Origin of the sequence: Blautia sp. OF03-13 (assembly GCF_003460685.1) — a bacterium.
Classification (GTDB): Bacteria; Bacillota; Clostridia; order Lachnospirales; family Lachnospiraceae; genus Fusicatenibacter; species Fusicatenibacter saccharivorans.
Genome location: NZ_QTVR01000003.1, coordinates 1 through 57,671, shown reverse-complemented (window position 1 = coordinate 57,671; position 57,671 = coordinate 1). Strand labels below are relative to the sequence as shown.

Annotated in this window: 49 protein-coding genes, 3 pseudogenes and 1 riboswitch (1 of these 53 running past the window's edge); of the genes and pseudogenes, 10 read left to right on the top strand and 42 right to left on the bottom strand. The window is 48.3% G+C overall.

The features are described 5' to 3' along the window. Window positions 1-141, bottom strand: partial view of a Trk system potassium transporter TrkA gene (trkA, locus tag DXA55_RS02860; RefSeq protein WP_334291864.1) — the 5' portion only. Its footprint begins 1,233 nt before the window's first position; the window shows 141 of its 1,374 coding nt (coding positions 1-141); the start codon lies at window positions 139-141; the stop codon falls past the left edge of the window. A gap of 171 nt (window positions 142-312) precedes the next feature. Between trkA and DXA55_RS02855 the strand changes: the two genes are divergently transcribed. After that, window positions 313-2,136 carry a S8 family peptidase gene (locus DXA55_RS02855; RefSeq protein ID WP_117812989.1) on the top strand — a complete coding sequence of 608 codons (1,824 nt, stop codon included), beginning with the start codon at window positions 313-315 and terminating at the stop codon, window positions 2,134-2,136. Window positions 2,137-2,345: 209 nt separating this feature from the next. On the opposite strand, the gene DXA55_RS02850 is transcribed toward DXA55_RS02855, so the two are convergent. The 4 genes from DXA55_RS02850 to DXA55_RS19135 form a co-directional block, all read right to left on the bottom strand. Beyond that, on the bottom strand, window positions 2,346-3,485 hold the full coding sequence (locus DXA55_RS02850) for a type II toxin-antitoxin system HipA family toxin (protein WP_117812988.1): 1,140 nt from the start codon (window positions 3,483-3,485) through the stop codon (window positions 2,346-2,348). Continuing rightward, window positions 3,472-3,750, bottom strand: coding sequence for a helix-turn-helix domain-containing protein (locus DXA55_RS02845; protein ID WP_055227803.1), 279 nt, complete (start codon window positions 3,748-3,750; stop codon window positions 3,472-3,474). The genes DXA55_RS02850 and DXA55_RS02845 overlap by 14 nt, the downstream gene beginning before the upstream one ends. 358 nt (window positions 3,751-4,108) lie before the next feature. Beyond that, window positions 4,109-4,501 carry a VOC family protein gene (locus tag DXA55_RS02840; protein WP_055227805.1) on the bottom strand — a complete coding sequence of 131 codons (393 nt, stop codon included), beginning with the start codon at window positions 4,499-4,501 and terminating at the stop codon, window positions 4,109-4,111. Then, window positions 4,492-4,665 carry a DUF6783 domain-containing protein gene (locus tag DXA55_RS19135; protein ID WP_308054139.1) on the bottom strand — a complete coding sequence of 58 codons (174 nt, stop codon included), beginning with the start codon at window positions 4,663-4,665 and terminating at the stop codon, window positions 4,492-4,494. The genes DXA55_RS02840 and DXA55_RS19135 overlap by 10 nt, the downstream gene beginning before the upstream one ends. Here DXA55_RS19135 and DXA55_RS19130 point away from each other — a divergent pair. Beyond that, window positions 4,585-4,797: a DUF6783 domain-containing protein gene (locus DXA55_RS19130; protein WP_306665944.1), complete on the top strand. Its 213-nt coding sequence runs from the start codon at window positions 4,585-4,587 to the stop codon at window positions 4,795-4,797. The genes DXA55_RS19135 and DXA55_RS19130 overlap by 81 nt on opposite strands. Before the next feature lie 39 nt (window positions 4,798-4,836). Here DXA55_RS19130 and DXA55_RS02830 read toward each other — a convergent pair whose 3' ends face one another. The 6 genes from DXA55_RS02830 to DXA55_RS02805 all read right to left on the bottom strand — a co-directional run bounded on the left by DXA55_RS02830 (window position 4,837) and on the right by DXA55_RS02805 (window position 11,473). Continuing rightward, window positions 4,837-7,005 carry a YfhO family protein gene (locus DXA55_RS02830; protein ID WP_158565015.1) on the bottom strand — a complete coding sequence of 723 codons (2,169 nt, stop codon included), beginning with the start codon at window positions 7,003-7,005 and terminating at the stop codon, window positions 4,837-4,839. Further along, window positions 6,927-7,856, bottom strand: a complete 930-nt coding sequence (locus tag DXA55_RS18045) for a YfhO family protein (protein WP_117812986.1) — start codon at window positions 7,854-7,856, stop codon at window positions 6,927-6,929. Before DXA55_RS18045 ends, DXA55_RS02830 begins: the two co-directional genes overlap by 79 nt. Beyond that, the gene (locus DXA55_RS02820) at window positions 7,853-8,944 is read right to left on the bottom strand and encodes a glycosyltransferase family 2 protein (RefSeq protein WP_117812985.1); all 1,092 of its coding nucleotides are present in this window, start codon (window positions 8,942-8,944) and stop codon (window positions 7,853-7,855) included. Before DXA55_RS02820 ends, DXA55_RS18045 begins: the two co-directional genes overlap by 4 nt. A 90-nt stretch (window positions 8,945-9,034) precedes the next feature. Beyond that, on the bottom strand, window positions 9,035-10,150 hold the full coding sequence (locus DXA55_RS02815) for a sensor histidine kinase (RefSeq protein ID WP_147341987.1): 1,116 nt from the start codon (window positions 10,148-10,150) through the stop codon (window positions 9,035-9,037). 104 nt (window positions 10,151-10,254) lie between these two features. Then, window positions 10,255-10,794 (bottom strand): hypothetical protein, encoded by a 540-nt coding sequence (locus DXA55_RS02810; protein WP_117812983.1) that lies wholly within the window; start codon window positions 10,792-10,794, stop codon window positions 10,255-10,257. Beyond that, window positions 10,760-11,473: a response regulator transcription factor gene (locus tag DXA55_RS02805; RefSeq protein WP_117812982.1), complete on the bottom strand. Its 714-nt coding sequence runs from the start codon at window positions 11,471-11,473 to the stop codon at window positions 10,760-10,762. The genes DXA55_RS02810 and DXA55_RS02805 overlap by 35 nt, the downstream gene beginning before the upstream one ends. Before the next feature lie 363 nt (window positions 11,474-11,836). Between DXA55_RS02805 and DXA55_RS02800 the strand changes: the two genes are divergently transcribed. The 5 genes from DXA55_RS02800 (at window position 11,837) to DXA55_RS02780 (ending at window position 19,688) form a co-directional block, all read left to right on the top strand. Beyond that, window positions 11,837-12,772, top strand: coding sequence for an ABC transporter permease (locus DXA55_RS02800; protein ID WP_173841824.1), 936 nt, complete (start codon window positions 11,837-11,839; stop codon window positions 12,770-12,772). A 12-nt stretch (window positions 12,773-12,784) separates the two neighbouring features. Beyond that, complete coding sequence (locus DXA55_RS02795; RefSeq protein WP_117812981.1) at window positions 12,785-13,648, top strand: carbohydrate ABC transporter permease; 864 nt, start codon at window positions 12,785-12,787, stop codon at window positions 13,646-13,648. A 101-nt stretch (window positions 13,649-13,749) separates the two neighbouring features. Continuing rightward, entirely contained in the window at window positions 13,750-15,468 is a 1,719-nt protein-coding gene (locus DXA55_RS02790; protein ID WP_117812980.1) for an extracellular solute-binding protein, read from the top strand. A 195-nt stretch (window positions 15,469-15,663) separates the two neighbouring features. Beyond that, on the top strand, window positions 15,664-18,627 hold the full coding sequence (locus DXA55_RS02785; RefSeq protein WP_117812979.1) for a beta-glucosidase: 2,964 nt from the start codon (window positions 15,664-15,666) through the stop codon (window positions 18,625-18,627). A 78-nt stretch (window positions 18,628-18,705) separates the two neighbouring features. Continuing rightward, window positions 18,706-18,834: riboswitch (FMN riboswitch) on the top strand. A 212-nt stretch (window positions 18,835-19,046) separates the two neighbouring features. Next, the gene (locus DXA55_RS02780) at window positions 19,047-19,688 is read left to right on the top strand and encodes an ECF transporter S component (protein WP_022461231.1); all 642 of its coding nucleotides are present in this window, start codon (window positions 19,047-19,049) and stop codon (window positions 19,686-19,688) included. Window positions 19,689-19,976: 288 nt separating this feature from the next. On the opposite strand, the gene DXA55_RS02770 is transcribed toward DXA55_RS02780, so the two are convergent. From DXA55_RS02770 to DXA55_RS02690, 16 genes and pseudogenes are all read right to left on the bottom strand, one after another. After that, a complete protein-coding gene (locus DXA55_RS02770; protein ID WP_147341986.1) occupies window positions 19,977-20,930 on the bottom strand; it encodes a hypothetical protein in 954 nt (317 codons plus the stop codon). 35 nt (window positions 20,931-20,965) lie between these two features. Next, the gene (locus DXA55_RS02765) at window positions 20,966-21,697 is read right to left on the bottom strand and encodes a putative ABC transporter permease subunit (protein ID WP_117812976.1); all 732 of its coding nucleotides are present in this window, start codon (window positions 21,695-21,697) and stop codon (window positions 20,966-20,968) included. After that, complete coding sequence (locus DXA55_RS02760) at window positions 21,690-22,415, bottom strand: ABC transporter ATP-binding protein (RefSeq protein ID WP_055221955.1); 726 nt, start codon at window positions 22,413-22,415, stop codon at window positions 21,690-21,692. The genes DXA55_RS02765 and DXA55_RS02760 overlap by 8 nt, the downstream gene beginning before the upstream one ends. 366 nt (window positions 22,416-22,781) lie before the next feature. Next, a pseudogene (locus tag DXA55_RS19125) lies at window positions 22,782-24,088 on the bottom strand (alpha-L-fucosidase). Window positions 24,089-24,204: 116 nt separating this feature from the next. Then, window positions 24,205-25,575, bottom strand: a complete 1,371-nt coding sequence (locus tag DXA55_RS02750) for an MATE family efflux transporter (protein WP_117812975.1) — start codon at window positions 25,573-25,575, stop codon at window positions 24,205-24,207. A 200-nt stretch (window positions 25,576-25,775) separates the two neighbouring features. After that, the gene (gene bglX, locus DXA55_RS02745) at window positions 25,776-27,995 is read right to left on the bottom strand and encodes a beta-glucosidase BglX (RefSeq protein ID WP_117812974.1); all 2,220 of its coding nucleotides are present in this window, start codon (window positions 27,993-27,995) and stop codon (window positions 25,776-25,778) included. A gap of 247 nt (window positions 27,996-28,242) precedes the next feature. Further along, entirely contained in the window at window positions 28,243-29,838 is a 1,596-nt protein-coding gene (locus DXA55_RS02740; RefSeq protein WP_117812973.1) for a response regulator transcription factor, read from the bottom strand. Further along, window positions 29,816-31,558: a sensor histidine kinase gene (locus DXA55_RS02735; RefSeq protein WP_117813066.1), complete on the bottom strand. Its 1,743-nt coding sequence runs from the start codon at window positions 31,556-31,558 to the stop codon at window positions 29,816-29,818. Before DXA55_RS02735 ends, DXA55_RS02740 begins: the two co-directional genes overlap by 23 nt. 191 nt (window positions 31,559-31,749) lie before the next feature. Continuing rightward, the gene (locus tag DXA55_RS02730) at window positions 31,750-32,652 is read right to left on the bottom strand and encodes a carbohydrate ABC transporter permease (protein WP_117812972.1); all 903 of its coding nucleotides are present in this window, start codon (window positions 32,650-32,652) and stop codon (window positions 31,750-31,752) included. A gap of 12 nt (window positions 32,653-32,664) precedes the next feature. Further along, window positions 32,665-33,602 (bottom strand): annotated as a pseudogene (locus DXA55_RS19120) (ABC transporter permease). A gap of 150 nt (window positions 33,603-33,752) precedes the next feature. Further along, window positions 33,753-35,276, bottom strand: a complete 1,524-nt coding sequence (locus tag DXA55_RS02720) for an ABC transporter substrate-binding protein (RefSeq protein WP_117812971.1) — start codon at window positions 35,274-35,276, stop codon at window positions 33,753-33,755. A gap of 142 nt (window positions 35,277-35,418) precedes the next feature. Further along, window positions 35,419-37,209 (bottom strand): ABC transporter ATP-binding protein, encoded by a 1,791-nt coding sequence (locus tag DXA55_RS02715; protein ID WP_117812970.1) that lies wholly within the window; start codon window positions 37,207-37,209, stop codon window positions 35,419-35,421. Further along, the gene (locus DXA55_RS02710; RefSeq protein WP_117812969.1) at window positions 37,181-38,497 is read right to left on the bottom strand and encodes a nucleotidyltransferase domain-containing protein; all 1,317 of its coding nucleotides are present in this window, start codon (window positions 38,495-38,497) and stop codon (window positions 37,181-37,183) included. Before DXA55_RS02710 ends, DXA55_RS02715 begins: the two co-directional genes overlap by 29 nt. After that, the gene (locus DXA55_RS02705; RefSeq protein ID WP_117812968.1) at window positions 38,494-38,985 is read right to left on the bottom strand and encodes a S24/S26 family peptidase; all 492 of its coding nucleotides are present in this window, start codon (window positions 38,983-38,985) and stop codon (window positions 38,494-38,496) included. Before DXA55_RS02705 ends, DXA55_RS02710 begins: the two co-directional genes overlap by 4 nt. Further along, entirely contained in the window at window positions 38,982-39,905 is a 924-nt protein-coding gene (locus DXA55_RS02700) for a hypothetical protein (RefSeq protein ID WP_117812967.1), read from the bottom strand. The genes DXA55_RS02705 and DXA55_RS02700 overlap by 4 nt, the downstream gene beginning before the upstream one ends. Before the next feature lie 278 nt (window positions 39,906-40,183). Continuing rightward, window positions 40,184-40,678, bottom strand: coding sequence for an AAA family ATPase (locus DXA55_RS02690; protein ID WP_278309003.1), 495 nt, complete (start codon window positions 40,676-40,678; stop codon window positions 40,184-40,186). A 205-nt stretch (window positions 40,679-40,883) separates the two neighbouring features. On the opposite strand from DXA55_RS02690, the gene DXA55_RS02685 reads away from it, so the two are divergent. From DXA55_RS02685 to DXA55_RS02675, 3 genes are all read left to right on the top strand, one after another. Next, complete coding sequence (locus tag DXA55_RS02685) at window positions 40,884-41,222, top strand: PqqD family protein (protein ID WP_022462364.1); 339 nt, start codon at window positions 40,884-40,886, stop codon at window positions 41,220-41,222. Continuing rightward, window positions 41,219-41,626 carry a hypothetical protein gene (locus DXA55_RS02680; RefSeq protein ID WP_117812965.1) on the top strand — a complete coding sequence of 136 codons (408 nt, stop codon included), beginning with the start codon at window positions 41,219-41,221 and terminating at the stop codon, window positions 41,624-41,626. Before DXA55_RS02685 ends, DXA55_RS02680 begins: the two co-directional genes overlap by 4 nt. Window positions 41,627-41,746: 120 nt before the next feature. Next, a complete protein-coding gene (locus DXA55_RS02675) occupies window positions 41,747-42,868 on the top strand; it encodes a radical SAM protein (protein WP_022462366.1) in 1,122 nt (373 codons plus the stop codon). Between the two features lie 63 nt (window positions 42,869-42,931). Here the strand turns inward: DXA55_RS02675 and DXA55_RS02670 are convergent, their stop codons facing one another. From DXA55_RS02670 to DXA55_RS02595, 15 genes and pseudogenes are all read right to left on the bottom strand, one after another. Beyond that, a complete protein-coding gene (locus tag DXA55_RS02670; protein ID WP_330415101.1) occupies window positions 42,932-43,483 on the bottom strand; it encodes a glycoside hydrolase family 95-like protein in 552 nt (183 codons plus the stop codon). A gap of 97 nt (window positions 43,484-43,580) precedes the next feature. Continuing rightward, window positions 43,581-45,725 carry a glycoside hydrolase family 3 C-terminal domain-containing protein gene (locus DXA55_RS02665; protein WP_117812963.1) on the bottom strand — a complete coding sequence of 715 codons (2,145 nt, stop codon included), beginning with the start codon at window positions 45,723-45,725 and terminating at the stop codon, window positions 43,581-43,583. Between the two features lie 232 nt (window positions 45,726-45,957). Continuing rightward, a complete protein-coding gene (locus DXA55_RS02660; RefSeq protein WP_022462444.1) occupies window positions 45,958-46,563 on the bottom strand; it encodes a type IV toxin-antitoxin system AbiEi family antitoxin domain-containing protein in 606 nt (201 codons plus the stop codon). A gap of 316 nt (window positions 46,564-46,879) precedes the next feature. Further along, a pseudogene (locus DXA55_RS17495) lies at window positions 46,880-47,835 on the bottom strand (pyridoxal phosphate-dependent aminotransferase). A 245-nt stretch (window positions 47,836-48,080) separates the two neighbouring features. Beyond that, a complete protein-coding gene (locus tag DXA55_RS02645; protein WP_117812960.1) occupies window positions 48,081-49,745 on the bottom strand; it encodes a peptide ABC transporter substrate-binding protein in 1,665 nt (554 codons plus the stop codon). 92 nt (window positions 49,746-49,837) lie between these two features. Beyond that, the gene (locus DXA55_RS02640) at window positions 49,838-50,863 is read right to left on the bottom strand and encodes an ABC transporter ATP-binding protein (RefSeq protein WP_117812959.1); all 1,026 of its coding nucleotides are present in this window, start codon (window positions 50,861-50,863) and stop codon (window positions 49,838-49,840) included. Further along, window positions 50,856-51,899 (bottom strand): ABC transporter ATP-binding protein, encoded by a 1,044-nt coding sequence (locus DXA55_RS02635; RefSeq protein WP_117761474.1) that lies wholly within the window; start codon window positions 51,897-51,899, stop codon window positions 50,856-50,858. Before DXA55_RS02635 ends, DXA55_RS02640 begins: the two co-directional genes overlap by 8 nt. Before the next feature lie 5 nt (window positions 51,900-51,904). Continuing rightward, on the bottom strand, window positions 51,905-52,285 hold the full coding sequence (locus DXA55_RS02630; RefSeq protein ID WP_082424743.1) for an ABC transporter permease: 381 nt from the start codon (window positions 52,283-52,285) through the stop codon (window positions 51,905-51,907). Continuing rightward, window positions 52,270-52,623 carry an ABC transporter permease gene (locus tag DXA55_RS02625; protein WP_117804665.1) on the bottom strand — a complete coding sequence of 118 codons (354 nt, stop codon included), beginning with the start codon at window positions 52,621-52,623 and terminating at the stop codon, window positions 52,270-52,272. Before DXA55_RS02625 ends, DXA55_RS02630 begins: the two co-directional genes overlap by 16 nt. A 96-nt stretch (window positions 52,624-52,719) precedes the next feature. Continuing rightward, the gene (locus tag DXA55_RS02620) at window positions 52,720-53,058 is read right to left on the bottom strand and encodes a P-II family nitrogen regulator (protein ID WP_022462439.1); all 339 of its coding nucleotides are present in this window, start codon (window positions 53,056-53,058) and stop codon (window positions 52,720-52,722) included. 30 nt (window positions 53,059-53,088) lie between these two features. Further along, the gene (locus tag DXA55_RS02615) at window positions 53,089-54,303 is read right to left on the bottom strand and encodes an ammonium transporter (RefSeq protein WP_117804666.1); all 1,215 of its coding nucleotides are present in this window, start codon (window positions 54,301-54,303) and stop codon (window positions 53,089-53,091) included. A 73-nt stretch (window positions 54,304-54,376) separates the two neighbouring features. Then, entirely contained in the window at window positions 54,377-54,715 is a 339-nt protein-coding gene (locus DXA55_RS02610) for a P-II family nitrogen regulator (protein WP_055221847.1), read from the bottom strand. A gap of 249 nt (window positions 54,716-54,964) precedes the next feature. Continuing rightward, window positions 54,965-56,320 carry an NAD(P)-dependent oxidoreductase gene (locus DXA55_RS02605; protein WP_117804667.1) on the bottom strand — a complete coding sequence of 452 codons (1,356 nt, stop codon included), beginning with the start codon at window positions 56,318-56,320 and terminating at the stop codon, window positions 54,965-54,967. A 612-nt stretch (window positions 56,321-56,932) separates the two neighbouring features. Next, window positions 56,933-57,202 (bottom strand): hypothetical protein, encoded by a 270-nt coding sequence (locus DXA55_RS02600; protein ID WP_055221876.1) that lies wholly within the window; start codon window positions 57,200-57,202, stop codon window positions 56,933-56,935. Between the two features lie 16 nt (window positions 57,203-57,218). Further along, on the bottom strand, window positions 57,219-57,467 hold the full coding sequence (locus DXA55_RS02595; RefSeq protein WP_147341985.1) for a hypothetical protein: 249 nt from the start codon (window positions 57,465-57,467) through the stop codon (window positions 57,219-57,221). Window positions 57,468-57,671 lie beyond the last annotated feature (204 nt).

Below are 57,671 nucleotides of genomic sequence, written 5' to 3'. Positions count from 1 at the left end.
GGTGTTGGAGACGTTGCGGACGACAATACTGTCTGTGTCAATGACCGTCACAAGGTTGTCCTCGCGGCTCAGCTGGGCGGTCAGTGCGGTTCCGACTTTTCCGCAGCCCACAATGATAATTTTCATGTTCTCTCCCTTCAATGCAAAAGCATTTCGCGTAAAATAGTAAAGACCCGCCAGGCGGCATCGTAAAACCATTTTTCGATGCACTCCAAAAAGCAGATCTGTACCCCTATTGTACGATGGCGATTATATCATATTTCCAGGAAAAGCGGAATAGATTTTAACAACATTTTGGACGGAGTTTTTGTAATGATTGATCAAAAAAGGGAAAACCTGTTGAACCTTGCGCTGGCCGCAACGGAAGTCGAACGGCGGCGTGTGCCGGAGCTTTCGGCAGGTTATAACTCTTACAGCAAAACATGGGAAGTAATTGTACAGTATCAGGGAGACCTGGCTTTTCTGGAGGAGCAGGGAGTTCGTGTGACGCTGCTGCTGTTTTCGTATGCCATTCTTCTGGTTCCGGAGTCCCTGATGGATTACGTGACAGGACTGCCGCAGATTACCTATCTGGAGAAACCGAAATTACTTTATTTCGCAGATGCATTTGTGCGGAGCATATCCTGTATTACGCCTGTGCAGGAGGGGGTTATGGGTCTGTCTGGGAATGGGGTGCTGCTTGCATGCATTGATTCAGGCGTGGACTATGCGCATCCTGATTTCTGCGCACCGGACGGGACAAGCCGAATTGCAATTTTATGGGATCAGACGATTCCGGGGAATCCTCCGATGGGGTATGCTCTTGGGTCGGTATATACACGGCGGCAGATCAATGAGGCACTTGCATCTTCTACGCCGGAAGAACGGTTTGCCCTCGTGCCGTCCCGCGATGTGACGGGGCATGGGACAGCGGTGCTCGGAATCGCAGCGGGAAATGGGAGATCCTCGGCAGATGCGGCCATGCAGGGCGTGGCACCGGAAGCAACACTCGTGGTCGTAAAGCTTGGAAATCCTGATCCGGCGGATCTGCCGCGGACATCGCAATTGCTGCAGGCGGTGGATTTCTGCGTAAGATATGCACTTCTGGTGGAGCGGCCGCTTGTGATTAATTTGAGCTTCGGGAATAATTACGGTTCGCACAGCGGGGATTCCTTACTTGAAACGTATTTGAATGCAGTGTCAAATTTAGGGCAGAACGTGATCTGTATCGGGGCAGGAAATGAAGGGGATACCGGGCGCCATTATGCCGGGAACCTAAAGTCGGATCGCAAGTCGTCCGGTCAGACGCAAACAGTCCGTGCGACATCTGATCCGGCTGCGACGTCTGCGGTCTCGGCAACGGCTGACCGCGCTGTCTCCGTTGAATTTCAGGTCGGTGCTTATGAATCCTCGTTCAGTCTCCAGATCTGGAAGGTTTATGGGGATGAAATCTCGATCGAACTGATTTCCCCCGGCGGCATCCGCTCCGGCACGCTCTCTCCTGTCCTCGGCACGGCGCGTCTGACGCTTGGTCCGACAGAACTTCTCCTGTTTTATGGCATGCCATCCCCCTACAGCCAGGCGCAGGAAATTTACCTGACCTTTCAGGGCGCAGGAAACCATCTGTCCGTCGAAAACGGCATCTGGACCTTGCGTCTCACCCCCGGCCGCCTGATCTCCGGTTCCTTTGACCTCTGGCTTCCCGGCGGAAACGCCGTCGGTTCACAGACACGCTTCTTCTCCCCCACTGCCGACACCACACTCACCATCCCTTCCACCGCCCGCTCCGCCATCACGGTCGGTGCCTACGATCCCCGCCTTTCCTCCTATGCCAGCTTCTCCGGCCGCGGCTATACCCGTATTCTCCACGAAATTAAACCTGATCTCGCCGCCCCGGGTGTCAATATCCCAGCTCCCCGTTCCGGCGGCGGCTATGCTTCCTTCACCGGCACCTCGTTTGCCACGCCTTTTGTATCGGGAAGCGCCGCTCTTATGATGGAATGGGGTATTCTGCGCGGAAATGACCCGTTTTTATATGGTGAAAAGCTGAAAGCTTATCTCATCGCAGGCGCAAAACCCATCGCATCCGAGAGCGAATACCCGAACAGGCGGGTGGGATGGGGACGACTTTGTTTAGAAAGTAGCCTGCCAGATTAAAGTTATTGAAGGATTCGATAGAAGAAATAAAAGCGCAATGTAAAGAGTTAAACGACAAATGAGACATATTTTTATCTCTGTACTATCTTGTACTTTGCTACGAAAATAAAACTCGTAGCAAGGTACTTATAGTGTTCATTTGTCTGGCAACTCTTTTTTATTTAACTGTTAATAACTTGCTGTTTAAAATTTTTTGAATGCAAAGAGAATCACTTACCCAAAAGATATTCTTCCAACATTTCCTTTACTTTTTTCTCAATTTCGTCTATGATCTCTTCACACCTTGTCTTTTTCATCCCTGCACCAGTTCCTACCGCCAGTAACTCTTTTCTGCCTGGATTTCTTCCATTTCCATCTACTGACGTAGTATGTTCGCCATAATACGTATTACTGTAAGTAAGATCATATGCCGGACTTAAATGCCATTTATCTTCGTCTGCTTCGTACAAATACGTGAAGTTCTTCGAATGATCATCTCTGTTATGTGCAAAAACATTGAAACACATTCGGCGGAACATATTTTCAACATCTTCATCGCAATTGCGTGTCATGATTTTTGTCAGTTTCATTAATCCATGATAGTCCAGACTTGGCTGCTCAAAATCCAATTCCAGAATTGCAGCTGTCGTCAACATGTGCACTTTCTTTTTCCCTTTCAAACAGTTTCTCCTGTCAAACCTTTTAGTTCCAAAATATCCTTTACATTTTTCTGATGGAAACAATCTCGTTTCACTCATCATAATTCCGCAGGCCTTGGCACAGCAGGAATAGTCATATTCCATTTTTCCTGCATCTTTTCCGTCCACATGCGCTGGAAATTTGATAATCCATTCTTCATTATCAATGGGTGTCATGATTTTAGGTCTTGCTCCGCCGATGGTACCTCCCAGCAGATACAATTCGTCCAGTTTATCCGAATACTCTGTATTCAGTATCTTTTGACACTCTTCCGCCAGTTTGTCCAGATCTGCACTGCTCTGCTCCTCTGGAAAATTCTTTTCCGGGTGATATGTCAACGCTCCCATCCCCGATGTGCCCACAATCGCCAGACGATCCAGTACGGTCAGTTCATCCGGATTTTGTTTATGTGCCCGTAACAGGCGATCCAACAGTAATCTGCCCCAATGATCTGGAAGACTGTCCGCAAAAACCCCAAATAATCCTTCAAAATGATCCTTAACTGGAACAAATACCTGTTTTTGCAAAGGCAATGAAAATGGGTTGATCGAAAATCCGGTTTCCAGCCATTCATCACTGTACTGAAATGCCACTTTGTGGTCTGCCGTCATAGCTAATGTTCCCACCGTTTGATCCTCATAACACACCTGCAGTACTTTATCTTGTTTCATTGATAACCTCCTGAATATCTTTATACGGTACCTGCGTGAAAATATTTCTGAGCTCATCTGCAAGATCCAGTGCGATTGCAATTTTCGTTAAAGATAACAGGGAAATTTGTCCTGTCGTTTCGAATCTTTTGATTGAGCCGTAACTCACTCCGCTTATAGATGCTAATTTTTCCTGCGTAATTGAACGTCTCTTTCTGATTTTTCTCACTCGCTGCGCAAGTTTTTGATCCAGTTCTTCCGGAGTTTCCCATATAAATTGTTCCATTTTTTCCCCTTCTTGTTACAGATTATATGTTATCTAAAATATCCTGTTTTTATTCAAAACAGATTATATATTATCTATTCTATTTTACCACTCACGTGCAGAAAGCACAATGATTTCCTGCCCTGTTTCCATAAAAACTCCACCCCGTTTTTGTAACTGCAGATAAATTTTGCATCTCCTTTACTCTATAGGGATAATTTGCGCTTTTTTGACTATCCGGTAGTATTTGTTTCAGAGTAAGTAAAAAAGCCTCTGCCGGGCAAAAATTTTGCTTTCCGGCAGAGGCTTTGCTGGTCAAACGGATATTCATGCAAGCATGATTCGCGATTTTTCTTCCATTTCGCATGGCTTGGAATCGTTACAAATACTGGCTGAATTCCACTTTTTCTTTATTTGGTCCTTCGATCGTGAAGAAACGGACGCCATTTTCCCAGAACGGAAGGAAATGTACTTCATCCTGCGTCGTATTCAGACCGGCCCCGGTAATCATTTCGTGAACCTTTTCAATATTCTTTACGTCAATCGCCACATGGTCGATTGCTCCGGGTTTCAGTGCTGCAGCTTTGTTTTCGTACGTTTCGATCACAAGTGTTCCAAGCTTTAAGAATGCCACTTTCTCATCCGCCGCCTCATTTACGGTGCGGAATGCAATTTCAAATCCAAGCTTTTCATAAAACGCAATCGTCATCTCAATATCGTTGGTCGGAATACCGACATGCTGGATTCCATTTAACTGCTCTCTTAATTCCATTTCTTATCCCCCAGTCTTTTTTCTACCTGTGCCAGATCCGGCATGGCCGGAATAGAGCGTGTCTGAAAAAGGCTTTTCGTGAGCTGCGAGTCCCAGTTCGTGGGAGATTTTATCCGAATAAGGGCGGCGTAGCGGGCTACGGCAACCGAATGAGGGTAAAATATACCGCAAAGTGGAGCTTGCAGATTGCGGAAATGATTTTTCAGACACGCTCTAGCACCTTTTTTCTCCACACAAAGGCTTGCAACGGCGTTTCCAAAACGGGCAAACGCTGCCAGTTCTTCCTGCGGCTGTAAAGATATGCTCCATTCCACCAAGTGTCACTACAACTATTTTTACACTCTGATGATATAATATTTCCGCTGTTTTTGCAACATTTTGCTCTCTCCTGCCCGTTCGCTGCCGTTTTGCTGTTTCTTTTTTTCACAGATCACAAGGATGAGTGCCAGCATTCCTCCCATCAGGCTGCACCAACTGCCAGCCGTCCGTCCGGGCGCATGGTACACAAGAACAATTTTGTGCTCGCCTGATGGGATTTTTGCGCCGAGAAATGCCGTGTTTGCGCGGAACAGCAGTGTTTCTTTCCCATCCACTTTCAGCACAAAATTTTCATCGTATGGAATGCTGGTGATGAGGTATCCGTCTCTTTCCGCGGAAACCACGCCTGTGATGCCATCGCCGCCGTATGTTGCTGTTGTTCCGCCAATCAGGGTAACCGCCTGACTGTACAGCTGCTCCGTTTTTTCCAACGGCTGTGCCATACCAGTCCATGTCTCAAAATTTTTCAGGATATAATGGCCTTTTCCCATCCGAATGAATACGGTTCCATCTTCTTTCATCGTTACAAGATAGTTAAACTGTGTATTCCCATTGGCATACGTATGGTTGATGCCGGTCAGGCGGTTGGTCTGGCCGTTGATGCGGATAAACATATCATGACTCGCTTTCTGATTCTCCACCTCGAAAGAAACGGCGAGCAGCGTTGCTCCCTCTGCGGCACCCGGCAGCGTTGCTGAGACGGTCACGGATTTTTTCGTCTCAATCTCATATCCGTCCGCTGTCTTCTGAATGCGCAGATCTTCCTGATCGGTCTCTGGAATTTCAAGGTTTACTTTCTGAAAACAACTGTGAAACAGGGGTCCTACAGAACCATTCTTTGTATCTGAATCTGCAGCGGCTCTGAAATTATCCACAGATTTCGCCGATTTTTCCTGATCCGGGATTGCCGCTGTTGTCTTCCGCATTTCCTGATCCGGGATCACGGCTGCCGTCTCCAGTATTTCCTGGTTCTGCGGATAAGGTAATGATTTGTATTCCGTCTCGGAAACCACCTGGTCTGTCACGTAGGCAACCGGCGCTGCGGATATGGCACGATAAACCTGAAAGTCCCCGTAATCCCGGTACAGTTCATACCCCTCCGGCCGTGTTTCTGCCAGAATATATTTCACTCCCATGAACTGCCAGAACAGCGGATCATCGGAAACCGTCTGCATCATGCGGTTGCGGAAGGCTTCATTAATCCCATACGTCTCGTCCCGGAATTTCTTATATTCTGCATTGTATGCCGAGGAATAAATCGTCGAAACATTCTGTCCAATATCCCATATCCGGTTGACGTTCGCAAGGTTCTGTCCGCCGTCTCCATACTGCTCCATACGGTACCAGCCGGGATCCTCCGCACGGATCTCGCGGATTGCCGCTGCAATCTTGCTGTCCGTCAGAGCTTCATACGTTTTACGCGGGATCATCACATGCTTTTCCTGATTGATTGCTTTTCCGGCAAATGCAAGAATCACAGCACTAAAGACGAGCGGCAGAAACGGAAGCTCTCTGCCCCGCAGCCGTTTTTTTGCCGGAAACCACCGCCATGCCAGATAGCACGCAGTCACACAAATCACATCCAGTATGCCGAGATGCCAGTATGGTTCAAAGTATGTCTCTTGCTTTGCATTCCACATCAGAATCAGAACTATGAGGTACGGAAGCAATTCTCGCAGCTCTGTCATGACTTTGCGCTTAAAATTCCCGGTGCTTCGATTTTTTCCACACTCCCGCTTCCGGACAAGCTGGTTTTCCACATAAAGCCCGACTTCTGCACAGAGGACCGGAAGAAACGGGATGAATACTTTATCTTTGCTGTACAGGCCGCCGTTCAGCAGATAGCCGAACAGGGGAATACAAAAGAATACCAGCAAAAGGAAGGACAACAGTTTCTCACGCAACCGGCTCTTTCCGATCGCTCTGCCCAAAAGCGCCACCCCCGCAAATGCGGAGAGGCCAATGCCGTACGGCGTGTAGCAGAGACGCAGGATCAGAAACTGCGGTTTCCACATCGCCGGATCGGTAAAAAGTCCTGCGATGCCGCCCGCTGCGGTGCCGCGTCCGCCCTCGCCGCTGCCGCCGAACAAGGCGGCAGCCGATGGGATCAGCAGAATACCGGAAAGAAGGATTCCTGCGAGGACCGGAAGCGCAAAGCGGATTGCTGCGCCAAAAAAGCTCCGCAAACCCACCAAGGTTTCACCCGTTCCGGCAGATTTTTCACCTGCCTCTGCTTTTTCTCTGCCCCGGCCTTTTGATTCCGCGACACTTTTCGATTCTCCTGTTCCGCTTCATACGCAGCATTTTCTGTACCGCATTTCAAATACTCCGTCACCGCATACGCCGTGAGCGCAAGCAGCCCGCCGACCGAAAAATAAAAGCTGGTCAGAATCATCCCAAGAACGGAAAGAATCAGAAGACCGCTCTTTCTCTTCTGAAAATGGCGATCCACGCCCAGCAGAGCCAGCAGCAGAAACGGCATATAATTGACAAACATAAGCTGATTATAGGAATGATATAAAAGTGCGGTAGAACACGTAAAGAAAAGTGATGTAAAAAGACAGTTGCCGTAATGCAGACCCTTTTTGCTGATCCAGCGATAAAAAAGCACTGCATCCGCCGCATACAGCAGCGCGGAGGAACCCATCACCCACAGGTTCATCGGGATGAACGGGAAAAGGTAGGATAACAGCACGGTCGGACTCAGCAGTCCGTAGTAGGCAAAATGGTAAATATTCTGACCTCCTCCCAGATTCCATGCGAAATCCGGGAAGAGGTTTCCAGTCGCGTAAAACCGCTTTCGGAAGTAATCGGCAAGGGTGCTGTGCTGGCTGATCCAGTCAATCGAGGAGCCGAATACGCCGTATTGCAGGACGAACAGCCGGCACAAAAGCAAAGAAAAGAAAAACAGACCAGCCGCCGTAAAATCCTTTCCGGTAAGACCTTCCAAAAAGCTGTTCCGCCGTCCTTTCGGCTGACCTTTCTTTTTCCGTGATTTCCCCGGCTCTCTTATTTCCTTTAAGATTTCCTTTTTCATGCCCGGATTTCTCCTCTTTCAGAAGCATGGCGTTTGTCGGCATACCCTGGAAAATACACGTTTTTCTTTTCTGCCGTATGGGCATCTTTTCTTCTCTTTGCAGCACTCTCCTGCTTTTTCACCGGCTGCACACTGTGCATCTTGACCGTCTCTTCACTCGTCTCCTTTAAGAGATAGATCGGACGGTGCTTTGTTTCAAGATATGTCTTGGAAAGATAAATGCCTACAATGCCCGTGCAGAAAAGCTGTACACCGCTCACCAGAAAAAGGATGCATGCCATCGACGGCCAGCCCGCAACGGGATCGCCAAACAGCAGCGTTCTTCCGATGATGAACACGATCAGAATCATAGAAATCAGGAAAAAAAGCACGCCCATGACAGATGCAAATGACAGCGGAGCTACGGAAAAACCTGTGATGCCGTCGATTGAGTACGCGAGGAGCTTTCGAAGCGGCCACTTCGACGTTCCGGCGCAACGGTCCTCGTGCTCAAATTCCAGCCATTCTGTGTGAAAACCGACCCATCCGAAAATCCCTTTGGAAAAGCGGTTGTACTCACTCATTTCCAGCACGGCATCCACCATTTTGCGGCTCATCAGACGGTAGTCCCGTGCACCGCTTACAATCTCTGTTCTGGAAAGGCGGTTGATCACACCGTAGAAGGCATTTGATAAGAAGGATTTGATTTTTCCCTCGCCCTCCCGTGAACTGCGGCGTGCCGCTACACAGTCACAGGTGCCGCTCTGCAGCATCGCGTACATTTTCGGAAGAAGGGACGGCGGATCCTGAAGGTCGACATCCATCACCGTTACGTAATCGCCTTTGGCCGCCTGCAGTCCGGCGTACATGGCTGCCTCTTTTCCGAAATTTCTCGAAAACGAGAGGTAACGGCAGCGCATATCCTTCTGCGCAAGCCGGCGCATCTCAAACAGGCTGTGATCCTTCGAGCCGTCGTCAACAAAGATCAGCTCGAACTGAACCTTCTGCTGTTCTTCCATCTCATCCATCTGACGTACCATCGTCTCGTAGTAAACCGGAATTGCTTCCTCTTCGTTGTAGCATGGTATGATAATACTGATTGTCTCCATTTTTTTCCTCCCGGGGATTACATACTCTCTCAGAATCCTTCTGCAGATCCTTCCTGCTGCAATCCCGCTTCTGTCTCATTCTTATGCAAGTCAGGTTTTTGTGGCTGTTTCTCCCGCTGCAGAATCCTCGCCTGCCTCCGGGAAACGCAGGATGACTTTAAACAGATCGCCGTCTGCCGCAAGCTCCATGCGGCCGCCCATGTTGGCCGTGTAGCTTGATGCAATCGCAAGGCCAAGGCCGTGCCCCTCGCTCGTCCGTGATTTATCGCCGCGCACAAAGCGTTCCATCATTTCCTCCGCTTCAAAATTCATCTCATAGGCGGAAATGTTTTTCATCGTCACGAAAATTTCCCCGTTTTCCTTCCCTGCGTCAATGTAAACTCTCGTTCCGCAAAGGCTGTATTTCAGGATATTTTCCACGAGGTTTTGTATCACGCGGTACATTTTCCCATTATCCCCAAGGAACGGCAGTGGCTCATCTCCGAGCGCCGTGCGGAACGACAGATTGCTCTGCGCAATCGCATCGTCCATATCGGCGAGGGTCTGCTCGATCAACCGTTTCATATCCATTTTTTCCATCTGGAATTTTTCGGTTCCGCTTGTCGATTTGGAGAGCTCGAAGAGGCTTTGGATCATCTCCTTTAGCTGTTCCTGTTTCACAGAAATCACTTCGACGTAATCCTGTGCCGCCGGTGTCAGATCCTCTTTTTTCAGAAGATCCGTATAGCCGACCATCGAGGTGAGCGGGGTTTTCAGATCGTGCGATACGTTGGTAATCAGGTCAATTTTGAGACGCTCCGCCTGCATCTGTTTTTCTACGCTCTTCTGCATAGCGCTCTCAATATTTTCCAGCTCTGCAAACGCCGGATACAGCAGGGATTTTTCGGATATTTCATGGATCCGGCTTTCCATGCTGCCTTCTGCCATCGTATGGATCTGTTCCATCAAAAGGCCCATCTCCCGGTTCAGGCGACTGCGGTATGTTTTCCAGGCAAACAGAATTAAAATCAGCGTGGTCAGCCCAAGAAGAATGACAAACAGTACCTCGCCATCCATTCCGTTTATCAGTCCGGTGATCATGGTAATCACGATTAGAAGTTCCGCAATCAGTGCCACACGGAACGGCCATTTACTCTGACCGGCAAGCTGCCGTTCCAGGCTGGTCCGATCTCTGTAACGCTTCCTTTCTCTGCAAAAAAAGGACATTTCTCTCAGTTGTTTCTTTTCATAGCGACAGACAAGAATGCCGGCACTGAGAAGGAAAACGCCACAGATTCCAAAAAACAGAAGACCTGTCTGCACACACTCTATTACAGTACCCCATTCGGCAACAATGCGGTATCTGGCATAGCTGTGCCGGAGCGGCTGAAGCCATCCGAAAAAAGCAAATCCTCCGACAAGAACCAGAAGCTCATTTGGCACCTTTTCGGATTTTTCAGAAACAGCTGCTCTTTCTCTGCTTCCGCAGCGGCTCTTGCCTCAAACTGCATCTGCCGGGATTTTTCTATTTCATCTGTCTCGGACTTATCTGCGGCTGCCCCTTCGCTGCTTTTTGCTGTTTTTCCCGCTTTTTCCGGTTCGCTGCCGGCAAAAGCAGTCATTTTCGAGTTCCCGGTATTTTTTCGGAATTTCCATACCAGATACAAGGCTGCGGCTATGCCCAAAACGCCGACTACCGTCACTCCAATGCCGATACCCCATTCGATGTTGCGCCACATTCCCCACTCGAATTCACTGGCCCATTTCCGCAGAAGCTTTCCGCACAAAATCAGTACCATAGAAAGATCGAGAAGCATCCACAGCAGGATGCGTTTTTCAGTTTCCGTTAATTTTTTCAATTTTGTATCCAATTCCCCACACCACCTTTAAATATTTTGGATTTTTCGGCGTAATTTCGATTTTCTCACGAATGCGCCGGATATGAACCATGACGGTATTTTCTACGCTGTAAGCATCCTCCTGCCAGACCTGGCTGTAGATTTCTTCGGCTGAGAATACATAGCCGGGATGCTCCATCAGAAGCTCCATAATTTTGTACTCGGTTGCGGTCAGGCGAACAGGTTCACCGTCCACCAGGAGTTCTTTGGTGTTTCGGTTCAGCAGCAGACCGCCGTTTTTCAGGATATCCTGGCTTTGTGTGGTTCCGTTTGCGGCGCCTAAGGAGAAGTAACGGCGGAGCTGGGATTTAACACGGGCCATGAGTTCGGCGGTATTATACGGCTTTGTCACGTAATCATCGGCGCCCATCGAAAGTCCGATGACTTTATCGCTCTCTTCGGTTTTCGCGGAAAGCATGATAATCGGGATGTTGTTTTTTTCTCTTATTTTCATCAGGGCGGAAAGGCCGTTCATTTTGGGCATCATGACATCGAGCAGGATCAGATGGATCTGTTCGGTCATGAGGATGTCGAGTGCCTCCATGCCGTTGTAGGCTTTTTTTACCCTGTAGCCTTCCAGTTCTAATAGTTTGCCGAGAGATCTTACGATTTCCCGGTCGTCGTCTACGACTAATATGTTGTATTGGCTCATCTCGTTTTTCCCCTCTTGGTTCTATGGTGTTTATCATAGCAGAGAAAACGGAGATTATTTGGATAAAAAACTGACATTTTTCTTAAAATGTAATCCCCCATTACGTTTTCCTGCTTTTTTTACAAAAAAAACACTGATTGGTAGAATTGTAAGCTGGTGTAAAAAATAAAAACAAACGCATATAAATTAGTAAAAATGCCTGCCATAGCACCTGAAAATGTGGAAAAAGATAAAAAAAGTCAATATAAGTGGACAAAATACACAATATCAAACTGGGATTTTATTTGATATGATGTAAATATCACAAATAAGCAAAGAAAATGCGTAATAAAAACGCACAAAACAACGGAAAGGATGGGGAGCATGGCGAAGGAAAAGGTGAAAAAGAAAAGAGGACAGAAAATCACACCTGCAATTTTGTGGAAACAGCGCTGGCTGCTTGTAATGTCAGTACCATTTGTAATCTGGCTGATTATCTTCAAGTATATTCCACTTTGGGGATGGACGATGGCGTTTCAGGAGGTAAAACCGGCAACGTTCGCACTTCCGATCTGGGAGAGAACCTGGGTTGGATTTAAGAACTTTACAGATGCATTTAAAGACCGTCTGTTCACACAGACATTAATCAACACATTGGGAGTAAGCTTCCTTGACATCGCGGTTGGAACGATCGCAGCAATCGCATTTGCGGTTCTTCTGAACGAGATGTTCTTTATGAAGTTCAAAAAAGTAACGCAGACCATTTCTTATCTGCCGCACTTTGTATCCTGGGTTATCATTGCAAGTATTGCAAAGAATATTTTCAACGACGGCGGTGTTGTTGACAGTATCTTCGGCAAGAACCTGCACCTGATGAGTTCCAACTCACCGCTTATCTGGGTAACCATTATCCTGATCAACTGCTGGAAAGAGGTTGGCTGGAACGCAATTATTTATCTGTCCGCCATGGCAGGTATTGATCCTGGTCTTTACGAGGCCGCTGATATGGACGGTGCAAGCCGTCTGCAGAAGATCTGGCACATCACTCTGCCGGGTATCCGACCGACCATCATCGTACTGCTGATTATGAGTATCGGTGGCGCCCTGAACGTAGGTATGGAGCGTCAGATGCTTCTTAGTAACCCGCTGGTTGAGGATCACACGATGGTACTTTCCTGGTTCTCTTATAAGAGAGGTATTGGAAACAGCAACTACGGTCTTGGTACCGCAATCGGTGTATTCCAGTCTGCAGTCAGCGTTACCCTGCTGCTGATCGCCAATAAGATTGCCGGTCTGGTAGGCGAAGATAAACTTATGTAGGAGGACGCGAATATGAACAAGAAAGCAAAAAAATTTGACTACGTACTGGCGGTAATCTTCGTATTCCTCGTCATCATCACCATTTATCCGTTTCTGAACGTACTGGCGATTTCGTTCAACGATTCTACGGATACCATTAAGAATGTAAACTTCATCATTCCGAGAAAGTTTACATTAAGCAACTATAAATATGTATTTAAAGACGGCGGCATTGCAATGCCGGCTGTGATTTCTGTAGCAAGAACCATCATCGGAACAATCGTAGGTATTGTATGTACCTCGATGGTTGCTTACACATTAAGCCGCAGAGACTTCGTACTCCGCAAACCATTTCAGCTTCTGTTCGTTGTTACCATGTATGTCGGTGGCGGAATGATTCCGGAATACCTTCTGATTATCCGTACCTTAAAGCTGGGCAATAACTTCATGGTATACATTCTGCCTGGTCTGATGTGGGTTTATAATATGATTCTGGTCCGCTCTTATATCGACGGACTGCCGATGGCTCTGCAGGAGGCAGCAAAGCTCGACGGAGCAAACGATTTTCAGATCTGGTATAAAGTCGTTATGCCGCTTTGTAAACCGGTTATCGCAACCGTAGGTCTGTACTATGCAGTAGGTCAGTGGAACTCCTTCATGGATACTTACCTGTATGCGAAAAAACTCCCGACTCTGCAGTACAAACTGTATGAGATTATGAACCAGGCGACCATGAAAATGGACGTTCATGCAGGAACCAATGTACAGACGGCCGTAACACCAATGTCCGTACGTATGGCCGTAACGATTGTAGCAACTGTGCCGATCGTTATTGTATATCCGTTCCTTCAGAAATACTTTATCGGCGGTATGACACTTGGTTCTGTTAAAGACTGATAAAAAACAGTATTAAAAAATTTTTAGAAAAGATGATGTTTATTCCTGCCAGGCGAAAGAAAGAGTGCAGGATGACATAAACCATTTTAAGGAGGGCTTTTATGAAAAGAAAAGTAGTATCACTCATGTTAGTATCTGCTATGGTGGCCGGAATGCTCGCAGGATGCGGTTCCGACAGTGGCAGCAGCAAGGGAGGTTCCAGCACAGAGACTGGATCAGCGGCAGAGGCAAGTTCTTCAGGCGAGACAGCAGATGATGCAGATGACAAATCTCCGATTACCTTTGAGTATTTTAACGCTGATGGTAAAAACGGCAACTGGGATAACCCGGTAGCAAAAGCAATCACAGAGGCAACAGGCGTTACACTTGATGTTTCCTATCCGGTAGCATCCCAGGGTGATGCAAAAGAAGATGTTGCGCTGATGATCGCAAATGATGAGTATCCGGACATGATTTATGCAAAAGGCTCAGCAACGGATTTGTATCAGGCAGGCGCGCTGATTGATATGACAGACCTGATTGAAAAATATGGTCCAAACATCAAAAAAATGTACGGAGCAGAGATGGAAAAACTGAAATGGAGCCAGGATGATCCTGGAATCTATCAGCTTTCCTACGCAGGTGTAAACCAGAAAACCCTGACAACAGGCGGAAGCTGCCAGATTCAGTGGGCTGCATTAAAAGAGAACGATTATAAATATCCGAAGACACTGGATGAGTATGAAAAAATGATCAAGAGCTATCTTGCAGCACATCCAAAAACAGAAGATGGTCTGGATATGATCGGTATCACCATGAGTGCTTCTGACTGGCACTGGATGATTACCCTTGGAAACCCGGCAGGACTGATCGCTGATGCATCCCCGGATAATGGACAGTGGATTATTGACGACGAGTACAACGTACATTACAAACATGTAACAGATGAAGAGAAAGAATACTTCAAATGGCTGTGCCGTATGTACAACGAAGGTATCCTGGATCCGAACTTTGCAACGCAGACAGATGATGACTATATTGCAAAAGTTGCCAGCGGCCGTGTTGTTGCCATCACCGATGCTGAGTGGCATTACAGCCAGTGCGAAGCTACTCTGGTAGCAGATGGAAAAGTAGATCAGACTTATGTTGGACTTCCTGTAACCTTAAGAGAAGATCAGGTAGAAAAAGCCCTTCTGTATCAGGGAACTACCGTTGGCTGGGGTATTGGAATTACCAAGAGCTGTGAAGATCCGGTTCGTGCCATCAAATTCCTTGACTATCTGTGCTCCGATGAAGGACAGATCCTGTATCACTGGGGTATCGAAGGCGAGAACTACTTCCTCGATGATGACGGACAGCCATATCGTACCGATGAAGAAGTTGCAAAAGCTCAGTCTGATCCGGATTATGCAAAGAACACCGGTATTGACAACTACACTGGATTCCCGATCTACGGAACAGGTTCCTACTCTGAAGACGGATTCCCATACACTCCAACTACCAAAGAGTCTGTTATTGCAAACTACAATACAGCAGAAAAAGAAGGATGCGAAGCGATGGGATTTGAGATGCTGACCGACATGTTTGCACAGCCGGAAGAGTTCGATCTTCTTCCATACTCTGCACTGTGGGCATATCAGCAGCCACAGGAACTTGCTGAGAAACAGACAATTCTGGACGAAATTGCTTGGCCGGGACTTGTTAAATGCGTAACTGGTACCGAAGATGAGTTTGATGGAAACTGGGAGACCATGGTACAGGAGCTGACAGACAATGGTCTGGCAGATGCAGAAGAAGCTATGACAGAGTTCCTTGCTACCAAACTTGTTGATGTAGAGTAAGTAAAGCAAAAACATAAGGTTTTGCCGTTGAACGGAAGGCGGCATAAAAACATGGTCTGATATTATTAAATATCAGGCCATGTTTTAAAATACAGCGACAGTAATGGGAAATGTGAAACATTGTAAAAAGATAACAGTATATGGAAAATCTGCAAACAATTTCATGAGACAAAATCATAGGGAGGTTTTTGGAAAATGACAGAAAAGAAGGAGTTTCAGGTAAACAAAAACACACCGTTCTGGGATGCATCACTGACGGATCAGGAAAGAATCGACTGGCTGTTAAAAGAAATGACGGTCGAAGAAAAACTGGGATACCTCGCCAGCTCTTCCCCGGATCTGCCGCGCCTTGGCATTCCGGGAGTCTCTGTGGGCGGTGAGGCGGCACACGGCGTTGAGGGCAGAAACGATCAGAACGGTCTTGGAAAACCGGATGTGACAACATCCTTCCCACAGCCGATCGGTATGAGTGCATCCTGGGACCCGGAGCTGATCAGACAGGCCGGTGAAATAACAGGAACCGAGGCGCGCGTCGTATGGCACCGCCATCAGGGCCATGGACTCAGCAGATGGGCTCCGACCGTTGATCTTGAGCGCGATCCGAGATGGGGAAGAAACGAAGAAGGTTACGGAGAGGATCCTGTGCTGACCGGAAAAATGGCCGGTGCTTATATCCGGGGAATGCAGGGCGATGATCCGAAGTATCTGCGCTGTGCAGCGACCTTAAAGCATTTCTATGGAAACAACACGGAGGTCGGCCGCGGATGGAAAAATTCTTCCATTGACCCGCGGAACAAATATGAGCTGTATCTGGAGCCATTCCGCAGATGTATTGAGGATGGCGGCGCAGAGGGCATTATGACGGCATATAACAAGATCAACGGAACGATCGGTATCCTGAATCCGGAAGTGACCGATATTCTGAAAAAACAGTACGGTCTCCGTCACGTTGTCAGCGACGGCGGTGCGATGGGACTTGTCGTGAATCTGCATCACTATTTCGGACAGCATGCGGAGACGATCGCAACGGCGCTGAAAGCCGGTGTGGATGCCATGTCTGACGATCCGCGTATGGTAGAGCAGGCGGCACGCGAGGCATATGAGCTTGGCATTCTGAAAGAAGAGGATATGGACCGCTCTATTCGCTGTATGATGGAGACGAAGCTTCGTCTCGGCGTTTATGATCGGGAAAATCTGAATCCGTATGACCGTGTGACCGAGGACGATATCGATTCCCCGAAGGCACGTGAAATCTGTAAAGAGCTGAGCCGCGAATCGATCGTACTTCTGAAAAATGAGAACGGAGCGCTGCCACTTGACAAAGCCCTGAAAGCAGAAGATATTGCCATTGTCGGACCGCTTGGTGATGCATGGTATCAGGACTGGTACGGCGGAACGGCACCATACCGCACAACCTTCCTGCAGGGGATGGAAGTACTGAAGCAGGAGAACATTACATTCGCGGATGGTCTGGATCGCGTTGTTTTCCGCTGTGATGGAAAAGGTCTTGCCGTAGCAGAAGACGGAACACTTCAGATGGCAGATGAGCCAGATGTGTTTATCAAGGAATACTGGGGTGAGGGAAGCTATACGTTCAAGAGTGTCCGTACCGGAAAATACCTCGGTGCAAGACTCTCAGAGTCGCAGGGAGAAAAGCCGAAAATGGGACAGATTGCGGCAGACCGGGAGGAAGCCTTCGACTGGTTCGTGATGGAGATTTTCCACGTGGAGCCGCAGGAGGATGGCAGCGTTGTGCTGACCAACCGTTTCCATTACCCGGTTTATAAGGATGCAGAGGGATTTTTCTCCTTTGAGCAGACGGAGGGAATTCCGATTACGATGGAGGTTGTCGAAAACGGAATTGAAAAAGCAGTTGCTGCAGTCCGGGGCAAAAAGCAGGTTTTACTTGCGCTCGGCTGTAACTCCGTGATCAATGCGAAAGAGGAGATCGACCGCAACACACTGGAGCTGCCAGAGGAGCAGGAGATGCTGCTTGACCGGATCGCAGAGGTCAATCCGAATACCGTTCTGGTGCTGTTTACGAATTATCCGTACACACTTCAGAAAGCGATGGAAAAACTGCCGGCGATCATCATGTCTGCAACGGGAAGCCAGGATATGGGAAGCGCAATGGCAGAGGCTGTGCTTGGAATCTATGCACCGGCCGGCCGTCTGAATATGACCTGGTATGAGAGTATCGATCAGCTGCCGGACATTGACGATTACGACATCATCAAAGGAAAAAGAACGTACCGCTATTTCGACGGGAAGGAATTGTATCCATTCGGCTATGGCCTGACGTATACCACATTTGCGTATGAGAACTATAAGATTTCCTTAAAAGATGACCGTCTGCTGCAGATCTCTCTCGATGTGAGAAATACGGGCGCTACCGCAAGCGACGAGGTCGTCCAGATCTACGGTTCCGCTCTGGAATCCTGCGTAAAGAAACCAATCTGCCAGCTGCTTGATTTTGTCCGTGTGAAAAACATTGCCCCGGGCGAGACGAGACACATCGCACTGGAAATCCCGGTGGAGGAGCTTCGCTTCTACGATGTCATCAGCCGCAGACTGATGGTAGAAGAAGGAACGTATGAAATCTATGCGGGCGCATCCTGCAAGGACAAAGCCGTTTCCGCAGAAATCTTTATTCCGGGCGGAAAAAGGGGAGTACGCGATCTGAGTGCATTTACCGCGGCAGACCACTACGATGATTACGAGAACATGTATCTGACGGAAGGCCACTTCAATTTCAAGGCAGTCCGCGTGCAGGATGAGACGAAAGAAGGTGTTCTCGTTTACCGTGACTGTGATCTTTCCGATGCTGCTGTTCTGGCGCTTCATGTGAAGAGTGAACACGGCGGCAGTGTGGAAGCCTTTGTGGACGGTGTTTCGATGGGAAGCTTTACCGGTGACACAAGAACCTGTGAGTTCCGCAGCGCCCCGAAACTGGACCGCTATGCGGAGGAAGAAGTAAAAGAGCGCAACCGGTACCGCGAGCCGGTTTATGAGGATGTTGAAATTTCCCTCGCAGACAGACCGCAGACGGACGGCGTATCTGAGATCCGTCTTGTCCTGAAGGGAGATATGCGGATCTGCTATCTGCGTGTGCTGAAAAATAAGAGCACAGGAAAAATTCAGATGGGCGTAGCAAACTAACCAGATCATGTATTGTCTGAAAAAAGTATTGACAAATTGTGTGAATATGAATAAAATATTCCTGTAAAAACAAAATACGGAGATCTTCAGGGCAGGGTGTGATTCCCTACTGGCGGTATAGTCCGCGACCCGCTGCGATATCAAACAGCGGTTGACTCGGTGCAACTCCGGGACCAACAGTTAAAGTCTGGATGAAAGAAGATGAAATAAAATTTATTTGCATGGAAATATTTTTGGTGCCCTGAATTCAAGAAAAGGAATTCAGGGCACTTTTTTTCGCGGGCAACGAGCCAAAGTCCGTGCTTGCACGTGACCTTGGCGACTGCCGCGAAAATGAGTTCAAATTCGTGGAGCGTATTTGGACTCGTTACTTCCGGCAGAACCGGTCAAGATCTCCAGAAAAAAGGAGAAATGCAGTTATGAATGCACAGACAACAGCAAAACAGACATCAAAGATGTCGCAAATCGGAAAAACCCGTTACATGGTACAGGTGGCAATGCTCGGCGCCGCCGCAGTCGTATTGATGTTTTTTGACATCCCGCTTCCGTTTGCCCCGAGTTTCTACAAGATTGATTTAAGCGAAGTTCCGGTGCTGATCGGAGCCTTTGCGATGGGACCTCTTGCCGGAGCTGCGATTGAGCTGATTAAGATTCTGCTGAACCTTGTCATGAAAGGAAGTACCACCGCAGGTGTTGGCGAAGTAGCAAACTTCCTGATCGGCTGTGCGTATGTTATGCCGGCCGCATGGATCTACAAAACACAGAAAACAAAGAAAAATGCCATGATCGGTATGGCAGTCGGAACCGTATTTCTGGCAGCAGCCGGCGGTCTTCTGAACGCTTTTGTACTGCTTCCGGCTTATGCAGCAGCCTTTGGAATGCCGATGGATGCCCTTGTGGGAATGGGATCTGCAGTCAACAAAGCAATTACAAGCCTTCCGACCTTTGTTCTGTTTGCCGTTGTACCGTTTAATATCATCAAAGGTGTTGTGGTATCACTGGTAACCATGCTTCTGTACAAGCACATCAGCAGACTGCTGAAGGGTGAGGCGATGAATTAGTTCATCATTTCCGAAATCATTTCCGTAAACGGAGAATCCAATAAATACGTTGTAGAGAGACGGACAAAATGCAGAGAGAAATCCTCTGTTTTTTGTCCGTCTTTTAAAATTTTCGGGGAATGGCGGCAATGGATTGCCCACACAGGTCTTTTAGTAGTACAATGAAGCATAATCGATAAAAGAAAATACGCAGCGAAATTGGAAAGGAGCGCAAAAAAAAGAGATCCGCACATTGGCTGAAATCTCTTTTCTATCACATTTTAATATTGTTATTATGTCTCGAAACTGTTAAGCGCTTTCCAGATGTTCCATCACTTGAACGCCCCATTTAAAAAGGGCGGTTCGCATGGCAAAGGTCAGGACTGCGGTAAGCAGAATCATCACGCTCGTGGTGATGTGGATGTTGAGGTGAAGTTTTCCGTACAGCAGGTAGCCGGCTCCGATCAGGATTGCGCCGACGGTGAGGTCGATGAGGACGGAGATCAGGGAGCGGTTGTTGGATTTTATGGCGGCGGTTTCGTTTTCCCAGTTTAATTTCGGAAATGCAAGGTCAAAAAGGAGCTGTTCATAGTTGACGAACAGGGTAAATAAAACCGTGATCACCGTGGTGTAAAGAAGGGTCGCCGGGTGCAGACCGAAGACGACAGCAATCATGTTGAAGACCAGAGCGTACGGCAAGGTGCCAAGGAGACTGATCAGGATGCCGCTTACCAGCATGGCACGGATCTGGTCGTGATAGCTCATCGGAATGCATTTCATATAGATGTATTCGCTGCCCTTTCGGGACATCGCTGTGGCGGAGATCACGCAGAACATGGACATCATGACGGCGATTCCGGCGGCGGTAAGGACGGCAACTGCGACGGGCAGTTCCCCTTTCAGGAGGCGGAATATGGTGCCATCGGCGACAAGCCGGGTCCAAAGGCCGGTGGTTTTAGCCATGCCAAGGCTGGAAATGATTGAAATGAGGGCAATACCAAGCATGAAGACCGGCCAGATGAGAGGCATCAGAACACAATTCATGAACCAGGCCGGTGTGCGGTACAGTTTTTTCCATTCAATCATCGCATAGGTGCGGACCGGATTTTTGCTTTTGACGGTTCGGGTCACTTCTTCTTTGGATAAAATGCGTTTTTCGCTGGTGGTCTCGCTCATGCCGAGGACAGCCGGGAGGTAGATTTTCCAGGCGAGAGCGAAAAAGACAGCAAGGATGACGGCTGTTGTAGCGATGTAGAGTATCATTTTGAGAAAGGATGCATCTGCAAGGCTTCCGGTCATCAGGGCAGGTTCGGAAAAATGGTCCGGAAGGCGCGCAGAGTGCCCTTCTGGCTTTCCATCAGGTTCATGATATCCTGCATTTCAAAATTTCCGATACTGCGCGAAAATACGTTGATGCCGATCGCAAAAATCAGGGATGCGGCGAACCCGAGGTAGCTTAAGAAATCCTTGTTTCGGATATTTTTGAAAAGACGCATCACGAGCATCGTCAAAACTGCGGCGTAGACGAGCGGCACAACCGGGAAAATAAGGCAGGCGAGGATCATATTGATCCAGTAAAAAATGCCCATTTTGGCGCTGATCCCGTACCCTAACAGAAACGGAAAGAACAGCAGTACAATAAGATAGTATTCGTTCAGCAGACAGCAGAAGCCTTTCGCACCGACAATCTGCGCCGGGGTAAACGGCAGCGGCAAAAGCTTTACGAGGTCAGAGTCCATGTAATACTCGCTCAGAAACAGCGGCAGGCCATAGAAGAAAATGACCATCATGCCAATGGCACAGACGAACTCGATCAGCAGGGTTTCCAGCCCGAGCGGCTGCAGGAAGGTATAGCCGGAATATCCCAGAAGAAACAGTAAGACCGACACGGGAAGGAGGCAGACACCAAGCAGAAGGTATACAACGATACGTCCTCCGTCCGAAAATGCTTTCTTTTTTCCGCTCTTCTGATTGCTTTTTCCTGGTCCGCTTTTCAGAAGGAAACGGGTGAGAATCCATAAGTTACGCATGTTCGGTGATCTCCAGAAAGATATTTTCAAGTGTCTGATCCGGATAGGCCGCTTTTAATTCTTCCAGGGTACCCAGGTATACCTGGCGGCCGTGATGGATGATGGCGATGCGGTCGCAGAGTTTTTCCGCTACTTCCAGCACATGGGTGGAAAACAGCACGGCGTTTCCGGCATCGGCGTGTTCACGCATCATCTGTTTGAGCTCGTGCGCGGAGCGCGGGTCAAGGCCGGTCAGCGGCTCATCGAGAATCCAGACCGGCGGCTTGTGGATCAGTGCGCCCATTACCATGATTTTCTGACGCATGCCATGCGAGTAGCTCATGATACGGCTCGAAAGGTTCTCTTCCATCTCAAAGCGTTTTGCGGTTTCTTCGATAAAACGCTGACGCTCTTCCGTTCCGACACCGTAGATATCTGCCATAAAATTCAGATATTCAATTCCCCTGACGCGAAGAAACGCATCCGGGTCGTCGGGCACAAAACCGAACTGGCGCTTGGCTTCGAGCGGATCCTTCTGGATATCTTTTCCATTGATTTCAATCGTTCCCTCGGACGGCGCTAAGATACCGGTGATCATTTTTAACGTTGTCGTTTTTCCGGCCCCGTTAGGACCGATGAAGCCGGTGATCTTTCCATCTTCGATATCCCAGGAAAGATCATCGACGGCTTTTTTGCTTCCATCGCCGTAAATTTTGCTGACGTGGTTCAGACGAATCATGTTTTATTCCCCCTCTTTTTTTCTTGTAAAACGAAACTGTGATTCTCTTGCTTCGTTTCTAAAAACAGACTGCCCTTTTCTCACTCCGAAAGCTCTTATCCTTCCCTGCGCAGGAAAAGGAGTCAGGCGGATCTTCGCTACTTGCTTGATTCAGTTAAATTTCGAAGCACGGGCTGTGATCTTGTGTTTTTTTCAGTATGCATTCTTCTGCCAGAACTGTCAATCAGCGGAACGAAAAATACAGAATTTTGTAAGAACTTGTAAGACTTTTAGAGCGTGTCTGAAAAAAGATACCGCAAAGTGAAGCCTGCAGATTGCGGAAATGCTTTTTCAGACACGCTCCAGGATCAAATCCGATTTTACCCTCTACTTTTTCAGAATCACATCGATGACTGTATCGACTCCATCCGGCAATACCGGGTCTTCGCCGAGATCGGCGAATGCCATGGTCGGATAATCGCTGTGTACCCAGCTTGTGGAAACCGGGATTTCCGCGCCGGTTGCGACGTAGCGGATCGCCTGGATTTCTTCTTTTTTCACGCCGGGCAGCGGCAGCGGCCCAACGGTATTTTCATAGACATGAAAATACAGATGGTTTCCGTGGCGCGTCACACGGCCAAAGTCCGGTTTCTCAATACCGGCTTTTCCGCAGCCGTAAATGCTCTCTCCGTTTTTCTTCATCCACTTTCCAATCTCAGCCAGCCGTTCGATCGACTCCTCCGGGATATTTCCCCTGGCGTCCGGGCCGACATTCAAAAGCAGGTTTCCACCCTTCGATACGCACTCGACCAGCTTTTTGATCAGCATCGGTGCCGGTTTGAAGAAGTGGTCGTTGGCACAATAACCCCAGTGATTGTTCATCGTAACGCAGGATTCCCAGGCGATATCGTTTCCATTTACATCCTGGATGCCATTCGGCGGAATCATCTGCTCCGGCTCACAAAGTCGCCGTGGTACGGGGTCGGATTTCCGGCCGCCAGAGAACCGTAGCCCTCTCCGCTCACCTCGAGACGGTTGTCGATGATGACATCCGGCTGGAGCTTCCGCACCATATTGATCAGCTCTGTCGCTTTCCATGCTTCGCCGCGCAGCGTATCGTAGGAAAAGTCAAACCACAGCACATCGAGCTTTCCGTAGTTTGTGCAGATCTCGCGTACCTGATTGTGCATGTAGGTCAGGTAACGGTCGAAATCGCGGTCATCGTTTTTGTATGCCGGGTTGTTCCGCATCGGGTGATTCCGGTCACCGTAGTGCGGAAAATCGTCGTGGAACCAGTCGAGCAGGGAGAAATACAAACCAACCTTCAGTCCTTCTGCGCGGACGGCATCAACGTACTCTGCAACGAGGTCGCGGCCGCATTTCGTGTTGGTGGATTTGAAATCGGTATACTGGCTGTCGAAGAGGCAGAAACCGTCGTGATGCTTGGCAGTCAGAACCATGTATTTCATGCCGGCCTCTTTCGCCGCTTTTGCCCATTTCCGCGGCTCGAAATCAACGGGGTTGAACTCCTCGAAATATTTCATGTAATCTTCTTTTGGAATCTGCTCGGTACTCCGCACCCATTCTCCGCGCGCCGGGATGGCGTAAAGCCCCCAGTGGATAAACATGCCGAAACGGGCGTCGCGGTACCACTCCATCCGCCTGTCATAGGCTTCTCTGTCAAATTTGTACATCGTTTTGCTTCCTCCTGTTTTATTTTATATTGGTAATGATTCAGAGTACCATTTCGCATGGCTCTGAATCGTTACGTCAAGCGGATATTCGCAATCCGCTTCGCTACTTGATTCGATTAAATCTTAATTTTCACCCATTTTCCCTGTTTGAATCGGATCGTCGCAAAGATAAACCGCGACATCTGATCCGCCAGCACACCGAACCAGATTCCGACGATGCCAAGCCCCAGCGTGTAACCGCCGAGATACGAAACGATCGTACGAATAAATGTAACGCTGATCATAGATGCAACTGCCGTATAAAGCGTATCTCCCGCACCGCGCAGGCATCCCATGTAAATAACCTGACAGATCTGGAAAATGACGACGAAAATAATGACATGGATGATGCTGACACCGATTTCAATGATATGCTGTTCTTCGAAAAACAGACTGTACAGCCATCTTCCGCCGAAGAGATAAATCGCAACGAGGCATACTGCGATGCCCGCGCCGATCAGACGGCACGTTCTGCCGTACTCTTTCGCAAGATCCGGCTTTTTTGCGCCGAGGCTCCGGCCGATCAGTGCAACCGCTGCGGACTGGAGGCCGTCACCGAACGCAAACGAAAGCGACATAATATTCATGCCGACCTGGTGTGCCGCCATCGCATCGGTTCCCTGTTTGGCCGCCATGATCGCCGTCATCATAAAGCCGATCCGCATGAAAACCTGCTCGAAAAACACACTGTACCCGACCCTGACCAGGCTGATGAACGCTGCAATCGTCGGTTTAATTTTGTTCTTCAGAATATAGCCAAGATTCAGGAATCCGTCTTGCTTTGTGATGGAAAGGATGCTCATCACACATCCGACAATCGTTCCTGTGACGGTTGCCAGTGCCGCACCCTGAATGCCGAGTGCCGGGAACCCGAAATGGCCGTTGATCAGAAGATAATTCAGGATAATATTAATCGTATTTGATGTTACATTTGTGCGCATCGTGATTTTTGTATTGCCCGCACCGCGCTGTGCCGAGTTGATCCCCATCTGGATACAGTTAAAAATCATACCGCCCATGATGATACGGAAATATGTTACTGCGCCGTTATGCGTCTCCGCCGTTGAGCCGCACAGATGGATGATCGGACTTGCAAACGCCACAAATCCAACACTGAATGCAGCTGCCGCAAGGATAATAAATACAAGCGCAGTTACCAGAGTCTCATTCGCCGCACTCTGTCTTTGTTCCCCTCGCCGCCGCGCAACAAGGGCGGAAATCGACACATTCAGTGCAAAGAAAAACGCCAGGCCAAGCAGCTTCGGCTGTGTCGTCAGGCCGACCGCGGCAACTGCGTAAGAGCCAAGCGAGCTTACCATCAGCGAATCCACAAGACCCGCAAATGCAATAAAAAACGACTCCACGATCGCCGGCCACGCCATGTTGACGGCGGTCTGGAATGTGTCTTTGTGGTATTTCCCCTGTAACTTGTTTCCTAAGTACCCCATTTCTTTTCCTCTCTTTCGTCCCAATACCAATTTCTATTTTACTTTGTTTTAACAGAAGGGTCAATACGGTACCGGCAGAAAAAAGCCAGCCGCAAAAGCAAAATTCTTTTCGCTTTTTGTGGCTGGCTTTTCTTTTATCTTTCCGTAGCGATTCAGACCCCCATCTTGATTCCGCTTACGCTACATCCCAGGATTGCTTCTTATTTTTTCAGCACAAATTCTGCCTTATTCTCTGTCGTGCTGTCGCTTCCGATGAAGACTTCGAAAGCACCGTTTTCACTTTCTACACGCTCATTTTCTGTCAGGAAGCGAAGCTCTTCTTCTGTGATTTTGAAGATGACTTCGGTTTCTTCTCCCGGCTGAAGGGTTACCTTGCAGAAATCTTTCAGCTCTTTCACCGGGCGTACCACGGATGCGGCTACGTCGTGGATGTAAAGCTGTACGGTCTCGGTTCCCTTTGTATCGCCGGTGTTTTTCACGGTTACGGAGGCTTTAATCTCATCTTCCATGCCAAGCTCTGCCTTGTCCAGTTTCACATCTGAAATTGCAAAGCTGGTATAGCCAAGGCCATATCCGAACGGGAACAGTGGTGCGTTCGGGATGTCGAGGTATTTGGAACGGAAACGGTCTTTGTCCTTGCCCGGCACATGCGGTCTTCCGGTGGAATACTCGTTGTAGTGAACCGGCACCTGGCCTACAGAGTACGGGAAGCTCATGGTCAGCTTGCCGCTTGGAGCGTATGCACCAAAAACAACATCTGCGATTGCATTGGCACCCTCGGTACCCGGCATCCATACTTCAAGAACGGCTTTTGCTTTCGATACGACATCGCGCAGGTCGAGCGGACGGCCGTTGAAGAGAACAACGACAACGTTTTCATTAACTTCTGAAACGCGCTCAAGCAGTCTCTGCTGGATTTCCGGAATGCGGATGTTCGCGTTGCTGGTTGCCTCGCCGGACTGCAGACGGTCCTCACCGATCGCAAGAACGACAACCTCGGCCTCCTTTGCTGCGTTTACAGCCTCAAGAAGCATTGCCTCCTCTTCCTCCGGTGTATGGGACTGCTCCATCGCTTCACCGAAGCCCTCCAGACGGATGTCGGAGCCGAGCATCGGGGAACCTGCATGGAAGCTCATGTTTGTCGTATCTGCCTGCACTTTTACGGCCTCTTCCAGATTTGTCACATCCTTTGCATCTCCGATAAAGGACCAGGCGCCCATCAGGTTTCTGCTGTGGATATACGGTCCGACCCAGGCAATTTTTTTCTCCTTGCCAAGCGGCAGGATTTTCTCTTCGTTTTTCAGCAGTACAAACGATTTTCTTGCGGCTTCTCTTGCCAGATCGCGGTGCTCTTTGCAGAGAATGACCTCTTTTTCTTTCGTCTCGTCTGCGTCTTTATACGGATTTTCAAACAGTCCCAGTTTGTTTTTCAGTTCCAGAATACGCATGCAGGACTCGTCGATCAGATCCTCGGAAAGCTTACCCTCTCTTACAAGACGGCACAGGTTTTCGCAGTAAATGCCGGTCATCATATCAATGTCAACGCCTGCCTCGGCTGAGCGTACAGCTGCCTCCTCGCGGTCTGCGCAGTAGCCGTGGTAAATAATCTCCTCGATTGCCGCCCAGTCGGAAATCAGAACGCCGTCAAATCCCATTTCGTCACGCAGGATGCCGCGCATCAGTTTCTTGTTTCCGGTTGCCGGAACACCGTTTACCGTGTTGAAGGAAGTCATTACCATCGCTGCGCCTGCATCGATGCCGGCTTTGTAGGACGGCAGATAGAAGTCACGGAAGGTATGCTCGGAAAGCTCTACCGTATTGTAGTCTCTTCCTGCTGTCGGAGCACCATAGCCTGCGAAATGCTTCACACAGGAAGCAATCTTGTACGGCTCCTTCAGATCGTCTCCCTGGAATCCGCGCACCATTCCGGCACAGAACAGACCGTTCAGATACGGATCCTCACCGGTAGACTCCATGACACGGCCCCATCTTGCATCGCGGACCAGGTCGGTCATCGGTGCGAAGGTTACGTGAAGGCCGGAAACGGCTGCCTCTTTTGCAGCAACTGCCGCACACTTTTCGGACAGCTCCGGTTCAAACGTTGCGCCCTGTCCCAGCGGAATCGGGAAAATGGTCTTGAAGCCGTTGATGACATCCAGCATGAACAGCATCGGGATGTGATGCGGGTGCTGCTCCACAAAATCCTTCTGGATTTTCTTTAACGTTTCTGCGCCCATGCTGCCCAGGATGGAACCGGAAAGCGCTACATTTTCCGGCGTAAAGCCTTTATCCGCCATCGGTCCCATGGCTGTGATGTCCATATCTTTATTGAAGAAGGCACCCACCACCTGGCTCATCTGGTTCACTTTTTCTTCCAGCGTCATGTCGGCCAGAAGCTCTTTTAATTTCTGCTCGGTCATTTTTTCTCCTCCATACCTCGTTTTTGCTGTATCTGCTTCTTCAGAAACCCCTAAAATGTCAGAAAAATATCGTTTTTCCGTTTTTTCTGAATCTTATACTGAAATTTTACCACATCTGATCTGAAAAAAATATCCCCTGATCCGACCTTTTTCTTTCACTATTCTGACCTGTTTGCTGTTGTTCCGGTGCGTAAGAAAGTGATAAAATCCTCTGTTATTTCCCGGACATGTGAAGGGTGGCTTTCCGCTATTTTTCACTAAAGCTTCTTCGGTATTCCAGCGGTGCGTATCCCGTATTGTCCTTAAACATCTTCGTAAAGTACGAGAAATTGCTGTACCCCACATACAGCGACACCGTATTAATTGGCAGCGAACTCTGTGTCAGAAGCTTTTTCGCCTCCTCCACCCGCTTTTGAATAATATAATTGCTGATCGAAATACCCTTTTCTTTTTTAAAAATCCGGGACAGATAATCGGTATTCAAAAAGACAAGCTCTCCAAGCTCCTCCCGGTGAATCTCCTCCCGGTAATGTGCATCAATGTATGCGCATACCTGGCTCGTAACCGAATCTGATTTGTTGATGTACTGTCTGTACTGCACTGCTTTCAGAACCAGTACCCCCGCATATTCTATCATCTCTTCTCTTCCGTAAAGAGAATTCCGATGCAGATTTTCCATATCCGCATCGGCAAACAGCGCGTACGCCTTGATCTCCCGTTCCGAAAGCCATGCATACACCACCTGGGTCAGATCGGTACGGAGCGCTACCAGAAATTCTCTGGTAATCATTCCTTCCCGTTCCGTCCGGTCAAGGTATTTCTGCAGCCGCTCCAGCAGCTCCTCCGGTTTTTCCTCCGAAAGCAGAGCTTTCCACACATCCAGCTCCCTATTTTCGTAGCTGGTCTGCGGAGCCCGAAACTCGTTCAGAAACAGCACCTCGTTCCGCACGGAAAGGCTTCCCTCCCGCATTTTCTGAAGATTCCGGCTCTGCTTTTGCATCCCCAGTACAGATTCCCACTGCCCGGCGCCGCACCACAGCTCCGGATAGATTTTTTCATTCATCCACATAACAAATTGCCGCAGAATTTCACCGTCCTGCCCGCCGTCCTGCGGGAACGCTTTTTCCCTTGACTGCGTAACAATCCAGTAGATGCCCGGTTCCTGGTAAAAAACAGTATCTACCGCAATATCCGTTTCCTCATACAGTTCCGACAGCACATTTTCGATCACAAATTCCATGGTCGCCGTATCCCACATTTCCCGCTTATTGCTCTTTGTTTCCGGCATCAGACAAATCAGCCGGAAATAGTGTCCCGGTCCGTATGGAAGCTGGCGCTGTGCTGCCGTTTCGCAGAATTTTTCCTCGGAGAAGCCGCTTTTCAGCACATTTTTCCAGATATCCTGCTGCAGAATTTTTCTGTTCCGGTTCCACTTGATGCTTTCCTGCCTGAGATCCTGTATTTTCTTTTCTTTCGCAACGGATTCCGCCGCACGCTGTACGGCCTCCTTCAGCTTTTCAAAATCAATGGGCTTCAGCAGATAATCGACACTGTTCAGCTGTATCGCTCTTCTGGCATAGTCAAACTCCGCATAGCTTGTCAGGAAGATGACCTGGACCTTCAGCTCCTCTTTCCTGACCCACTCCACAAAGTCGAATCCCGTTCCGCCCGGCATCACGATATCGCTGATTACAATATCAATGTCCACCATTCCCATGATGTTCTTCGCCTGCTGTACGGAAAACGCAGTGTACACCTCGCTCACCCCGGTCTCTGTAAGATCGAGATTTCTTTTGATACTTTCAATCACGTACTCTTCATCATCCACGAGCAATAGTTTCATGTTCTTCTCCCCCTGTCTTGTATGGAATATGGATATCTACAATCGCTCCGCCGAGCGGGCTGTTATCGAAATGAATCTCTCCTGTATCACCATAATAATAACGGAATCGTTTCAGGCAGTTTTCAATCCCGATATGCTTTCCATGCTCGGAAATATCTTCCCCTGCTTTCAGCCTTTGCAGCGTCTCCTCCGGGAAGCCGTTTCCGGTGTCCGAAATATAAATGTTGACATACTTTTCTTCGCCACGGTCCTCCGGGTAAACCGTCACGGAAATCAGCGGAACCGTCTCCAGCGTCAGGGCATGTTTTGCCGCATTCTCTACAAACACCTGAATCAGAAACGGGAAGATTACCGCGTCTTTCACTTCTTCATGGACTTCAAAATAATAGGTGAATTTTTCCGGATAGCGCAGCAGCAGAATTTTGAGGTAATTTTCGCAGTGGTTCGTCTCCGCCGTCACCGGCACCATCTCGCTTGTATTGCGGAAAATATAGGCGAGATAATCGGACGTAATACGGCTCATCGACTTTGCATGATCGTACTGTCCGAAGTCAATCATGCTGTAAATAAAGTTCAGACAGTTCATGTAAAAATGCGGACGAATCTGGATTTTGAGGTAATCCATCTCGATTTTCTGTTTTTCCAGCTCCTGCTCATACAGCGTGATCTTCAGACGTCGGATCTGATGAATCATGTTTCGGAATTTATCGTCAATCTGCTCCAGCTCTACCAGATTTCCTTCCGACATCTGATAGGTGAGATCCCCATTGTCATATTTTTGAAGATTTTCCGTAAACATAGCGACCGGCTTCAGGATTTTTGTCTTCAGATGGAACAGCAGCACGGAACCGGCAATCACCATCAGAAATGCAACGCCGAGAAGAGCAAACACACTTCCCGTCATCAGATTTAAGACTCCCGTCCAGGAGATTTTTGTACGAATTTCAAACGGTGCCTGTGAAAGCTCCTGCCGGAACGTATAATTGCCGGTATCAAGCTTCAAACCATCCGTTACAATTCCTTTTTCCGTCAGTGTTCCGATGCTTTTTCCGTTCTGGTCAACGAGACTGACATAGCCGCTCTTCCCAAGAGACAGCTCAGAGAACGGTTCCAAAATCGTCTTCAGATTGACGTAGCAGCCGAATCCGACGCCCTGACTCTGTGCTACCTTGAGCATATAAACCTCATTGCCCTGGCGCATCACGGTCCATTTTTTCTTGACTGCATACGTCTGCTGGGACAGACTCCTGATCCGGCGCTTCAGCGCTTCCTGCAGATACGGATCAATGGAATAACGCCCGTCGGAGGAAATGCTCAGCTGATATAAGCTCTCATCCTTCTGCGTATAGAGAAAAACATTGTAATCCGTTCCAAAATCCCACGCTGCAGATACATAGTTCCTTCGCAGCTGTGTGATGACATATTCCTCATACTGATCCTTCTCCATCAGATCCATATATTTCCAGAACGCAGAATCCGGGTTGGAGCTGTCCATTACAGTCGAGAACAGGTTTCGGCTGATTCGAAAAAAACGGTTATCCAGCTCATCCGTATACAGCTTTGAAATCTCTTCCAGCTGCTCATATACCTGCCGCTGCGTCCGGTTCAGAATAAGCACGCTCCCAGCCAGAAAAAGCAGCAGCATACTCAGCAGGCAGATCAAAAGATAACGCCCCTGCTGCGCCAGTGTTGTTTTTTTCGTCTGTTTTGAAATATGCATGAAGTTTCCTCCTTTTTTCTGTTCCGGTACGCTCGAAATTTTTCCGTGTTTGATTTTACGAACTGATCTTTTTTTCTGAATATAATACAGCAGAAAAACAGTACACCTCATGTTTCCATGAGTCTGTACTGTTTTTCTGATTTATGTCGGAAACACCGAAATGTTTCTCTTTTTTATTCCTGCATGGAAAATCATCCCTTTACCGCACCAAGTGTGATACCTTCTGCGAAGTATTTCTGAAGGAACGGATAGATGATAAACAGCGGCAGCATGGCGATAAATGCGATTGCCATACGGATCGAGGTTGTCGGCAGCTTTGCCACCTCCGCGCCGATATTTCCGGTTACTTTTCCACTTGCCAGGTACTGAATATCGGTGATCATCTGATTCAGCAGGTTCTGGATGCTGTAAAGCTTCTGGCCTTCATTTCCTGATAAATAGTATAAACCATTTGTCCAGTCATTCCAATAGCCAAGTGCGGAAAACAGTCCCATTGTTACCAGAATCGGTTTTCCAAGCGGCAGTGTGATGCTGGTGAAAATCTTCATGTGTCCGGCGCCATCGATTTTGGCTGCCTCGAACAGCGCGTCCGGGATACTGGTGTTAAAGTAGCTTCGGATCATCAGCACGTTGTTTGCGCTTAACAGGAAGCCTGGAACAATCAATGCCCAGATCGTGTTTTTGATGTGAAAATACTTTACATACATCAAGTAGGTCGGCACCAGTCCGCCGTTGAACAGCATCGTGAAGAATACGAAAAAGGTAATTGCTCTGCGGTACGGCAGCTTTTTAATCGAAAGCGGATATGCCAACAGAGCGGACATCGCAAGGTTTGCAGCGGTACCGACGATGGTTACAAAAATGGTAATTCCGTATGCTCTCAGGATTTTCTCGCCCTGGCGGATGATATAGGAGTAAGCATAGAAGCTGAATTTCTCCGGGAAGAACGAATATCCGTTGCGGATCAGTGTGTTTTCATCGGTCAGTGAGGAAATAAATACGAGTACAAACGGCAGTACAATGGATAAGGTAATCAGAATGAGTACTACATTAATCCAGAACTGGAAACGTTTTGCTTTTTTTGAATTTGTCATACTTCCATCCTCCTAGAATAATGCCTGGTCTTTGTCTACTTTGCGGACAATCCAGTTGCTCAACATTACGACACAGAAGCCTACCAGAGACTGGTATACACCGGCTGCAGATGACATACTGATATTTCCCTGTTCAATCAGGGCACGGTATACGTAGGTATCGATAACGTTTGTGGTCGGGAACAGAACACCGGAGTTCATTGGTACCTGATAGAACAGACCGAAATCGGAATAGAAAATTCTTCCGATGCTGAGAAGCAGCAGGGTAATGATGGTCGGAACGAGGCTCGGCAGTGTGATTTTTGTGATCTCCTGCCATTTGCTTGCACCGTCCAGTCTGGCAGCCTCATAGAAGGAAGGATCAATACCGATCAGCGATGCGATATAAATCAGGCATCCGTATCCTACGCCCTTCCAGCAGTTCGCGATGATCAGGATCGCCGGCCAGTATTTCGGTTTCTGGTACACTGGATCGGGTCAATATGGAAGAACGGAAGGATCGAATTGTTGACAAGACCATTTTCCGCACTCAGAAGCGCATATACGATGTAGCTTAAGATAACCATGGACATCAGGAACGGAAGAAGAATTGCACTCTGGTACACTTTTTTGAGCTTTGTGTTTCTTACCTCCGTAATCAGAATCGCAATGGCAATTCCGACTACCATGTTTACAAGAATAAATGCGACGTTATACAGCAGCGTGTTTCTTGTAATGATCCATGCATCCTTCGAGGAAAACAGGAACTTAAAGTTGTCGAGTCCTGCCCATGGGCTTGCCCAGATACCTTTTGCAAAGTTCAGTTTTTTAAACGCAATCACCATACCTGCCATCGGGATATAGTTGTTGATCAGCAGATACAGAAGTGCCGGAAGCATCATCAGATAAAGCGGCCAATATTCCTTCAGCACGTTTTTCTTTTTCTCTTTTTTAACCTCTGCTTTTTTCATAAAGCGTGTCTCCTTTTATGAGGGCTGTTTTTTCAGGTTCTTTCACAGAGAAAGCTCCACATCTTTTCGGGTAAGAGTGGAGCCTTCGGTTACTGTATCACACCGGATTTTCTTTTGCCCCGGTCGTGTTCTTTTTACAAATTATGGTGCTTATTTCGCTGCAAGAAATGCATCCAGCTGCTCCTGCTTTGCAGCAATGACATCATTGATTCCCGCATCATCCAGTGCCTCCAGGAACTGTGGAAGCAGTTCTTCCGGATCTCCAGAACCGCTGTAAAGTGCTCCGCTGTACTGTTTTACAACGTTGGACAGAGCCGATACCTGATTGGTATATTCGCTGTTATCAAAGATAAATCCAAGTGCTTTCGACTCGATACCGGAATCATTAAACTCCTGCATTTTGTCCCAGAGCTGCGGGTCAGATCCGTTCCATTTGTATGCGATAAACTGGTTCGGAAGCTCCCATCCACAGTTAAAGCTGTAGCCTACGTTGTCTGCTGTTACGCCATCCGGGTAGTTGATGATTCCGTTTTCTTCATCTTCTACTACGTAGTCGGTTCCCTCTTCGCCCCAGTTCAGAAGGTTCATGACCTCCGGGCTGCCATAGATATAATCCAGAACCTGCATTGCTTTTTCCGGATTTTCGGAGTTCTGTGCTACAGAGAAGATAATTCCGCTGTAGGAGGAAGAGTTGATTATCGGTGCATCATAGAACGGTACGATTTCAAAATCATATCCGGTAGAACTCTGGAACTCAACCGGAGTACCTGGATGATAGGCGAAGAACAGGGAGAACAGGTTTCCTGCTTTGCATACGGTTCTCCAGTTTTCTGTGTTTGTTCCGGCATCCTTGCTGATATAGCCTTTCTGATACCAGTCATACAGCATCGTTGCGGTATCTTTGAACCAGTCGGTCGCAAAGAAGTTCTCTACGGTTGTGCTGTTGGTCTGATCCATCAGAACGCCCGTGTTGGCATCGCCAAGTGCATCACCACGGAACAGACGGGTCAGTGGGGTATCACCTTCGTTGATGGAATACAGCATTGTCATGTCAGGCTCGCCTGCCTGTACGGTCTCAAATACTTTCTCCATATCCTTCGGCTCTTTGATTTCATCGGTATTGATATTATACTTTTCTACCAGGTCTTTTCTCATGAAGATGGCTGGAATGCTGCCTCGTTCGATCTGGTTCGGAACGCCATAGACAAACCCATCAATCTGATTTGTTTTTGCAATATCCTCGCCATAAATATCTTTCAGGTTTGTGCCGTATTTGTCAATCAGTTCAGACATATCCATGATCTGGCCGGAATGCATATACTGTACAGCTGTTGTTGCATTTGTGTACAGAAGATCGATCTTCTCATCGCCGGAAAGCATCAGCTGTAACTGCTGTGTTGCGCTTGCCCACGGAAGAACAACGATATCGAGCTTTGCGTTCAGCTCCGGCTCCAGAATCTCGTTGATTTTTTCTTCGATTCTCTCTTCATCCTGCTGCTGGCTGCCCTGCAGTACCATAGTTACAGTGTACGGCTCGCCTTTTTCCTCTGTCTTTGCTGTGCTTCCGGAAGCTGCGGAGGAACCGGAATCAGAACTGGATCCTGTGCTTCCGCATGCTGCCATGGAAAATGCCATGGTTGCTGCAAGAATGCCTGCTAACACTTTTTTCTTCATACTTTTTCTCCTTTTCACGTATCGTGTTGTGTGACCTTTGATGATTGTATTATAGCAGAATTTTGACTTACAACTCTATAACTGATTTGACTTCGAAGTATCACTCTTCCGACCTTTGTGTCCTTTTTGTGTCTTTTTTCTGTCAAAAATCTTCCACCATCTTTGCCCCTTCTGCCCCATCGAGTTCGGTCACGGTTCCATTCATGACACGGTAGACTCTCTGGCAGAGGCCGAGGACACTCGGACGGTGCGTCGTAACGATACAGGTTTTGTTGGGACGCTGACGGATGATGTTTCGGAGGACGTTTCGTTCCGTCGTGACATCCAGTGCCGAGGTGGCTTCATCGAGAAGCAGCACCGGGGCATCGCGGAGGACGGCACGGGCGATGGCAAGCCGCTGGGACTGGCCTTCGGAGAAACCGCGGCCACGTTCCCCGACGCGGCTGTTGATGGTATCCGGCAGATGCTGGACGAAATCCCAGGCGCAGGAGATTTTGAGTGCCTCAATGATCTCCTCGTCGGTCGCATCCTCTTTTACCATACGCATATTTTCGGCGATTGTGCCGGAAAGGATCGTATTTCCCTGCGGAACATACGCGAAGAGATGACGCGTTTCAGCGTTCATGGGAACCGTCTTTCCGTTTGAGGCAATGATCACGGTTTCCCCCTCCTGCGGGCGGATGAGACCGAGAATCAGGCGGATCATCGTTGTTTTTCCCTCGCCGGACGGGCCGACCAGCGCTACGATCTCGCCGGGAGCGGCCTGAAACTCCGATTTGGTGATTACTTTATTTCCTTCTATATAAGAAAATTCTACCCCGTGCATCTGTACCCGGAAGCCATCCTTTGCCAGCGGATCAAGCGCGGCACTCTCCGGGATATGGATTTCTTTTGGCAGCTCCACGAGCTCACGGATCCGGTGCGCCGAGACGGAGCTGTTGAGGAAGGACGGAATAATCGAAATCACGTTTCCAAACGCGCCGGAAAGGTTGCTCCGCTGCTGCAGGAACAGTGTCATGGTTCCATAGGTAATGTCGTGCGTCCACAGACGGAACAGGCAGTATCCGAACGCCGTAAACTCCACCGCACTCCCGAGAATAGACATTACGATATTGGTTTTAATCGTAAACAGATTATATTTCAGGCTGATATCCTTGAAAAGTCCCTGCCACCAACGCATCTTTTTACTGTAATACGGTGCGATGCCAAACGACTTGATCGTATCAAAATTGTAGAATGCTTCTACCTCAAAGCTCATCAGGTTGCTGCTCATCTCGCGCACTTTTTTGCTGTATTCCCGCTGACGGCGGATCATAAAACGGGACATCAGAAGCAGAAACGGTGCGCTTAAAAAAGCAATCAGTGCCATAACCCAGTCATAATGCAGGATTACGAAAAAGGTGGCAATAAACCGATACACGGCAATGATAATCGTCGGGAGCCAGCTGATTGCGTTGCCGCTGACCGTTCCAATGTCGCCGTTGAAACGGTTGAGTACGTCACCGTTTGCGTATTTGCTGATTTCCAGCCAGTCCGCATCAACGATTTTGTCAAAAATATCCGCCTGGATGTCGTTGTTGATGGCGATACCAAGCTTCGTTGAAATGCGGTTGATGACACTCTCAAACCCAAGGCTGAACACGGTGCTTCCGATCATGATGCAAAGCAGCAGCGGGAGCTTCTGTATCTGGTATCCGGTGATGATATCGATCAGGTATTTTCCTGCCACGTTGCCGACAAGCCCAAGCGAAGTGCTTAAGATACCGAGAATCGTATAAAAAACAATCGCACCCTTATAGCGCGCGCTGTAGCCAAAAATCCATTTCCAGTCATCGATGATTTCAGAGAACGTTCCGTTTTTCCATCGCTCCGACAGGATACGGAGAGACTCGAAGGGAGCGTCTTTACTTTTCTCTTTGGATTCTTCCTGCATGCGCGTCTCCTCTCTTTTTCCCGTCTGCGGTACGGATCATATCGTATTTTTTCAGCAGCTCGACACGTCCCGCACCCACTTCAATGCTCAATTTCTGTCCTTTTTCTCCCTGTCCCAGCCATTTCAGGACTCGCTCCACGTATGCAGCCGGGAGCAAAAACGGATACCTCGCCGCATAGGGATACTTGTTTTTCATATAGGAAGCTTCCGGAACCAGCGATTTCCAGATTCCCCCGGCTGTATGCTTTTCCGTTCCGGTTTCTGCCGCATACAGGGTAATGTTTGCACTGTGGATCCTTCCCGCGCTCGATTTCCCGAACGAACCGGCATCGAGAATATCGATCAGAAGCGCTTCGGAATCCGGGTGAAGCTTCTTTGCGGCACGGACTGCCCCACTTGCCTCATAAGAAAATCCCAGATACCGCTCGCCGATATCCAGCAGATTGATACAGAAACACGTCATGTGATACTCTTCGCACAGCTGCCAGAACATTTCCCAGTCTATTTTTCTTCCATATACACGAATCATCTGTACCATGTCACAGATCTGACGGATCCCGACACCGCCGTGAAGAAAGTGCTTGAAGCTGTGACAGAGAAGATAGAAAAGATGATGCGTTTCTTCTAAGGTAAAGATGCTCTGCCCCTGCACTTCCACTTTGGATGGATGCGCGAAAACATCGGAAAATGCACGATTCAGATAACCATAGGCAGAGGATTCTGTGCTGAACAGCCTGGTATGTATTTCATAGAAGACCCCTGTTTTCGGATGAATGTAGCCCATCTCTTCCGGGGCATCACCGTCTTTGATGCCATCCGGCATTGCGGTTTCTTTGTCCCGCACAAAGCCCTTCCTCATAAAACAGGCATCTACTGTTGCAAAATCCTTTGCCGAAATCAGAAGATCCTCATCCCCGGACGGGCGCAGATCCGGCTTCGGATAGAGACTTCTGCACACAATTCCTTTCATCACCAGCGGCTGCACGCCCAGATGCTCCAGCTCCTTTTCATCGGAAAGAAACAGCGCTGTACGCGAAACCTGCTGCAAAACACTCTGCATTGCCTGCGTTTTTACCTGTCTGCGAAGCTCGTCCGGAAGTTCTGCAAATTCCGGTGTTTTTCCCACAACATCGTAGACCGCTGACAGCAGCGAATGCTGTGCCGCGAGGACAAACAGATGATTCCATTGTTTTTCTGTCAGCCCCTGAATTTCCGCCGGCGATGCTTTTTCTTCTGTCAAAAACGCACGAATCACCGCAAGGAATGCGGTTTCTGTTTCTGTAATCATCTTCTTTTCCTTTCATTTTCTCTACACGCATCATTTTTCTTTTTATCCACACCGAATAACCGGGCATATCCATGCATCAGAATCGGGCGAAGCGGGATGATGCGAATCCAGACCTGTGCAAAAAACTCCCACCAGAACGTTCCCGGTACAAGTATTTTTCCTTTTCGTTCCACTTTTGTCACCCATGCAAAGATCTGCTTCCGTTGCACATGATGCTCGATTTCCGTCTGTGCATCCCCGATTATGTCATAACCGTCTGCATGAACGCGGCAGATCCGATGCACGACAAACTGTCCGCCCGGCCGCTCGTAAAATACGATATCACCTTTCCAAAGTTCCCGCTCCGGCGCTCGGAAGAAAATACTGTCGCGTCCATGAATCAGAAACGGCGCCATGCTGCTCCCGGAAATCACCATACGCACTTCTCTGCCCTGCTCTACAAGTTCTTTCAGCATTCCGACATAGGCACGTGTATCCATCATTTTCATGCATGTTTCTCCCTTTTCTGAATCATGTTTTTGTGCAGTGCAGCTGCATATGTTTCACTTTCGAACGAACCGGCCCCGATCTCCTGCTCCAGCGTTTTCACCGCATCTTCTGAAATGTCGCACGCCAGATGATACACCGGAACTTTTCCAGCAAGCTGTTCGAGAAGGTCGAGACTGTGCACCATTCCCTCCCTGTCCCAGCGGTTCATGGTGATCTGTCCGTACAGACTCGTAAATGCCTCTGCCGGACGCAGCCGCCACGCCTGATTCGTCTTTGCCTGGCTCAGCATTACAATGCATCCGACCGGGAGCTTTTTGTTTTCGCAGACTCCTGATGTTCCGCAGACCGGCCAGCCGTTTGCTGTCCACGCTGTGCCGTCATATTCCAGCAATGCCTTATCCCCATTTACGGTACGGCTTCCCCGGTACTGTTCCCAGAGTCCCGCCTGTGTGGTTTTGCCCGTTCCCGATGGTGCAGAAAAGAGCATTGCTTTCCCCTGATACTCCGTGTATGCACAGTGCAGAATCAGGCACGGCTGCTCTGCCAGACGGCGCTCCAGGGCAAGGAGGGAAAGAAAAACAACTTCATACTTTTCAACTCCTGCCAGATACCACCTGCCGACGAAAACCTCTGCACGATTTTGCGCAGTCTCACGGTAGAATGCATAAGGACGCGCTTCTCCTTTCACACCGATCCGGCGGCTCTCCAATCCTTCTTTTGTATGAAACACCTGCAGATCGACCCGATCCACAATCAGCTCTCCCTCTGCTTCCGGCAATATGTCGACGGCCGTAATGATATATGTATAATCCGCAGAATCCGTTTCCACCAAAAATTTTTCCATATCCACCGGAAGTACCAGCTCTTTCGGAAACTTCAGCCGGAAGGAAAAACTCCCTGTCTGAAATGTTTTTTCCATCAAAAACTTCTCTTTCTCCCCATGATCTTCCCTTCTCTCCGCAACGTATCACGATCCCTTTTTCCGCATTTATGATAACAAAAAAAAGAGACTCCGTCAATCTTCGGAGCCTTTTTTGTAATTAAATACGTAATTTTATTTTTGACTGATCTGCAGCGTTTTATAGCCATGCCGGAAATACAGGATCTCCGCCGCACTGGTAATTCTCCACGAAAAGATATACAGCAGATACAGTGACGGAATGGTATGGAAATACGCGAAAATCGTGTACACCAAGATCACACGGAACACACAGGAACCGAGAATAATGATAAAAATATTCTTCCACAGCGAGTTTTCATCGTTGTATTGCAGAATGGAAATCTGCTGATTGCGTTGATATACTCCTGGGATACTTCGCGGTTTGGAATGGATACGTTTTCTTTTTCGTTATCGTATGTCAGATCTTTCATTACCTGTACCAGATTCTTTTCATCACGGAAGCGCACCTGACTGTACTGCTCTCTGAGATCAAAAATCAGATAGTCGTTCAGCATGCGCAGCATTTCGTCAATGCCGCTTGTTGCGCTTAAAAATTCCTGCATATTGATTTTTATTACATCATACTGATTCCGATGTTTTTTATATGTTTCACTTCTGCCGATTTTTAAATTCCGAAATAGTGCATCGATATCTATGCTTCTGTCATAATAAGCCGCCAGCATATCCGCTGCCATAGATTTTCCAAATCGTCTCGGACGGCTCACGCACAGATACCGCTGGAGTGTCCGCACACAGCGATTTGTTTTTCGTTTTTGAGCAGATTACATTCCCATCTTTTTCCAGTTTTTACTTGACTTTTCCTAGTTCTTCTTTTATAATCTTTTTGTAATGATAAATGTAATTTATTTCTGTGAACATTCTACATATTTTTCTTGCTGACTGCAGAAATACTTTCTGCCTGAAAAGGCACAGCATTTTGCAAGAGGGGAGTTTGTGATGGAACCGATTGCTTCTCCGACCCGGTCGGATTTGTTACAAAAGATAAATGAAAAAAAATATCGTGTCAATTCCGATTATCTGCTGCGTGAAATTGCAGGGGAATATGCGATTATTCCCGTTGGGACTGCCTGTCAGATTTCGAATGCAGTGATGGTTCCAAACGATACCGCTGCATTTCTCTGGAATGCTTTTCAGCAGCCACGTACCATTTCGGAAGTCGTTGCACAGGCGTTAGAGGAATATGAGGCTGCGGAAGATACGATTCAAAATTCTGCTTTAAATTTTGTGCATGATACTTTAAGGTATGCATTATTAGAGGAGGTTATATCGTTATGAAGAAAGAGTGGATGGAACCTGTTGTTGAGGTTCAGGAATTTGCTGCAAATGAATATGTGGCGGCCTGCGGGGATAGCGGGAAAGTTTATAAATTTGTCTGCGATGCTGGACAATACGGTCATAATTATAATGTTTATTATTATGATGGATCTGGGCAAAAAAAATATGTTGCAAAAGAAGGCTCATGGGGAGGCTGGGGCTCTCAAGCTCAATTTTCTGGATATCATCCTTGTAACAAGACTCATGAAGCGGAATCTGATAGTGGATTTATCAGTGGTTTTATAGATGACCAGTCTACCCGCGATGATGAAGCGACCCCCGTTGTCATCTGGACCGAAAATGGTACAAACGTTCATTGTACTACCAGATTAGACATCAATACTTGGGAAACCGCCAAATCCTGATTTTTCCACTAAATAATAATTTTTCAAACCACAGCAAAAGGATCGAACCCACACGTTTCGATCCTTTACTATACCTATTAATAATTGGTTCATCAAACCACTTTTTTCGGAGGAACCTTTATGAACTACATGGACGACGCTTCCACCTTCGAGCGTTCTTTTCTCCAGAAAGCGCGCCAGCAGCACATTCCTATTACCGGCGCGCTTGAACTTCTGCCACTCTGCAATATGAACTGCGACATGTGTTATGTCCGTCTGTCCCGTTCAGAAATGGAATGTCAGGGACAACTCCGCACAGTTGATGAATGGATTCTGCTTGCACAGCAGATGCAAAAAGCCGGTACACTTTTTCTTCTTCTGACCGGCGGTGAACCACTTCTCTTTCCTGATTTCAAAACACTATATCTTGAGCTTCGAAACATGGGCATGATTCTTACCATCAACACCAATGGAACCCTGCTGGGCGAATCCTGGGCTGATTTTTTTGCTGAGTACAGGCCGCGCCGCATTAACATCACGCTCTACGGTGCCGATGCCGCTTCCTATAACCGTCTCTGCCATTACCCCCAGGGCTTTGATCAGACCGTCCGCGCCATCCGTCTGCTCCGCGAACGAAACGTTGATGTCAAAATCAGCTGTAGCGTCACTAAAAAGAACGCGCATGATTTTCCAAAAATCTTTGTTCTCGGAGAAAAGCTTGGAGTCCCCGTTCATGCCGATCACTATATGATGCCCGCCGTCCGGGAACGCTCCCTTCCTTTTGATGCTCAGGTCCGCCTGAACCCGGAAGACGCCGCTGCGCTTGCCCTGCAGACACTGAAACTGCAGCTGACCAGCGATATTTTCCGGCAGTACGTTCATGAATCCATCCACCGCGTCAACAATCCGTCTTTTCCACGGGGCAATGGTCATATCTCCTGTCTTGCCGGAAACTGCTCCTTCTTCATCAACTGGCAGGGCTTTCTTTTCCCCTGTGTGATGTTATCCGAAATCTCCGCCCCTGTTTTTGATCTTGGATTTATTTCCGCCTGGGAAAAAGTTTCCGCCGCTGCACAGAAGATTTCCCTAAGTTCCCAATGCTGTCAATGCCGTTTGCAACCGATATGCCGCACCTGCGTCGCAGCCGCGTTTTTAGAAACCAGTTCTTATCGGGGAATGCCTGGTTATCTCTGCCGCTATTCCGAGCATTACTATCACCTGCTGCTGGCAGAAGAAGCTTCTTTTTCCTCCATCGCCTTATAGTCTTTACATATGCTGAAAACGCCGGACAGATTTTTCTCTGCCCGGCATTTTCTATCTTCATGTTTATGATTCAAGCAGCTGCAATACCGCATCCAGCATAACTGTCTCACCTTTTTCCAGCTTTACCGCTTGACGCATCTCTCCATACACAACTTCCCCTTCATACGCCTGATCCGCCGTAACCGCACACCGTGTCAGTTTTCCATTCTCCCACGCAAGTGCAATCGATGCATTTCCAACCAGCCGCAGGCCTTTCACTTCTCCATGATCCCACGCCTTCGGCAGCGCCGGAAGGAGAATGATTTTGTGTTCTCTGCTCTGCGCCATCGCGCGCTCCAGCTTTTCGGTAATCTTCTCTGCCTCTTCGATCACCAGAGTATGACCCATGGTATACACACGGCCGCCCGTTGCTTTTGCCGACAGGCACATGGCAAATTCCAGGGCATTTTTTCCTAGGTTTCCGCTCAGATAAATCGTGTGATCGTTGACCTTTCCTGTACGGTCAAAATATTTTGCACGGTTCAGCATCACCTCAACCGACACTTTTCCCTTCGGTGCACGAAGATGCAGCACCATACAGTCCGCCGGTCTAGAAATGAAGCAGGTTTGGCAGATTTTCAGCGATCATCGCACCAAGCCGTCCATTCTGTCACTAAAAGAGGGAGGCAGACGATTCCACCTCCCTCTTCGTTTTTCAATTTCTGTCTAATACTTAATACTCGACGTTCTCTTCATTTCCTTCTTTTCTGACCGTCAGAATCTCTGTCTCACGTCCTGTCAGCGCGCGGCTTCTTTCGCCCGGCTGCTGTCCGCCGATGGAGATTTCATACTCGCCCGGCCGTACGACACATCCGCCGTCCTCTGTGATAACAGCAAAATCTCTTGCATGCAGTGTCACGGAAACCTCTTTTTCTTCTCCTGCATGCAGTTCCACGCACGCGATGCCTTTTAACTGGAAGCCTGGCTCACCCGGCTGTGCGTTTTTGTATTTCACATAAACCTCCACGCTCTCATGCAGCGGATATGCACTCTCATTCTTCACCTTCGTGCACACGGTCACATCGTCGAGCACCGCGCTCGTCTCCTGCTCCGTTTTTGCGCCGCTGTAGGAAATTGTTCCATACGTCAGTCCATATCCAAATGGATACAGAATATTTTTATCAGTATAGCGGTAGGTTCGTCCTGCCATGCTGTAATCGGTGAACTCCGGCAGATTTTCTGTTCCCTGATAGAAAGTCACCGGCAGTTTTCCGTTCGGTGCATAATCGCCGAACAGCGCCTCTGCCACGGCTTTTCCGCCGCGCGCACCCGGATACCAGCTGTCAAGAATAGCCGGTACATGCTCCTCGGCCCAGGACAGGTCGATGGCACTTCCTGCCGAGAGAACGAGGACTACCGGTTTTCCAACCGCTGTGATTGTCTCAAGCAGTTCCTCCTGTAAGCCCGGCAGATTGAGACCCAGCTTATCGCCGCTCGCGTATTCGTTTCCGGCATCGCCTTCCTCGCCCTCAACAGTTGCATCAAGTCCAAGGCACAGAACGACAACGTCTGCGTGCTCAGCGGCAATGACAGCCTCTTTGAAACGGTCTTTGTCCTCGCCGAGTCCTTCGACTTTATTTTTATACAGATGGCAGCCCTCTGCGTATGTCACTCTCACATCATCACCGACATACTGCTGAATTCCTTCCAGCGGTGTGATGTATCTGGACGATGTTCCCTGATAGTTTCCAACCAGCGCTGCTCTCGAGTTCGCGTTCGGTCCGATCACGGCGATACTGCGGATCTTCTTCACATCGAGCGGCAGCATGTTGTTTTCATTTTTCAGCAGAACCATACTTCTCCTCGCTGCCTCGACGGACAGATCAACATGCTCCTTGCACTCGACTAGATCGTAGGACAGATCTTCGTACGGTGACGGATAGTCTTTCATCATACCGAGGCGGATGCGGATTTCCATCAGGCGCTCAACTGCCGCGGTGATTGCCTCTTCGGATACCAGGCCATCCTCGTATGCTTTCGGCAGATGCAGGAAAGCAACGCCGCAGTTCAGGTCACAGCCGTTGTTGACGGCACGCGCTGCGGACTCCTCTACATTTTTGGTCACTCTGTGGTGCTCATGGAAATCTATGATTGCCCAGCAGTCGGAGACAACATGGCCTTCAAAGCCGAACTCATCGCGCAGGATGTCCTTTAACAATGTCTTGCTTCCGCATGCCGGTTCACCGTTGACACGGTTATACGCGCCCATGACTGCCTCGACTTTTGCATCCTTGACACAGCGTTTGAAGGCATACAGATAGGTGTCATACAGATCATGTTTGCTGACTCTTGCGTCAAACTCATGGCGGATCGCCTCTGGGCCGCTGTGGACGGCGAAATGTTTGGCACACGCCGCTGCCTTCGGGTGATCCGGGTCCGGTCCCTGTAATCCGCGGATGTAGGCGCATCCGAGCTCACCAGTCAGATACGGGTCCTCACCATATGTCTCATGGCCGCGGCCCCATCTCGGATCACGGAAAATGTTGACGTTCGGTGCCCAAAAGGTCAGGCCTTTGTAGATGCCGCGGTCGCCTTTTCTTGAAAACTCGTTGAATTTTGCACGTCCCTCGGTAGAAACAACATCACCGATCTCCTGCAGCAGCTCTTTATCAAACGTTGCTGCAAGGCCAATAGCCTGCGGAAATACCGTTGCCACACCAGCTCTTGCCACGCCGTGCAGCGCTTCATTCCACCAGTTGTATGCCGGAATGCCAAGACGCTCGATCGCCGGTGACTGATAGACCATCTGGCTCATTTTTTCTTCCAGCGTCATCTGGGAAACCAGCTGTTTTGCATACTCTCTCGTCTCTTTACTCATAGGTAAAATCCTCCCGAAATTTGTTGCCTCTATTGTATCGCCGCGTTTCCCGTTCGGCTAGTCAAGTATTGCTCTTTGCTTCTCATTTTATGCGATTTTTTCGAATGACACAGGGGAACATACGAGGAAATCGTGTATGCGTAACCATCCGATATACACGCAGAAACTCCCGGCAGAATTTCTCGTATAAGATCTTCCGTCGGGAGTTTCCCTTATCTATTCCTGTGAAATTTTATTTCTGATACTCTTCCTCGATATTTTTTACCGCACGGAGCTTGTTCGCGTATTCCAGAATCTCTTCTTTGGAATATTTCTGTTTCCGGCACCAGGTGAGGATTTCTTCTTTTACTTCCTCCGGCATCTTGTTGTTCATGCGCAGACAGTCACAGAAGGTTCTCTTCGGAGAATAATATTTGTAGGAACCAAACTCTGTCTTTTTCTCACAGATTTCGCCCGGGACATCGGCATTCTGGAAATAAAAACGTCTGATTTCAAAATTTTCCAGATCCATTTTTTTTCGGTCTGTCCGTGCTGTTGCAACTGCAATCGTAGCCGGCTCTTCTTTCAGCATTCCGGCAAGCCATGCAGCACTGTCCATGCAGATGACTGCGCGTGGGTTTACTTTCGCAATTTCGATATATTGATAGTCTTCCGGTTTTTCATAACCACAGTCCTTGCACCAGTACCAGCCGCGTGCAAATCGTTCCAGACTTCCTTCCTCTTCCATTTCTGCCAGCTGCAGTACAGTCACCTGATGATCTCTGAGGTCTGCGAAGCTCATATATCCATGATGTTCTTTAAATAACGTCGTGATCTTCTGGTATGTTTTAAAAAGCATATTTTCTTTCCCCTTTCAGGATGTGATACATGTTTTTTCATCTATAGGCGTTTGCACATATAATATTCCAATTTTCATGGAATGGCAAGCACTAATTTGCAAAAACCATGTTTTTTCTCTGTTTTTTTCTTATTAGCTGCTGCTAACATATTTCTCTTTTTATCACTTATAAGTATACCTTTTTTACCTGAAATATGCAACCTGCTGATCCGCTTTTTCTGTTCTCATACCAGCAGAAAAAGACCGGATTTTTTACTTCTCATCCGGTCTTTTTCTCTTTCATTCTATCTTTTAACGTTTACCGTAAAACCTTTTTTCACTCTGCCGCTTCCAGAATTTCTTTTAATGCTTTGATATAAAGTTTACACTCCTCCATCGTTCCCACGCTCACACGGCTCATCTCAAAAGCGCCGATACGGATGCCCTTTTCCATCAGCTGTTCCTGAATCCAGGCAGGATCTTTTCCGGTATCGAAGTAGATGAAATTCGACTGGGACGGATAAACCCTGCAGCCAAGCGCTGCCATCTCTTTTTCCAGATATTCTCTTCCCTCCACGATTTTTGCTTTCTGCTCCTGATAATATTCCTGGTCTGCCAGGCCTGCCACTGCCGCTTTCTGGGCACAGACATTCAGGTTCCAGGAAGCGGAACATTTCCGCATGATTCCAATCAGCTCTTCGGAGCCCAGCGCATAGCCGACACGAAGGCCTGCCATCGCATAATATTTGGAAAAGGTACGGAGAACCAGAATCGGTTTTTCCGGATGCGCTTTCATATAATCAACCATACTGCAGCAGTCCGGCTCGGTGGCAAACTCCATGTATGCCTCATCCATCACCAGCAGCACGTCCTCCGGAAGAGTATCTGCGAATGCTTCCAGCTCCCCGATCGCACATACGTTCCGGTCGGGTTATTCGGATTGCAGATCACCACGATTTTTGTTTTTTCACCGATTTTTTCTTTCATGGCAGGGAGATTAAATTTCTGCTCCTCGGTTACCGGTACGGAGACCGGCACACCGCCATTTAAATACGCCATGTCGGCAAATGCCCCGTAGGTCGGCGCGGAAAACAGCACCTCATCTCCATCGTCCAGAAAGGTCAGTCCGATCATATCGATCATCGCACTCGATCCGGCGCCTGTCAGTACATTTTCTGCTTTTAATCCGTACTGCTCCGCTACCTTCTGTTTCAGCAGTACTGCCGCAAAGTCAGGATAAAAATGGCTTCCCGCCATGGAGTCCTCCAGTGCCGCCACTGCCTTCGGTGACATTCCGTAATTGTTTTCATTTAATCCCATATGGATCAGTTTTGAGGTGTCCTTCGCAAATGCCTTCTGGCGTTTGCTCGGCGGCATACTCTGTAATGCATGGCTGATAATTTTATTTACTTCCATATTCATTTCCTCCTGTTTTCACGGCTTCTATTGTTTTTTTTCCGGAAAATTACCGTTTTACGGCTCCCCTCGAAACAGCTGCTAAGCCATCTGCGGAGCCTTCCCGTTTTCCGATTTTTTGCTTAAGACTCAGAAGAGCTGTCTCCCAATACCAGATATTTGGTACGGATCATGTTTCTGGACGGGTCAATCTCAAAGTTTGTGATATCGGTGCTTACCAGATAAATATTGGAAGAATTCAGTACCGGTACGCCGAAGCAGTAGTCGTTTACCAATACGCTCTCAGCCTGGTGCAGCAGCTCAAATCTGGCGGTCGGATCGCTTTCCTCATTCGACTGTGCCATCAGTTCGTCATACTCCGGGCAATTGGTCTTGTTATCGTTGTAGCTGTCGTTGGAACGGTACATGGAAAGGAAGGTGAACGGATCGGTAAAGTCTGCAGTCCATCTCATGCGGGCAAGCTGGAAATCACCGGATCTTCTCTCTGCTACCTGTACCTGCTGCTCCTCTGCCTGAAGCTCCACCTCGATGCCAAGGTTTGTTTTCCACTGTGCCTGCAGGGCCTGTGCCATATCGCTGTCGAGCTGGAGGCTCGGGTATTTGTAGGTGATGGCCGGGAAGCCTTCTCCATCCGGGTAACCGGCCTCTGCCAGAAGCTCTTTTGCCTTGTCCGGATCAAAGTCAATCGGATCTTCCTCTGCTTCCTCTGCCCAGTCCTTGCCGCTTGCGGAGGATTTCAGATGTTTTGCTACGAAGAAATCACTTGCCTCATAAGAGGAACCGCACGCGGAAGCTACCTCATCGCGGTTGACTGCCATAGAGAACGCCTGGCGGACGCGGACATCGTCAAATGGTGCTTCATTTACATTGAACAGTACATAATAACTAGTCTGAGATGGAGAAGTAATCAGCTCATCGCTGTCTTTATACTCGTCCATAACGGTATAATCTGCTGAGATAAAGTTCAGCTCACCGGATTTATACGCATTAATGATGGACTGTGTATCGTCCATAACCATTTTTTTGATCGTATCGGTTTTGATCCGGTCTGCCTGAACGTAATTTTCATTTTTCTTATAAACGCTGTACTGGTTCGGTACATACTCTGCGAGGTAGTACGGTCCGCAGCTTACCAGCGCATCCATGTCATTTCCCATTGCCCAGTCGCCGTTGGTCTCGGTCTGAAGCTCACGATGCGTCGGCATATAAACCGGAAGTACAAAGAGCTGTTCGAAGTAAGCGCACGGCTCCTTTAAGTTGAACACAATGGTCTTGTCATCGCTGGTGTCTACGCCAAGACCGCTCTCATCGCCGGTTCCGTTGTACATTTCCTCAGCTCCCGCAATCGGGTAAAGCATTGAGGAATAACCACTCTTGCAGTTCGGATCCAGTGCGCGGACAATGGTGTTTTTGAAATCGGCGCTTGTCACATCGTCTCCGTTGCTCCATTTTGCATCGCTGCGGAGGTGAACGGTGTACTGTGTCATATCCTCATTGACATCAACGCTTTCTGCCAGAATGTAATCCCAGGAACCGTCCTCTTTCATTTCCATGATCGGGGCCATACACACATCATCGTAGGACCACCACCACAGAGAGCTTTCTCCTGCACTGTCCAGCGATCCGGACTCTGTATTCATCGTTGTCACAATCATATCGGAAGTACTGCCGCTTTTGCCTCCTCCGGAAGAGCTGCTGCTTCCTCCGCTGCTTCCGCATCCGGCAAGGGATCCTGCCAGAAGAACAGCCGCTGCCAGTGTCGCTGTTGCTTTCCATAATTTCCTCATAATGTTCTCCTCCTTTTGCTGCTGATGCTTGTTTGAAACACAGCTCCGGTCCCTGGAACCTCTGTTCCCAAACCTGCCGCACCGGAATGGTTCTATTTTGCTCCGGCCAGCAGCGGTTCGATTGCCAGACCCTCCCTCTGTCTCAAATACCGCGGGGAATATAAGAAGCAAGCCACTTTCCTGCCCTCAATATCATACGTTGCCGGGCGGGCCTGGCTGCATTCTTCCATAGCGTAGGGGCACCTCGTGTGGAACGGGCATCCTTTCGGCGGATGGATCGGACTTGGGATTTCGCCTTCCAGCAGGATTCGTTTTCTGCTTCTTGCGGTCTTCGGATCCGGGATCGGCTCTGCAGAAAGCAGTGCCTTCGAATATGGGTGAAGCGGACGGCGGTAAACATCATTGGATTCTCCGATCTCTACCATGTGTCCCAGATACATGACACCGATCCGGTAGCTGATATGCTTTACCATGCCAAGATCGTGTGCGATAAAGAGATAGCTGATACCCTCTTTTTTCTGAATATCCTCCAAAATGTTGATGACCTGTGCCTGGATGGAAACGTCGAGCGCCGAAATCGGTTCGTCGCAGACGATAAAGTCCGGTTCGAGTGCCAGCGTTCTCGCAATTCCGATTCGCTGTCTCTGGCCGCCGGAAAATTCATGCGGATATCTTCGGATGTGGTCCGGTTTTAATCCAACCGTTTCCAGCAGCTCCTGCACGCGTTCTTTTCGCTTTTTTTCATCGTACATGTGATGAATCACCATCGGCTCCTCAATAATCTCACCGACGGTAAAACGGGGATTTAAGGATGCATATGGATCCTGGAAGATCATCTGCAGCTTCTGCCGGTAAGGAAGCATCTTTTTCCGGGAAAGCCAGGAAATATCTTCTCCCTCGAAAACGATTTCGCCCTTTGTCGGCTCATAGATCCGTAAAATCGTGCGGCCAAGTGTACTTTTTCCACAGCCGGATTCTCCGACCAGTCCGAAGGTTTCCCCTTTTTTTACCTCGAAGGAAATACCATCTACGGCAATGACCTTCTGTGCTCCCTTCATTCCTCTGTTCACATCAAAGTATTTACACAGGTTTTTTACTTCCAGTACATTTTCACTCATTGGCAGCCGCCTCCTCCCCGGAAACTGTGATTTTTGTTTCATCCATACATTCCAGCCAGCATCTGCAGCAGTGCGTCTCGCTGTAGGTTGTCACCGGAGAGGCCTGTACCTCACAGATCTTCATAGTGTAAGGACAGCGGCTCATAAATGCGCAGCCCTTCGGAAGCTTTAAGAGGTCCGGCGGTGTTCCCGGAATCGGAACGAGCGGTTCGTCGTTATCCTTTGCCGAATTGTTGATACTGTTCAGAAGACCTTTCGTGTACGGATGATGCGGTTCGTAGAAAATCTCATCGACGGTTCCCTCTTCTACGATCTGTCCTGCGTACATAATGGCAATCCGGTCACACATAGAAGCGACAACGCCGAGGTCGTGGGTAATCATAATAACGGAGGTTCCTTTTTCCTTCGTCAGCTTTTTCAAAAGCTCCAGAATCTGTGCCTGTACGGTCACATCCAGTGCGGTTGTCGGCTCATCTGCGATAATCAGCTTCGGATCACACGCCAGCGCCGTCGCAATAATGATTCTCTGCCGCATGCCGCCGGAAAATTCAAATGGATACTGATCGAGCCGTTTTTCCGGACTTGGAATTCCGACCTGCCGCATCAGCTCAATGGCTTTCGCTTCCGCTTCTTTTTTAGAGCAATTCTGATGCTTTCGAATTCCCTCTGTCATCTGAATTCCGATTTTCAGGATCGGATTCAGAAATGTCATCGGATCCTGGAAAATCATGCCGATGCGGTTTCCGCGGATCTGCTGCATTTTCTTTTCATAAGCCCGTTTTTCTTTCCGGTCCTTCGTGTGCGGCGGAGAAATGTTTTCTCCGTCGAAAAGGATCTCTCCTTCTTCCACTCTGCCGTTCGATGCCAGAAGCCCCATCAGGGTCAGCATGCCGACACTTTTTCCGGAACCGGACTCGCCGACAATACCAAGTACCTCGCCCTCTTCCAGATGGTAGGAAACATCGCGGACTGCGCTGACGGTTCCCTGCTGCGTTTCAAATTTTGTTGTGAGATGGCTGATTTCGAGTAAACTCATACGCTTCACCCCCTGGTTTTCTTTGGATTAAAGGCATCGCCGATTCCCTCACCGAGGAAGTTCAGGGAGAAAATGGTGATACAAATGCAGATGGTCGGCAAAAGCAGCTGTCCCGGGTGCATGGTGAGCACCTGTCGGGCATCCTGCGCCATGGAACCCCAGCTTGCCATCGGAGCGGAAATGCCGATTCCGATGAAGCTTAAGAAGGCTTCGGTAAAAATGGCATTCGGAACAAGGAAGGTAATCTGTACAATGATCGGTCCGATGGCATTGATCAAAAGGTGACGGAAGAGAATTCTCGCATCACTTGCTCCGATGACGAGTGCTGCCATGGAAAACTCCTGCTCCTTTAAGGCAATCAGCTGGCCTCTTACCTGACGAGCCATGCCGATCCAGCCCGGAATGCAGATACCGCAATAGAGAGAAGTCCGATGCTTAGCGTGTACGGAAATCCTCTTGCGATCAGTGTATTAACAGAAACGTTCTTTTTATAGGAAATGCCGAGATCTCCGTGCATCAGATTTTCCATGTAAAGAATATACTGTTTCCACATGGGTTCATCCAGTCCGTAGGTCGATTCGAGCTGTTCAATCGCGCTCCGGGAAAGATTATCCGCCTCGAACGGGCTGCCCGGCATAATCCGAATCAGGAAAAAGGTAATGGTGATCAGTGCCCAGATTGTCACCACTCCGATGAATAAACGTTTTATGATGTATCTTACCATGCAGCATTCCTCCCGTTCCGGCTTTTTTAGCTCAGAAGAGGCAGCCGAACGATCTGCTCTGGCTGCCTCTTTGCACCTTTTTACTGTCTTTTGTTTTTATAATGCTTCCTCGCCGCGCTGGCCGGTACGAACCCGGATGACGTCTGCCACTTTCTCGACAAAAATCTTTCCGTCTCCGATATTTCCGGTACACAGCTTCTTTTCCAGAAAGCCTTTTAATACTTCAATTGTCTTATCGTCACCGACGGTCTCGAATTTGCATTTCATCAGTACATTCGGTCCGCTCATGGTTCCACGGTACATCACCCGGTAACCCTTCTGGTTTCCATATCCGGTGATATCCGTTTCCATCACGCCGTACACGGCACACGATTCCATGATGTCGATGACATCCTCCCGGTTCGCGGGTTTGACAATAACTGTCAGCTTTTTCATATCCGCACCACCTTTTTTATTGATCCTTTTTTATTTATCATTATGGAAGTGGAAGTTTGCATAAGCGCTGCATCCGTGCTCGTGCATATCCAATCCGTCGATCTCTTCCTTCTCGGTTACGCGAAGTCCGATGGTCTTTTTCAGGACGAAGAACAGAATGAACGCCAGGATCAGGGTATATGCTGCAACTGCTACAAAACCGATCATCTGGGTGATAAAGCTGCATCCCTCGCCGAAAATACCGGTGAATAAGGTTCCGAGTGCTCCACAGACACCGTGTACACTGATTGCACCAACCGGGTCATCGATTTTTACGACTTTATCAAAGAATTCAACTGCGAATACAACGACAACACCTGCAACTGCTCCAATGAACAGTGCCTCGTAATCATTGACTACATCACAGCTTGCTGTAATAGCTACCAGTCCGGCCAGTGCGCCGTTCATTGTCATACTGATATCCGGTTTTCCATAACGTACCCAGGTAACAATCAGGGTAACAAGTGTTGCTGCTGCTGCCGCAAGGTTTGTAGTCATGGCAATGTCGCCAAGATTATAGGTTGCTGCTGTGGTAGATCCACAGTTAAATCCGAACCAGCAGAACCAGAGGATAAAGACACCAAGTGCTCCAAGCGGAAGGTTATGACCAGGAATAGCAACCGGTTTTCCCTCTTTTGTGTATTTTCCGATACGAGGTCCGACCATTTTTGCACCGGCAAGGGCACACAGACCGCCGACCATATGAACTGCGGTAGATCCTGCAAAATCATGGAACCCGATCTGGCTTAACCAGCCGCCTCCCCAGATCCAGTGTCCGGTGATCGGATAAATGAAAACGCTGATCGCTGCGGAGTAAATCAGATAAGAGATAAATTTGGTTCTCTCTGCCATAGCTCCTGATACAATCGTTGCCGATGTTGCACAGAACACGGTCTGGAAAATCATGAATACGCCGATCGGCAGTCCGTTGAACATGCCGTCTGCATCTGCCAGCGATTTCGGATTAAAAAAACCGGCGGTTCCGATAAAAGCATTGCTTCCTCCGAACATCAGCGCAAATCCGATGATAAAGAAGAAAATAGAGCCGAGCACGAAATCCATCATGTTCTTCATCAGAATGTTTCCTGAGTTTTTCGCTCTTGTAAATCCTGTCTCCACCATGGCAAATCCGGCCTGCATAAAATACACCAGAAAGGCTCCGACCATGGTCCATACGATATTGAGTAATACCTGTGTGTTTTCCATAATAAGTTCCTCCTCATTCCCATCTTACCTGTTCCCGTCTGCAGATCTTCTGAAACGGTGGCTTTCAGATTTTTTAAAGTGCCTGTTCGCCGTGCTCACCTGTCCGGATCCGCACTGCATCTTCGACATCGTAAACGAAAATTTTTCCATCGCCGTAGTTTCCGGTTGACAGGTTTTTCACAACAAAATCAACGATTTTCGGAACCTTGTCGTCCTCCACAACGGTCTCCACTTTAACCTTCGGAAGCATTTTGGCCACGATTTCCGCTCCACGGTACATCTGACGATATCCCTTCTGATTTCCATATCCAAGGATATTTGTGATCATCATACCGTTTGCCTTCTGCTCCTCGAGGAGTAGCTCCAGGTTTTCGAGGCTCTCCGGACGAATTACAATTTCCAGCTTTTTCATGATTTTCCCTCCCTTTCCGAACCGGTCCCTGTACAGCTTCTGATTTTTCCGGCTGCGGATTTCTTTTTTATCCGCCTTCCCGGTTTTCTCTTCCATTCATTTACCGGCTCTGCTGCTTCTATATAGAAATCTGTTTTCTGACAGATTTTCTAACCTCTTCTTTCATGCCTGGACTGTTCCGCAGCTCTGCTGTTTTTACAGTTGTTTTTACAGTCGTTTTTTTGCATCTGCTTTCACAATCCGCTGTTTTTAATTAATCACACTTGTCGGCATTCCCTCCAGGTACGACCGGAAGTTTTTCACCGCCAGATCTACTGCACGGAGTCTTGCTGCCTTCGGCTGCCAGGCGATATGGGAAGTAATAAAGGTGTACGGCGACTGCATCAGCGGAATCTGATACTGCGGCGGCTCATTTGCGACAACATCGAGTCCTGCCATATAAACCTTTCTCGATTCCAGCGCCTCAAGAAGCGCCTCCTCATCGATGATGATTCCCCGCGCGGTGTTGATAATGATGACACCGTCCTTCATTTTGGCAAATGCTTCACGGTTCAGCAGGTTTTCTGTTTCCTTCGTATGCGGACAGTGAATGGAGATCACATCCGACCGTTCGAAAATTTCTTCCATGCTGACCTGCTCGATGCCGTCATACTGCGGCCCCGTCTTTTTGTGACGGCTGTTTGCGATGACCTTCATGCCAAAGCCCTTTGCCATTCTTGCCGTCCAGAGGCCGATCGCGCCAAGTCCGATGATTCCCATCGTTTTCTGGTAGAGCTCAATCTGCGGCACGAACAGTTGATTGTAGCTTGCCTGCGGATTCGTTTCTTTTTCTTTCCAGTACCCTGTTTTGGTGTAATCGCTCTGTACCGTCACGTTATGACAGATGTTCATGAGCAGTGCCATCGCATACTGGGCAATGGTGACATCACCGTAAATCGTATTCGTTATGGTCACGCCCCGGCGTCTTGTCATTTCCACATCGAAGTCTTCAAATCCATGTCCCAGCGTTGCGATATATTTCAGATTCGGATGCGCTTCAAAAAGCTTTTCGTTGATCACTCCTTTGTGGACCCAGATACCAAGTGCTGCGTCGGCGTTCCCGATCTGACTGCTGTAATCTTCGAAGATGTACCTCTTTTTCCCCTGATGGATGATACGGAACTTTCCGATCTGTGGTACGGTCTGCAGCATTTTGTTCCACTCTGCTTCTATTTCTTCGTACGTCAGATCGATGGTTCCCGGGTCTCCCTGAAAAACGACTACCTCATAGTTTTCTTCTTTCATACGCCTCGCCTCCTGTTGTGCAATCAGTCCGCAGATCATAACGAGCTGTTCGGCTGCGTGACACGCTGTTTTCTTATCCCCGCTTCCGAGGAACTGTGCTCCGACAACGGAACCGCCGCTTGCCATCGATGTGAAAATCACGATCAGCAGTACACAGATCGTATTGACAAGTGAGATTCCGGAAACAGCCGTTTCACCGGCCCCGGATACCATTACCATGTCTGCCATACCGACGGTAACGGCCAGCACCTGTTCCACAATCAATGGTACGATCAGCCGGACCAGACGCTTTCTGTCAAATAAGACGTTTGTGTTTTCCATCGGACTTTCTCCTTTCCGGTAAAATCAAAAAGCGATCTGGAAATCTTCCTTCCAGATCGCCCCGTTGCGAACTCTTTACTGACGTTTCTCCTTGGGATTGAAAAACGCGGCACGAAGCTTTCCCTTCGTACCGCGCCTTTGCGAATCCACTACTTATATGGAGTTTATCTTGAAAAACAGACAGAGCGTTTTCCGGTTTTCTGAGAGTGTTTTTTGGGAGAAATAAAACCTTGGAGAAAGGGAGAAAATTACAAACGGAGCGATTCTATTCCCAGAACCGCTCCGTTGCGTTATCTTTACTCTATTCTTTTTCTCTGCTGTTTTTCAACATAGGCACATTCTAGCGGAATTCCCGCTTTTTGTCAATCCTTAAATTTTTCGATGATTTCCGGTCTTTTTCATCAGTTCTGTCAATTTTACACAATTTCACCGATGTTTTTTCGGTTGTTTCTGAACATTTTTCTCATGAACCTTTGAAATTTCTTTGTTTTCTTTTAAAATCGCGGAAAAACTCCGGCAAAATTCTGTGAAAATTCAGAGCGGACGCCAGACTTGGCATTCATCAAATATCCGCTACCTGTCTGGAGCGTGTTTGAAAAAAGCTCTGTTATGTCAGATCCAGTCAAAATCTCCGCCGGTAATCGCAAGACTTAAGAGTGCATCCATCTTTTCCACTTCCTCTTCGCCCTCGATTTTTTGCAGCAGCACTGCGGTGTCCAGCACATCCTCCAAAGATTCGCCAGGTCCGATTTCATAATCCACCTCCGCCTCGCAGTCCGGGCATGGGATTTTTTCCATCGTCTGAAGGGATAAAAAGCGGTTGCCGCATTTCTTGCATTCATAATAACCACATGTTTTGGTTCCGTCTGGTACGTAATACATTTTTTCATACTCCTTTTTATTTTTCATACTTCTCAATGATACACTGATGTTCTTTTACCGCATCCGTGAACTCGCTGCGGATTTCTTCATTTGGAATGTACGCCATCTGTTCTCTTCGATCGTATGCCAGATAGCCTAAGTGAATCAGTGCAGTTAAAACGTCATCTTTATTTTTAAATGTCACCATATCATTCTGATACGATTTCGTTTTTACTTTCACTCGTTCCCCGGACATCATCGTAATAATGTCTGTTATAATATGCATCCAATTACGTATCGGATTCTACATCTTAATTCATCTTAATTCCGCAGTATTCCCATGTCACTGTATCGAGCAGGAGGAACTCCTCCGTTCCAATCGGCTTTCCATCTCTGTAAGTTGAAAACACATCCGTGCTAATCAGATTTCCCTCTTTCGTAATTGCATCCATAGGTGTATGACCTACAACCTGCAACAACTTACGTGGCT

What these genes read in the sequence shown, in the direction of transcription:
- DXA55_RS02855 (WP_117812989.1), top strand. Translation starts at nt 313, where the DNA reads ATGATTGATCAAAAAAGGGAAAACCTGTTGAACCTTGCGCTGGCCGCA.
- DXA55_RS02850 (WP_117812988.1), bottom strand. Translation starts at nt 3,485, where the DNA reads ATGAAACAAGATAAAGTACTGCAGGTGTGTTATGAGGATCAAACGGTG.
- DXA55_RS02845 (WP_055227803.1), bottom strand. Translation starts at nt 3,750, where the DNA reads ATGGAACAATTTATATGGGAAACTCCGGAAGAACTGGATCAAAAACTT.
- DXA55_RS02840 (WP_055227805.1), bottom strand. Translation starts at nt 4,501, where the DNA reads ATGGAATTAAGAGAGCAGTTAAATGGAATCCAGCATGTCGGTATTCCG.
- DXA55_RS18045 (WP_117812986.1), bottom strand. Translation starts at nt 7,856, where the DNA reads ATGAAAAAGGAAATCTTAAAGGAAATAAGAGAGCCGGGGAAATCACGG.
- DXA55_RS02820 (WP_117812985.1), bottom strand. Translation starts at nt 8,944, where the DNA reads ATGGAGACAATCAGTATTATCATACCATGCTACAACGAAGAGGAAGCA.
- DXA55_RS02815 (WP_147341987.1), bottom strand. Translation starts at nt 10,150, where the DNA reads ATGTCCTTTTTTTGCAGAGAAAGGAAGCGTTACAGAGATCGGACCAGC.
- DXA55_RS02805 (WP_117812982.1), bottom strand. Translation starts at nt 11,473, where the DNA reads ATGAGCCAATACAACATATTAGTCGTAGACGACGACCGGGAAATCGTA.
- DXA55_RS02800 (WP_173841824.1), top strand. Translation starts at nt 11,837, where the DNA reads ATGGCGAAGGAAAAGGTGAAAAAGAAAAGAGGACAGAAAATCACACCT.
- DXA55_RS02795 (WP_117812981.1), top strand. Translation starts at nt 12,785, where the DNA reads ATGAACAAGAAAGCAAAAAAATTTGACTACGTACTGGCGGTAATCTTC.
- DXA55_RS02790 (WP_117812980.1), top strand. Translation starts at nt 13,750, where the DNA reads ATGAAAAGAAAAGTAGTATCACTCATGTTAGTATCTGCTATGGTGGCC.
- DXA55_RS02785 (WP_117812979.1), top strand. Translation starts at nt 15,664, where the DNA reads ATGACAGAAAAGAAGGAGTTTCAGGTAAACAAAAACACACCGTTCTGG.
- DXA55_RS02780 (WP_022461231.1), top strand. Translation starts at nt 19,047, where the DNA reads ATGAATGCACAGACAACAGCAAAACAGACATCAAAGATGTCGCAAATC.
- DXA55_RS02770 (WP_147341986.1), bottom strand. Translation starts at nt 20,930, where the DNA reads ATGATACTCTACATCGCTACAACAGCCGTCATCCTTGCTGTCTTTTTC.
- DXA55_RS02765 (WP_117812976.1), bottom strand. Translation starts at nt 21,697, where the DNA reads ATGCGTAACTTATGGATTCTCACCCGTTTCCTTCTGAAAAGCGGACCA.
- DXA55_RS02760 (WP_055221955.1), bottom strand. Translation starts at nt 22,415, where the DNA reads ATGATTCGTCTGAACCACGTCAGCAAAATTTACGGCGATGGAAGCAAA.
- DXA55_RS02750 (WP_117812975.1), bottom strand. Translation starts at nt 25,575, where the DNA reads ATGGGGTACTTAGGAAACAAGTTACAGGGGAAATACCACAAAGACACA.
- bglX (WP_117812974.1), bottom strand. Translation starts at nt 27,995, where the DNA reads ATGACCGAGCAGAAATTAAAAGAGCTTCTGGCCGACATGACGCTGGAA.
- DXA55_RS02740 (WP_117812973.1), bottom strand. Translation starts at nt 29,838, where the DNA reads ATGAAACTATTGCTCGTGGATGATGAAGAGTACGTGATTGAAAGTATC.
- DXA55_RS02735 (WP_117813066.1), bottom strand. Translation starts at nt 31,558, where the DNA reads ATGCATATTTCAAAACAGACGAAAAAAACAACACTGGCGCAGCAGGGG.
- DXA55_RS02730 (WP_117812972.1), bottom strand. Translation starts at nt 32,652, where the DNA reads ATGACAAATTCAAAAAAAGCAAAACGTTTCCAGTTCTGGATTAATGTA.
- DXA55_RS02720 (WP_117812971.1), bottom strand. Translation starts at nt 35,276, where the DNA reads ATGAAGAAAAAAGTGTTAGCAGGCATTCTTGCAGCAACCATGGCATTT.
- DXA55_RS02715 (WP_117812970.1), bottom strand. Translation starts at nt 37,209, where the DNA reads ATGCAGGAAGAATCCAAAGAGAAAAGTAAAGACGCTCCCTTCGAGTCT.
- DXA55_RS02710 (WP_117812969.1), bottom strand. Translation starts at nt 38,497, where the DNA reads ATGATTACAGAAACAGAAACCGCATTCCTTGCGGTGATTCGTGCGTTT.
- DXA55_RS02705 (WP_117812968.1), bottom strand. Translation starts at nt 38,985, where the DNA reads ATGAAAATGATGGATACACGTGCCTATGTCGGAATGCTGAAAGAACTT.
- DXA55_RS02700 (WP_117812967.1), bottom strand. Translation starts at nt 39,905, where the DNA reads ATGGAAAAAACATTTCAGACAGGGAGTTTTTCCTTCCGGCTGAAGTTT.
- DXA55_RS02685 (WP_022462364.1), top strand. Translation starts at nt 40,884, where the DNA reads ATGGAACCGATTGCTTCTCCGACCCGGTCGGATTTGTTACAAAAGATA.
- DXA55_RS02680 (WP_117812965.1), top strand. Translation starts at nt 41,219, where the DNA reads ATGAAGAAAGAGTGGATGGAACCTGTTGTTGAGGTTCAGGAATTTGCT.
- DXA55_RS02675 (WP_022462366.1), top strand. Translation starts at nt 41,747, where the DNA reads ATGAACTACATGGACGACGCTTCCACCTTCGAGCGTTCTTTTCTCCAG.
- DXA55_RS02665 (WP_117812963.1), bottom strand. Translation starts at nt 45,725, where the DNA reads ATGAGTAAAGAGACGAGAGAGTATGCAAAACAGCTGGTTTCCCAGATG.
- DXA55_RS02660 (WP_022462444.1), bottom strand. Translation starts at nt 46,563, where the DNA reads ATGCTTTTTAAAACATACCAGAAGATCACGACGTTATTTAAAGAACAT.
- DXA55_RS02645 (WP_117812960.1), bottom strand. Translation starts at nt 49,745, where the DNA reads ATGAGGAAATTATGGAAAGCAACAGCGACACTGGCAGCGGCTGTTCTT.
- DXA55_RS02640 (WP_117812959.1), bottom strand. Translation starts at nt 50,863, where the DNA reads ATGAGTGAAAATGTACTGGAAGTAAAAAACCTGTGTAAATACTTTGAT.
- DXA55_RS02635 (WP_117761474.1), bottom strand. Translation starts at nt 51,899, where the DNA reads ATGAGTTTACTCGAAATCAGCCATCTCACAACAAAATTTGAAACGCAG.
- DXA55_RS02630 (WP_082424743.1), bottom strand. Translation starts at nt 52,285, where the DNA reads ATGGCTCGTCAGGTAAGAGGCCAGCTGATTGCCTTAAAGGAGCAGGAG.
- DXA55_RS02625 (WP_117804665.1), bottom strand. Translation starts at nt 52,623, where the DNA reads ATGGTAAGATACATCATAAAACGTTTATTCATCGGAGTGGTGACAATC.
- DXA55_RS02620 (WP_022462439.1), bottom strand. Translation starts at nt 53,058, where the DNA reads ATGAAAAAGCTGACAGTTATTGTCAAACCCGCGAACCGGGAGGATGTC.
- DXA55_RS02615 (WP_117804666.1), bottom strand. Translation starts at nt 54,303, where the DNA reads ATGGAAAACACACAGGTATTACTCAATATCGTATGGACCATGGTCGGA.
- DXA55_RS02610 (WP_055221847.1), bottom strand. Translation starts at nt 54,715, where the DNA reads ATGAAAAAGCTGGAAATTGTAATTCGTCCGGAGAGCCTCGAAAACCTG.
- DXA55_RS02605 (WP_117804667.1), bottom strand. Translation starts at nt 56,320, where the DNA reads ATGGAAAACACAAACGTCTTATTTGACAGAAAGCGTCTGGTCCGGCTG.
- DXA55_RS02600 (WP_055221876.1), bottom strand. Translation starts at nt 57,202, where the DNA reads ATGTATTACGTACCAGACGGAACCAAAACATGTGGTTATTATGAATGC.
- DXA55_RS02595 (WP_147341985.1), bottom strand. Translation starts at nt 57,467, where the DNA reads ATGCATATTATAACAGACATTATTACGATGATGTCCGGGGAACGAGTG.